Origin of the sequence: Rhodococcus sp. 4CII (assembly GCF_014256275.1) — a bacterium.
GTDB classification, from domain to species: Bacteria; Actinomycetota; Actinomycetes; order Mycobacteriales; family Mycobacteriaceae; genus Rhodococcus_F; species Rhodococcus_F wratislaviensis_A.
In genome coordinates this window covers 111,810-161,748 of sequence record NZ_JACCFE010000001.1, presented here as the reverse complement: position 1 = coordinate 161,748, position 49,939 = coordinate 111,810, and the positions used below count along the sequence as shown (strand labels likewise).

Annotated in this window: 50 protein-coding genes and 1 pseudogene (1 of these 51 running past the window's edge); 31 read left to right on the top strand and 20 right to left on the bottom strand. The window is 68.5% G+C overall.

What is annotated here, in order from left to right:
• Nucleotides 1-250: 250 nt before the first annotated feature.
• Nucleotides 251-616 (bottom strand): type II toxin-antitoxin system HicB family antitoxin, encoded by a 366-nt coding sequence (locus H0B43_RS00865; RefSeq protein ID WP_012687272.1) that lies wholly within the window; start codon nucleotides 614-616, stop codon nucleotides 251-253.
• A gap of 672 nt (nucleotides 617-1,288) precedes the next feature.
• On the opposite strand from H0B43_RS00865, the gene H0B43_RS00855 reads away from it, so the two are divergent.
• From H0B43_RS00855 to H0B43_RS42425, 3 genes are all read left to right on the top strand, one after another.
• Entirely contained in the window at nucleotides 1,289-1,915 is a 627-nt protein-coding gene (locus tag H0B43_RS00855; protein WP_012687273.1) for a nucleotidyltransferase domain-containing protein, read from the top strand.
• Nucleotides 1,915-2,322, top strand: a complete 408-nt coding sequence (locus H0B43_RS00850) for a hypothetical protein (RefSeq protein ID WP_012687274.1) — start codon at nucleotides 1,915-1,917, stop codon at nucleotides 2,320-2,322. Before H0B43_RS00855 ends, H0B43_RS00850 begins: the two co-directional genes overlap by 1 nt.
• Nucleotides 2,323-2,735: 413 nt before the next feature.
• Nucleotides 2,736-2,861 carry a hypothetical protein gene (locus tag H0B43_RS42425; RefSeq protein ID WP_269454427.1) on the top strand — a complete coding sequence of 42 codons (126 nt, stop codon included), beginning with the start codon at nucleotides 2,736-2,738 and terminating at the stop codon, nucleotides 2,859-2,861.
• Between the two features lie 1,060 nt (nucleotides 2,862-3,921).
• Here H0B43_RS42425 and H0B43_RS00845 read toward each other — a convergent pair.
• Entirely contained in the window at nucleotides 3,922-5,190 is a 1,269-nt protein-coding gene (locus H0B43_RS00845; protein WP_012687275.1) for an MFS transporter, read from the bottom strand.
• 4 nt (nucleotides 5,191-5,194) lie between these two features.
• Nucleotides 5,195-6,553 carry an FAD-dependent oxidoreductase gene (locus H0B43_RS00840; protein ID WP_185730740.1) on the bottom strand — a complete coding sequence of 453 codons (1,359 nt, stop codon included), beginning with the start codon at nucleotides 6,551-6,553 and terminating at the stop codon, nucleotides 5,195-5,197.
• Between the two features lie 102 nt (nucleotides 6,554-6,655).
• Here H0B43_RS00840 and H0B43_RS00835 point away from each other — a divergent pair, with 102 nt between their 5' ends.
• The 4 genes and pseudogenes from H0B43_RS00835 (at nucleotide 6,656) to H0B43_RS00820 (ending at nucleotide 10,420) form a co-directional block, all read left to right on the top strand.
• A complete protein-coding gene (locus H0B43_RS00835; RefSeq protein ID WP_185730739.1) occupies nucleotides 6,656-7,525 on the top strand; it encodes a metalloregulator ArsR/SmtB family transcription factor in 870 nt (289 codons plus the stop codon).
• A gap of 70 nt (nucleotides 7,526-7,595) precedes the next feature.
• Nucleotides 7,596-8,369 (top strand): heavy metal-responsive transcriptional regulator, encoded by a 774-nt coding sequence (locus tag H0B43_RS00830; RefSeq protein ID WP_185730738.1) that lies wholly within the window; start codon nucleotides 7,596-7,598, stop codon nucleotides 8,367-8,369.
• 449 nt (nucleotides 8,370-8,818) lie between these two features.
• Entirely contained in the window at nucleotides 8,819-9,784 is a 966-nt protein-coding gene (locus H0B43_RS00825) for a bile acid:sodium symporter (protein ID WP_185730761.1), read from the top strand.
• 106 nt (nucleotides 9,785-9,890) lie between these two features.
• A pseudogene (locus tag H0B43_RS00820) lies at nucleotides 9,891-10,420 on the top strand (DinB family protein).
• A 13-nt stretch (nucleotides 10,421-10,433) separates the two neighbouring features.
• On the opposite strand, the gene H0B43_RS00815 reads toward H0B43_RS00820, so the two are convergent.
• Together H0B43_RS00815 and H0B43_RS00810 are read right to left on the bottom strand one after the other, a co-directional pair.
• Nucleotides 10,434-11,438, bottom strand: coding sequence for an alkylmercury lyase family protein (locus tag H0B43_RS00815; RefSeq protein WP_185730736.1), 1,005 nt, complete (start codon nucleotides 11,436-11,438; stop codon nucleotides 10,434-10,436).
• The gene (locus H0B43_RS00810; RefSeq protein ID WP_185730735.1) at nucleotides 11,435-11,839 is read right to left on the bottom strand and encodes a MerR family transcriptional regulator; all 405 of its coding nucleotides are present in this window, start codon (nucleotides 11,837-11,839) and stop codon (nucleotides 11,435-11,437) included. The genes H0B43_RS00815 and H0B43_RS00810 overlap by 4 nt, the downstream gene beginning before the upstream one ends.
• A gap of 126 nt (nucleotides 11,840-11,965) precedes the next feature.
• Between H0B43_RS00810 and H0B43_RS00805 the strand changes: the two genes are divergently transcribed.
• The 7 genes from H0B43_RS00805 (at nucleotide 11,966) to arsA (ending at nucleotide 17,288) form a co-directional block, all read left to right on the top strand.
• Nucleotides 11,966-12,361, top strand: a complete 396-nt coding sequence (locus tag H0B43_RS00805) for a helix-turn-helix transcriptional regulator (RefSeq protein WP_185730734.1) — start codon at nucleotides 11,966-11,968, stop codon at nucleotides 12,359-12,361.
• Nucleotides 12,358-13,473, top strand: a complete 1,116-nt coding sequence (arsB, locus tag H0B43_RS00800; protein WP_185730733.1) for an ACR3 family arsenite efflux transporter — start codon at nucleotides 12,358-12,360, stop codon at nucleotides 13,471-13,473. Before H0B43_RS00805 ends, arsB begins: the two co-directional genes overlap by 4 nt.
• On the top strand, nucleotides 13,473-14,156 hold the full coding sequence (locus H0B43_RS00795; RefSeq protein WP_185730732.1) for a three-helix bundle dimerization domain-containing protein: 684 nt from the start codon (nucleotides 13,473-13,475) through the stop codon (nucleotides 14,154-14,156). Before arsB ends, H0B43_RS00795 begins: the two co-directional genes overlap by 1 nt.
• A gap of 62 nt (nucleotides 14,157-14,218) precedes the next feature.
• Nucleotides 14,219-14,629: an arsenate reductase ArsC gene (locus tag H0B43_RS00790; protein WP_185730731.1), complete on the top strand. Its 411-nt coding sequence runs from the start codon at nucleotides 14,219-14,221 to the stop codon at nucleotides 14,627-14,629.
• 14 nt (nucleotides 14,630-14,643) lie between these two features.
• Nucleotides 14,644-15,066, top strand: a complete 423-nt coding sequence (locus H0B43_RS00785; RefSeq protein WP_185730730.1) for a low molecular weight phosphatase family protein — start codon at nucleotides 14,644-14,646, stop codon at nucleotides 15,064-15,066.
• 20 nt (nucleotides 15,067-15,086) lie between these two features.
• On the top strand, nucleotides 15,087-15,506 hold the full coding sequence (gene arsD / locus H0B43_RS00780; protein WP_185730729.1) for an arsenite efflux transporter metallochaperone ArsD: 420 nt from the start codon (nucleotides 15,087-15,089) through the stop codon (nucleotides 15,504-15,506).
• A gap of 15 nt (nucleotides 15,507-15,521) precedes the next feature.
• A complete protein-coding gene (arsA, locus tag H0B43_RS00775; RefSeq protein WP_185730728.1) occupies nucleotides 15,522-17,288 on the top strand; it encodes an arsenical pump-driving ATPase in 1,767 nt (588 codons plus the stop codon).
• An 87-nt stretch (nucleotides 17,289-17,375) separates the two neighbouring features.
• On the opposite strand, the gene H0B43_RS00770 is transcribed toward arsA, so the two are convergent.
• Nucleotides 17,376-17,864 (bottom strand): ArsI/CadI family heavy metal resistance metalloenzyme, encoded by a 489-nt coding sequence (locus tag H0B43_RS00770; protein ID WP_185730727.1) that lies wholly within the window; start codon nucleotides 17,862-17,864, stop codon nucleotides 17,376-17,378.
• A 95-nt stretch (nucleotides 17,865-17,959) separates the two neighbouring features.
• Here H0B43_RS00770 and H0B43_RS00765 point away from each other — a divergent pair, with 95 nt between their 5' ends.
• The 7 genes from H0B43_RS00765 to H0B43_RS00735 all read left to right on the top strand — a co-directional run bounded on the left by H0B43_RS00765 (nucleotide 17,960) and on the right by H0B43_RS00735 (nucleotide 26,710).
• The gene (locus tag H0B43_RS00765) at nucleotides 17,960-18,319 is read left to right on the top strand and encodes an Rv2640c family ArsR-like transcriptional regulator (RefSeq protein ID WP_169693614.1); all 360 of its coding nucleotides are present in this window, start codon (nucleotides 17,960-17,962) and stop codon (nucleotides 18,317-18,319) included.
• A 244-nt stretch (nucleotides 18,320-18,563) separates the two neighbouring features.
• Nucleotides 18,564-19,331 carry a hypothetical protein gene (locus H0B43_RS00760; RefSeq protein WP_312034178.1) on the top strand — a complete coding sequence of 256 codons (768 nt, stop codon included), beginning with the start codon at nucleotides 18,564-18,566 and terminating at the stop codon, nucleotides 19,329-19,331.
• A gap of 27 nt (nucleotides 19,332-19,358) precedes the next feature.
• A complete protein-coding gene (locus H0B43_RS00755; RefSeq protein WP_312034177.1) occupies nucleotides 19,359-21,980 on the top strand; it encodes an AMP-binding protein in 2,622 nt (873 codons plus the stop codon).
• A gap of 140 nt (nucleotides 21,981-22,120) precedes the next feature.
• Nucleotides 22,121-23,161 carry an iron ABC transporter substrate-binding protein gene (locus tag H0B43_RS00750; RefSeq protein WP_185730726.1) on the top strand — a complete coding sequence of 347 codons (1,041 nt, stop codon included), beginning with the start codon at nucleotides 22,121-22,123 and terminating at the stop codon, nucleotides 23,159-23,161.
• A gap of 71 nt (nucleotides 23,162-23,232) precedes the next feature.
• Nucleotides 23,233-24,744, top strand: a complete 1,512-nt coding sequence (locus H0B43_RS00745; protein WP_185730760.1) for an iron ABC transporter permease — start codon at nucleotides 23,233-23,235, stop codon at nucleotides 24,742-24,744.
• Nucleotides 24,741-25,781, top strand: a complete 1,041-nt coding sequence (locus H0B43_RS00740) for an ABC transporter ATP-binding protein (protein WP_185730725.1) — start codon at nucleotides 24,741-24,743, stop codon at nucleotides 25,779-25,781. Before H0B43_RS00745 ends, H0B43_RS00740 begins: the two co-directional genes overlap by 4 nt.
• A 335-nt stretch (nucleotides 25,782-26,116) precedes the next feature.
• Nucleotides 26,117-26,710: a M56 family metallopeptidase gene (locus tag H0B43_RS00735; protein WP_185730724.1), complete on the top strand. Its 594-nt coding sequence runs from the start codon at nucleotides 26,117-26,119 to the stop codon at nucleotides 26,708-26,710.
• Nucleotides 26,711-26,716: 6 nt separating this feature from the next.
• Here the strand turns inward: H0B43_RS00735 and H0B43_RS00730 are convergent, their stop codons facing one another.
• The 7 genes from H0B43_RS00730 to H0B43_RS00700 are packed head-to-tail and all read right to left on the bottom strand — an operon-like array spanning nucleotide 26,717 to nucleotide 32,263.
• A complete protein-coding gene (locus tag H0B43_RS00730) occupies nucleotides 26,717-27,631 on the bottom strand; it encodes a sterol desaturase family protein (protein WP_185730723.1) in 915 nt (304 codons plus the stop codon).
• A 48-nt stretch (nucleotides 27,632-27,679) separates the two neighbouring features.
• The gene (locus tag H0B43_RS00725) at nucleotides 27,680-28,426 is read right to left on the bottom strand and encodes an AraC family transcriptional regulator (protein WP_312034174.1); all 747 of its coding nucleotides are present in this window, start codon (nucleotides 28,424-28,426) and stop codon (nucleotides 27,680-27,682) included.
• Nucleotides 28,423-29,025 (bottom strand): cadmium resistance transporter, encoded by a 603-nt coding sequence (locus H0B43_RS00720; RefSeq protein ID WP_185730722.1) that lies wholly within the window; start codon nucleotides 29,023-29,025, stop codon nucleotides 28,423-28,425. The genes H0B43_RS00725 and H0B43_RS00720 overlap by 4 nt, the downstream gene beginning before the upstream one ends.
• Nucleotides 29,026-29,068: 43 nt before the next feature.
• Entirely contained in the window at nucleotides 29,069-29,416 is a 348-nt protein-coding gene (locus tag H0B43_RS00715; protein WP_185730721.1) for a DUF3703 domain-containing protein, read from the bottom strand.
• The gene (locus H0B43_RS00710) at nucleotides 29,413-29,934 is read right to left on the bottom strand and encodes a signal peptidase II (RefSeq protein WP_185730720.1); all 522 of its coding nucleotides are present in this window, start codon (nucleotides 29,932-29,934) and stop codon (nucleotides 29,413-29,415) included. The genes H0B43_RS00715 and H0B43_RS00710 overlap by 4 nt, the downstream gene beginning before the upstream one ends.
• Nucleotides 29,931-31,886 (bottom strand): cation-translocating P-type ATPase, encoded by a 1,956-nt coding sequence (locus H0B43_RS00705; RefSeq protein ID WP_185730719.1) that lies wholly within the window; start codon nucleotides 31,884-31,886, stop codon nucleotides 29,931-29,933. The genes H0B43_RS00710 and H0B43_RS00705 overlap by 4 nt, the downstream gene beginning before the upstream one ends.
• Nucleotides 31,883-32,263: a helix-turn-helix transcriptional regulator gene (locus tag H0B43_RS00700; protein WP_185730718.1), complete on the bottom strand. Its 381-nt coding sequence runs from the start codon at nucleotides 32,261-32,263 to the stop codon at nucleotides 31,883-31,885. The genes H0B43_RS00705 and H0B43_RS00700 overlap by 4 nt, the downstream gene beginning before the upstream one ends.
• A gap of 86 nt (nucleotides 32,264-32,349) precedes the next feature.
• On the opposite strand from H0B43_RS00700, the gene H0B43_RS00695 reads away from it, so the two are divergent.
• Entirely contained in the window at nucleotides 32,350-33,753 is a 1,404-nt protein-coding gene (locus tag H0B43_RS00695; protein WP_185730717.1) for an MFS transporter, read from the top strand.
• A 221-nt stretch (nucleotides 33,754-33,974) separates the two neighbouring features.
• Nucleotides 33,975-36,077, top strand: a complete 2,103-nt coding sequence (locus H0B43_RS00690; protein ID WP_213014993.1) for an N-acetylmuramoyl-L-alanine amidase — start codon at nucleotides 33,975-33,977, stop codon at nucleotides 36,075-36,077.
• Between the two features lie 89 nt (nucleotides 36,078-36,166).
• Here H0B43_RS00690 and H0B43_RS00685 read toward each other — a convergent pair whose 3' ends face one another.
• From H0B43_RS00685 to H0B43_RS00675, 3 genes are all read right to left on the bottom strand, one after another.
• Nucleotides 36,167-36,436, bottom strand: coding sequence for a metal-sensitive transcriptional regulator (locus H0B43_RS00685; protein WP_185730715.1), 270 nt, complete (start codon nucleotides 36,434-36,436; stop codon nucleotides 36,167-36,169).
• A gap of 98 nt (nucleotides 36,437-36,534) precedes the next feature.
• Nucleotides 36,535-37,311 carry a sulfite exporter TauE/SafE family protein gene (locus tag H0B43_RS00680; RefSeq protein ID WP_185730714.1) on the bottom strand — a complete coding sequence of 259 codons (777 nt, stop codon included), beginning with the start codon at nucleotides 37,309-37,311 and terminating at the stop codon, nucleotides 36,535-36,537.
• Nucleotides 37,312-37,711: 400 nt separating this feature from the next.
• Entirely contained in the window at nucleotides 37,712-39,091 is a 1,380-nt protein-coding gene (locus tag H0B43_RS00675; protein WP_185730713.1) for an MBL fold metallo-hydrolase, read from the bottom strand.
• A 151-nt stretch (nucleotides 39,092-39,242) separates the two neighbouring features.
• Between H0B43_RS00675 and H0B43_RS00670 the strand changes: the two genes are divergently transcribed.
• Nucleotides 39,243-39,770 carry a DinB family protein gene (locus H0B43_RS00670; RefSeq protein WP_185730712.1) on the top strand — a complete coding sequence of 176 codons (528 nt, stop codon included), beginning with the start codon at nucleotides 39,243-39,245 and terminating at the stop codon, nucleotides 39,768-39,770.
• Between the two features lie 11 nt (nucleotides 39,771-39,781).
• On the opposite strand, the gene merB is transcribed toward H0B43_RS00670, so the two are convergent.
• Nucleotides 39,782-40,090: an organomercurial lyase gene (gene merB, locus H0B43_RS41170; RefSeq protein WP_252190862.1), complete on the bottom strand. Its 309-nt coding sequence runs from the start codon at nucleotides 40,088-40,090 to the stop codon at nucleotides 39,782-39,784.
• Nucleotides 40,091-40,356: 266 nt separating this feature from the next.
• Here merB and H0B43_RS00660 point away from each other — a divergent pair, with 266 nt between their 5' ends.
• The 4 genes from H0B43_RS00660 to H0B43_RS00645 all read left to right on the top strand — a co-directional run bounded on the left by H0B43_RS00660 (nucleotide 40,357) and on the right by H0B43_RS00645 (nucleotide 43,515).
• A complete protein-coding gene (locus H0B43_RS00660) occupies nucleotides 40,357-40,632 on the top strand; it encodes a hypothetical protein (RefSeq protein WP_185730711.1) in 276 nt (91 codons plus the stop codon).
• Nucleotides 40,633-40,692: 60 nt separating this feature from the next.
• Nucleotides 40,693-41,010: a ribbon-helix-helix domain-containing protein gene (locus tag H0B43_RS00655; protein WP_185730710.1), complete on the top strand. Its 318-nt coding sequence runs from the start codon at nucleotides 40,693-40,695 to the stop codon at nucleotides 41,008-41,010.
• Between the two features lie 145 nt (nucleotides 41,011-41,155).
• A complete protein-coding gene (locus H0B43_RS00650) occupies nucleotides 41,156-42,634 on the top strand; it encodes a hypothetical protein (protein WP_185730709.1) in 1,479 nt (492 codons plus the stop codon).
• 92 nt (nucleotides 42,635-42,726) lie between these two features.
• Entirely contained in the window at nucleotides 42,727-43,515 is a 789-nt protein-coding gene (locus H0B43_RS00645; RefSeq protein ID WP_185730708.1) for an alpha/beta fold hydrolase, read from the top strand.
• A 157-nt stretch (nucleotides 43,516-43,672) separates the two neighbouring features.
• Here H0B43_RS00645 and H0B43_RS00640 read toward each other — a convergent pair whose 3' ends face one another.
• Entirely contained in the window at nucleotides 43,673-45,250 is a 1,578-nt protein-coding gene (locus H0B43_RS00640; protein ID WP_185730707.1) for an alkaline phosphatase, read from the bottom strand.
• A gap of 64 nt (nucleotides 45,251-45,314) precedes the next feature.
• Between H0B43_RS00640 and H0B43_RS00635 the strand changes: the two genes are divergently transcribed.
• Entirely contained in the window at nucleotides 45,315-45,779 is a 465-nt protein-coding gene (locus tag H0B43_RS00635) for a hypothetical protein (RefSeq protein WP_185730706.1), read from the top strand.
• 119 nt (nucleotides 45,780-45,898) lie between these two features.
• Here the strand turns inward: H0B43_RS00635 and H0B43_RS00630 are convergent, their stop codons facing one another.
• Nucleotides 45,899-46,570 carry a M23 family metallopeptidase gene (locus H0B43_RS00630; RefSeq protein ID WP_185730705.1) on the bottom strand — a complete coding sequence of 224 codons (672 nt, stop codon included), beginning with the start codon at nucleotides 46,568-46,570 and terminating at the stop codon, nucleotides 45,899-45,901.
• Between the two features lie 579 nt (nucleotides 46,571-47,149).
• Nucleotides 47,150-48,577, bottom strand: coding sequence for an MFS transporter (locus H0B43_RS00625; RefSeq protein ID WP_185730704.1), 1,428 nt, complete (start codon nucleotides 48,575-48,577; stop codon nucleotides 47,150-47,152).
• Nucleotides 48,578-49,064: 487 nt separating this feature from the next.
• On the opposite strand from H0B43_RS00625, the gene H0B43_RS00620 reads away from it, so the two are divergent.
• Together H0B43_RS00620 and H0B43_RS00615 are read left to right on the top strand one after the other, a co-directional pair.
• Nucleotides 49,065-49,271: a heavy-metal-associated domain-containing protein gene (locus tag H0B43_RS00620; protein WP_133987567.1), complete on the top strand. Its 207-nt coding sequence runs from the start codon at nucleotides 49,065-49,067 to the stop codon at nucleotides 49,269-49,271.
• Nucleotides 49,272-49,307: 36 nt separating this feature from the next.
• Nucleotides 49,308-49,939, top strand: the 5' portion of a protein-coding gene (locus tag H0B43_RS00615; RefSeq protein WP_185730703.1) for a hypothetical protein. The gene runs 316 nt beyond the window's last position; 632 of the gene's 948 nt are visible here — the first part of the coding sequence; it begins with the start codon at nucleotides 49,308-49,310; its stop codon lies off the right edge, out of view.

The window sequence follows — 49,939 nt, the reverse complement described above, 5'->3', positions numbered from 1 at the left end:
AACCTCCGGTCCACGACCGCATCACCGACGCCCTCGAACAACCCGAATAGCAGGTTGACGCAGAAGATCGACATGGTCGACCCACGTCACGGCCGTCGAGAAATGAGTGCACATGCGCTACGAATTCCGCGTCGCCGACCTCTGTCGGACACACTCGCCGAAGCTTTCCCCGAACTACACCGCGCCGCCCTGCCCGACCAGACCCTGTTCTACGGCAACCACGTCCACTTCGGCATACCCTCCGGCACCCTCACCCCGCCTTCGTTTCGGCTCCCGTGCGGCCGCCGACGGGAGCGGAGAGTTTCTGGTTGACCAGCAGATTCAGCGAGACACCCTGCTCCTCGGCCTCGACCGCCAGCGTGCGGTGCACCCGCGGAGAGGTCCGCACGGTAAAGATGCCGCTGTAGGAGCGGTCAGCGATCGGCACGGGCGGCTGCTCGCCGGTACTCGCCATGTCCTCGAGGACGTCGCGGACGACGGCGACGATGCCGTCGAGGGCCTCATTCTGGGTTTCCGCGAGCCAGGACAGCGAGGGGAATTCGGCGACGATGCCGACGAACTCGCTGTCCGGTTCCGACCAGGTCACCCGATAGGTGTAATGCGATCCGTCAGCCATTGTCTGCCTCCTTCACGACCTTGTCGTAAGCGGCGAGGACCTGGTCGACCTGGTAAGGCTTGGCCTTGCCACCTTTGCTCTTCTGAATGTTCACCCGGGGGTCCCCGGGTCACGGCGTCTTGAACACCGCATGCGAAATGCCGTTCTGACGTGGATCCCCGAAGACGTCGCAGCAGAAGTTGAACAGCTCGGTGTAGGTCACGCTCTGCGGACTGGCGCGCATCCTCGCGAGGAATTTCGTCTACTTCGACACGCCGGCATGGTATCACCAGCGATACCACTCGGGAGTGGGCAGCACGAGGCCGCCTCGCGCGCGTGATCCGCCCGATCGCCGAGGTGCGCGGCAACGGTCCCAGGAATAGCTGACCTGAACACGACCGGATCGAAACGGGGACCGCGCGACTAGTCAGGCAGACATGAACCAAATACTTTGTAAACCAATCGTGTTGATCGAGGAGCTTGTCAGTTTCGAGAGTCGGCTGCACTGGAGTCAGTACTCGGCTGCACGGTGGGCGGTGTGGTGAGAAATCGGCACGCCCCCGAGGTTCGCCCGCCGTCCGACGAGCGCATGCGCGAAGGTCGCTTTCTGCAACCACGAGATCCTATCCCGTACTATAGTACGGGTAGACGTACAATAGTGCGTGAGCCTTGAGGCCTTGAGGGAACGGAATTATGGATCTGATTCGGCCGCTGCAGACAGTGACGCCCACGCTTGACGGTGATGTGCTCTCTGCGCTGGCGGCCGCATCTGAGGCGACATTCACGACGGGCCAGTTGCACCGGGTGCTGCACCACCATTCGGAGGAGGGGATACGGAAGGTGTTGCAACGCTTGAGCAAGCAGGGCACGGTGCTGTCTTCGAGGGTGGGAAACGCGTTCGTGTACCAGCTCAATCGTGAGCACCTGGCCTTCCCTCATGTCGTGGGTCTTGCCGACTTGTCTGGCGAGTTCCTGCGCAGGTTGGAGGCGCGGTTGGCCGGCTGGGAGATTCCCCCGGTGTATGCCGCTGTGTTCGGTTCGGCTGCGCGCGGAACGATGACGATCGACAGTGACATCGACATCTTCCTGGTCCGGCCGGACGACGTCGCAGAAGAGGAGTGGGATGAACAGGTGGCGGAGCTGATGGCCGAAGTGACCAGATGGACCGGCAACGATGCGCGGGATCTGCAGTTCGCGCAGAGCGAGATCGCCGGCCGCGGCACGGACGAGCCGGTCCTGCGGGATGTGGTGAAGGAGGGGCTGACGGTGGCCGGTTCACGGGCCGGTTTCACCCGGTTGCTGCGTCGGGGTAATCGGTAATGGGGCGGACGCGGCCGTGTGACCAGGCGGTCCGCCGAGGCCGGCTGAAAAAAGCCGAACAGTTCTTTCACCTGGCCGAGATCGGTCGCGACTTCGCCGACGAGCCGGACGGTGTCGACGATGCGGTCGTGACCTTGTGGGTGCACGCGGGCATCGCAGCCTCGGATGTCATCTGTTGCGCGCGACTGGGTAAGCATGCGCAGGGCGAGGACCACAAGGATGCCGTCACGGTGCTCGGGTCCGTCGACCCGACCACGGCGAAACACCTCAGCGTGCTGCTCGGCCTCAAGACGCGGTCCGGTTACACCGATATGCCGACGAGCCGCACCGAATCGAAGCGCGCCGAACGTGCCGCCGAAGCTCTGATAGAGGCTGCCCGTCGCGCGCACGCTCAGGCCGGAACGTAAGACTCGAAACTGGCGTCATCGGAGTCAAATCAGATCGAGCGAATAGAGCCTCGATCGATCAGTGACCTGAAGCGACGCACCCCGTAAATTCGGGCTGGAGCGGACACTCTGGGCGGGTCCGGGTCCGGGTCCGGCGTGACGTTTCCAGTCGCCGCCACATCGTGGGCGGACTGGTAGACAGACCAGGGGCGGTGGAACGCTCGGATCAGGAGGCCTCGATGCCGCGTCCGTCATCATGGGTGAGTACGACGGCGTCCGCCCTCGGTGGGGTGGCTGTGACCGATCCCGACCATGTTCACGTGGTGGTTACCCTGATCGTCACCGCAGGCGTCTACCGTGAGAGACGCCCTTCATCCGGTATCGCCGCCGATCCGGGCCCCTCCCCTCGCCGAGCCCCTGCCCGTGGAGCAGCCATGGAAATACTAGCCATCATCGTCGCCCTGACCACCGCCATCCTCATCATCCCCGGCGCCTATCTTCTGCTGTGCGCTGTGATACTCGTCGAACAACGTCAACTCGAAGCCGACCACGACCAGTAATGGCCACAGCCGTCTCGACTGCTGGTTCACCAAGGTCGCCATCAAACTCGAAACTCACTGGGGTAGAGGGAGTTTAGATAACTAGTTGACGTAATATTGGTTTTCGGCGCATGGCGGAGGTGGTCACTTTTGCTGCGATCGCGCAGCTGCGAGCACAGAACGCCCCACTGCCGAAGCGAGGAGCGTTCGTTGTGGGTGGGTGGGCGCGCAAGGCTGGAAACCGCTGGATAGGGCTGCCGACAGGGGTGCTTACGCCCCGGAGACCTCCTACACGAACCACTTCCCTCAGCTACTGCCTCGGGCACCCAATTCTGTCGCCGGTGATTGCGTCGACGCAACACCGAAGCAGGTGACCTGCACGGCGGCGGAGCTACGCGGAGGTTCCCCAGACATACGTCGGGCGGCGCCCTTGATGAAGGGGCGCCGCCCGCGAGCACGAACATCTGGTTACCAAGCTGCATGGTTGCGCGGGGTCAAATGTGGCCTCGGCGTCAGAGAACCCCCTCGTCCTGACGCAGGCCCACCGCGCTGAGCCCAGTTAGTGGGCCGTGCTTTTTGCGTCGGTGCCTACAACTCGTGCTGGGTGCCACGACCGAGAGGTGGAATCTTCTCTTCCGGTTCGACCTTGGTCTGCCGTGGATCCGTACCTCAGGTCTACCCCGCATATCCCATTAAGGCAATGGACGTGCATCCGAGCGCCCCGGGCGGGTCGCCGACCTGACCAGTTGGGTGCGACAGACCTCACCCCCGAGGCGTACAAAGGAAAGACACCGATGAGGCACTGCACGGTGGCAACAGAGTCCCCCACCCGCGCGAAATACGTGACTGGTGGAGCGATCTCCTCTCGTCCTACACACCGAGAGGACATCGCATGAGCGTTCTGTGGGTGCCGCGGGCACGATCGGATGCATACTGGGAGAAGTAAATCTGCGAGGAAACACACGCCGGCGAGAATGCCGAAGCGAGTGAATCCACAGCGGCTGCGAAACGCCCGAACCTGGTTGACCACAGCCGTGGGCTCCGCAACGTCGCCGACCCACCTGCGGATCACGGCGAGTAGTCAAGTCACCTCGGGCAGTTCGCGTGCCGGGTTGAGGACCCTTCTGCCCCTGCCCCTTTCGCCCACGCGGGGGATGCTCGCGGTTGCCACCATGGCGGCGAGCACGGCTGCGCCGGCGAGGATCAGGTACGCGTGGGCGTAGCTGCCCGTCCACGCTGACAACGCGGTCCCGGCCCACGGGGCGAGGGCCATGACGATGACGACCGGCGCGGACATCAGCCCGTTGAGGCGCCCGTAATGGGTGGCACCCCACCTGTCGGTGATCGCGGTGGCCTGGATCAGGGTGAAGATCCCGCGGACCAGCCCGGCGCCGATGGCGACCGCGATCAGCGCGACCATCGTGGACACGATCCCGAGCAGCGCGGTGGTGACCGCGGTCGCGGCGAGGATCATCACGATCCGGGTGCGGGCGGTGGTGCGCGCCGCGAGCGGCAGGTAGCCGATGCGGCCGAGGACCTGCCCGGCCCCACCCAACCCCAACGTCAGGGCCGCGAGGGACGGGGAGAAGCCCTGCTCGATCAGCAGCGGCACCAGGTTGAACACCCCGGCGAACGCGGCGAACGCCCCCAAACTCAGTGCGATCACGAGGGCGAGGAACGCCCATGAGCGGGAGGCATCGCGGTGATCGACCGGATGCGTCCCGGTCGGGACGAGTGGGTGCGGCCACCGCCCCCGCAAACCCAGCAGGTGCCCGGGCACGGTGACCACCGCCAAGATGGCGGCGAGCGCGAGATACGTGGCCCGCCAGTCGTACAGGTCCACCAACGCCGCGGTCAGCGGGGCGAACACGGTGCTGGCCAAACCCGCGGCCAGAGTGAGGATCATCAGCGCCTTCACGTAGCCGTCGCCGTACCAGCGGGTCAGCGCTGCGAACGCCGGCGGATACAGCACCGCGCCCATCGCGATCCCGGCGGCGATCCAGCCGGCGTAGAAGATCGGCAGGTTCGGGGCGGCCGCCACGACCAGCAGCGACGGGACGGCGAGGACGGATCCGGCGGTCATCACCGCCCGCGGCCCGATCCGGTCGATGATCCGCCCCACCGGGATCCCGGTCAGGGCGGCGGCAAGCTGGGACAGGGAGAACGCCGCCACGATCACCGGCAGCGACCACCCGGTGTCCGCCGAAATGGACACCGACAGCACCGGAAACGCGTAGTACAGGATGCCCCAGCTGGTGATCTCGGTCAGGCACAGCACCGTCAGGACCCGCCGCAGACCACCCCGATCGAGCGTCGGAGTGGTCTGCGGCAGGGCACTGGTGTCGGCCACCGATTTATCCGCCCGCGCGGGTAGTGGTGAGGCTGATCAGTGCCAGGTCCGGAGCGGGGCAGCACCCAGCGGGGGCATCCACGGCGTCGGCGGGGGTGTCGGGATCGTCGAACACCCCCGCCCCGCCACACACCCCGGTCTCGGGCAACGTGAGCTCGACCCGGGCGGCCGCGTCATGGTCCCCGTCGAGGGTGGCGGCGATGGAGCGGACCTGCTCGTAGCCGGTCATCGCCAGGAACGTCGGGGCGCGGCCGTAGCTCTTCATCCCGGCCAGGAACACATTCGGCTCCGGATGCGAGAGTTCGGCGACGCCGTGTGGGTAGACGGTGCCGCAGGAGTGCACGTTCGGGTCGATCAACGGCGCCAACTGGGTCGGGGCCTGCAGCACCGGGTCGAGGCCGAGGCGGATCTCCGACAACCAGGACAGATCGGGCCGGAACCCGGTGAGCACCACCACCCGATCGACGTCGTCGATGCGGGCACCGGTGTCGGAGACCAACACCACCCGGTCATCGTCGTCGGCGGGTTCGATGGTGGCGGTGCGGAATCCGGGAACCACCGTCAGCAGTCCGGCGTCCACGGCCGCCTTGGCGCGCAGGCCGAGGGCGCCGCGGGCGGGCAGCTGGTCGTCGTCGCCGCCGCCGAAGGTGGAGCCGACGTCGCCGCGGCGCAGCACCCAGCTGATCCGGGTGCCCGGCGCCTGCTTCTCCAAGTCGGCCAAAGCGACGATCGCGGTCATCGCCGAGTGCCCGCTGCCGGCGATCACGATGTGCTTGCCCGCATACCGGTCCCGCACCTTCGGGTCGGCGAGGTTCGGGACCCGGTACTCGATGACCCCGACGGCGTCGCGCTCACCGAGCGCGGGCAGGCCCTCCCCGCCGAGGGGGTTGGGGGTGGTCCAGGTGCCGGAGGCGTCGATGACCGCGCGGGCGGTGATGCGGCCCTCGGTGCCGTCCGATCGGCGCAGGTGCACCGACAGCGGTTCGGTGTCGCGGCCGGCGTCGACAACCCGGTCGCGGCCGCGGCGGGCCACGCCGACCACCTCGGTGTTCAGCTGCACGATGTCGTCGCCGAGCGCGTTCGCCAAGGGGACCAGGTAGTCGCGGGTCCAGTCCTGGCCGGTCGGGTACGCCTCGTCGTCCGGGGCGGCCCAGTCGATGGCATCGAGGAGGCGGCGGGCGGCGGGGTCGATCAGTTCACCCCAGCGGGAAAACAGCCGCACGTGATTCCACTCCGCGATCGCCGCACCGGCGCTCTCCCCGCGTTCGAAGACCAGCGGCGTCAGGCCGCGCTCACGCAGCTGCGCCGCGGCGGCCAGGCCGACCGGTCCGGCCCCTACGACGACTACGGGCAAGGTGTTCATCTCGAAAATCCTTCCATCGACGTTCATCGATCCTCTAAGTTCGGAGAGTATCGACATCTGTCGATGAATGCAACCATCGACGGATATCGATATAGTGAACCCATGACTTCCCTGGACATGCCGGCCGTCCGCACCCCCGGCGCCGAGCAGGCGGATGCGTTGGCGCCGGACGACGCGGCCACCTACGCCGGGTGGTTCGCCTGCCTCGCCGACCCGACCCGAGTGCGACTGCTGCATCAGGTCGCCAGCCATCCCGCGGGCATCACCGTCGGTGAGTTGGCCGAGGCGCTGGGGATCGGGCAGCCCACCGTCTCGCACCACGTCCGCAAGCTCGCCGACGTCGGCTTCGTCACCGTCCACAAGGACCGCACCAGCACCGTCGTCAGAGTGAACCCGTCCTGCTGCACCGGCCTCCCGCACGCCGCCGATGCGGTGATGGGGGTGCTGACCCCGCGCCCGTGCTGCCCGGACGACCTCCCCGACGACGTGACCGTCCGCCCGATGCGCGAGCAGGACTGGGAGACGGTGCGCCGGATCTACGGCGAGGGGATCGCCACCCGCACCGCCACCTTCACCACCGAAGTCCCCACCCGGGAAACCCTGGACGCGCAGTGGCTGCCCGGCCATCGGTGGGTCGCCGAGATCGACGACGTCGTGGTCGGCTGGGCGGCGCTGTCTCCGACCTCCGGGAGGGACTGCTACCAGGGAGTGGCCGAGAACTCCGTCTACGTCGCCGACGGGATGCGCGGGCGCGGCGTCGGCAAGGCCCTGCTGCGCACCCAGGTCATCGCCGCCGACGAGGCCGGTATCTGGACGCTGCAGACCTCGATCTTCCCGGAGAACCGGGCCAGCATCGCCCTGCACCACTCGGCGGGATTCCGCACCATCGGGGTGCGCGAGCGCATCGCCCAACTCGACGGAATCTGGCGCGACACCGTCTTCCTCGAACGCCGCAGCGCCCTGACAGTCTGATAGCGCCTCGCGGTCTCACGCATCTTTCGACTTGACCTTCGAGTCGAGGCGAAGGTTTACCGTCGGTGGCATGGGCACGTACAGGATTTCCCAGCTCGCGGAGCTCGCCGCGGTGCCGGCCACGACCCTGCGGTTCTACGAGACCGCGGGCCTGTTGCCCGCGGCGCGGACCGCGTCGGGATACCGGGTCTACGACGACGACGCGGTGGACCGGTTGGCGTTCATCTCCTCGGCCAAACACCTCGGGCTGCCGCTCGAGGAAATCCGGGAGCTGCTCGAGGTGTGGGAACAGGGGGTCTGCGCGCACGTGCGGCAGCGGATGCTGCCGATGATCACCGACCGGATCACCGAGGCGGACCGCCGGATCGCCGAGCTCTCCGCGTTCTCGGCGCACCTGACCCGGGTCCGCACCGACCTGTCACAGCCGCCGCCGGCGGGGGCTTGCGGACCCGACTGCGGCTGCCTTTCCACCGCCCCGGCGGCACCGGTCACGGTCGCCTTCACCCGGACCCGACCCGACCCGACCCCGACGATCGCCGGCAGACCGGAGGTACCGGTGGCCTGCACCCTGGGCGGTGACGAGCAGGGCGAACGGATCCAGCAGTGGCGGCAGGTGCTGGACTCGGCGACGGGCCGTGAGGACATCGACGGCGGGCTCCGGCTGCGGTTCCCGGCCGACCCGGACCTGGTCGCCGACGTGGCGCGCCTCGCCGCGGCCGAGCAGGGCTGCTGCGCGTTCTTCGACTTCACGATGCAGCTGACCCCCGGCGCGCTCGTGTTGAGTGTGCGCGCCCCAGAGGCGGCCGCGCCGCTGGTGACCGAGCTGTTCGGAGTGAGAGCATGACGGCGACCGGCCGACCCGGCGCCGCGCGGTGGAAGGCAGCCGGGCTGGGTGTCGCCGCGGTCGGGGCATGCGCGGTGTGCTGCGCGGGGCCGATCCTCTCGGTCCTGGGCGGACTGACCGCGGCATTCGCGGTTGGCGCGGTGTGGGTGCCCGCGCTGGCCGTGGTGGCGCTCGTCGCCGCAGTCGCACTGGGCTGGACGCTCCGTCATCGCCGCTCCGCACCCGCGTCCTGCCCCCCCCCCCCCCCCGCGCCGGCCGCGCCGGCTGCGGATCTGCCGATACCCACAATTTCCGGCGCCCGGGAGGAGCGGACCGCGCCCGAGCCACGATGACCGGTCGCCGATCCGGGTGGGCGACAATGACGGCGCCCGGGAAGCGAGCGCGGGTGCGGAAAACGAACCGATGAGGGAGACGAGGCAGTGACGCAGCCGCAGGGTGTGGTCGCACGAATGGAACATCACCAGGTGGCGATCTACCTCGCGGCGATGGTCGCCGGCGCCGGGATCGGCTGGGCCGCACCGGCAGCGGGCCCCGGTCTCGAGCACGCGATCAACCCGGTCCTCGGCGCGCTGCTGTTCGTGACGTTCCTGCAGGTGCCGGCCGCCGAGCTGCTGCGGTCCCTGCGTGACGGCCGGTTCCTGTCGGCCACGATGGTCGTGAATTTCGTGGTGGTTCCGCTCGTCGTCGCTGCGATGTTCACCTTCCTGCCCGCCGATCAGGCCGTGCGGGTCGGTGTGCTGCTGGTGTTGCTGTGCCCGTGTGTGGACTACGTGATCGTCTTCTCCGGGCTGGCCGGTGGCAGTAGCCGCCGCCTGCTCGCCGCGACCCCGCTGCTGCTGCTCACCCAGATGCTGCTGCTCCCGGTATTTCTCGTGCTGTTCCTGGGTTCGGACCTGTCCGACATCGTCGAGGTCGGCCCGTTCGTCACCGCGTTCATCGTCTTGATCGTCATCCCCCTCGCACTGGCGTGGACCACCCAGTTCTGGGCGGCGCGAGCGGAATCCGGGCGGACGACATCGGCGGCGGCGACCTCGCTGATGGTGCCGCTGATGGCGGCCACCCTGCTGGTGGTGGTCGCCTCCCAGGTGCCCAAGCTCGAGGGCCGGGTCGCCGATGTGGCCGCGGTGGTGCCCTTCTACGTGGTGTTCCTGGTGGTGATGGCGTTCGCGGGACTGCTGGTCGCCCGGCTGTTTCGGCTGGACCCGCCGTCCGGGCGGGCGGTGGTGTTCAGCGGAGCCACCCGCAACTCCCTGGTCGTGCTGCCCCTCGCGCTGGCCCTGCCCGACCAGCTGGCGGTCGCCGCGGTCGTCGTGGTCACCCAGACCCTCGTCGAGGTGGTCGGCATGGTCGTCTACGTCCGCCTGGTGCCGCGCCTGCTGCCCGCGGCCACGGATACCTCTCCGGCACCGGCCTGAGCCGGACCTACCCCGCACCTGCACTTCCTCCGGCGCTGGCTCGGCGCCCACCCACGGGCGGACAATGAGCCTCGAAGGTGGGCCGCGGCGGCGTCGGAGGTTTGTTATGCCGGAGGAGCAACCGGTGGACCGGGCCGAGATCGCGGCCGACCTCGACCGTGCCCGGCGGACACTGCACGAGCTCCTCGATCACGCCACGGCGGCCGATTTCGAGCGCCGCTCGAACGGCACCCGCTGGACCAACGAACAGTTGCTGTTCCACATGGTGTTCGGCTACATGGTGGTGCGCCGGCTGCTGGTGCTGGTCCGGGTGTTCTCCCGGTTGCCCGACCCGATCGGCCGCGGATTCGCCCGCGCCCTGGACGCGACCACACCGGTGTTCCACGAGATCAACTACCTCGGCTCGTGCATGGCGGCGACCGTATTCGACCGCCGCCGGATGGCCCGCACTGCGACCGTGTCATCGCCAAGCTGCAACGCTCCCTGTCCCGCGAAACGGATACGAACCTGCGGCGCAGCATGGACTTCCCGGTGCGCTGGGATCCGTTCTTCGACGAGACCATGACCCTCGAACAGGTGTACCGATACCCGGGCAAGCACTTCGACTTCCACCGCCACCAGCTCACGCTCGACTGAGCGCGCCCCGGCATCAGGTGGTGAGCGCACCGCCGAAGATCGTCGCCCCGAGTCGGGTGGAGTCGGCGAGGTCGACGACGATGCCGCCGACCTGCGGATGCTCGTGGGCCCACGACTGGGCGGTGGCGCGGGCGGTGAAGAAGTTCAGGGAGGTGCAGCACGTGTCCGCGGAGGGGCCATGCCCGGCCTCGGCGCCGACGAACACCACCACCGTGGCCGGGTTCGCCACGGCACTCTCACCCCGCACGGTCACGGTGATGGGCTCACCGGTGACCGGGTCGGCGGACTCGATCACCACCTCGGTGCCGAGCATCGCGGACATCCCCAGCGCATCCACAGCGCACATCGCGTACACATCCGCCCCGCCCCCGATGCGGACCCGGTGCGGGGTCGGTGAGGGGGAGAACGGATAGGCCGAGGCGATCCGCCCGACCGGATCGAGCCGGATCACGTCCGCAGTGTGCAACCGGTCCAGAACCAGCCGACCTGGCTCACCGAATTCGGCTGCCACCGAGTCCAGTTCAGCTTCCTCGGGCGGCACTCCGCGGTCGGCGAACGCCCTCAGAATCGCGTGATGGACCGTCCGCTCGGCCGGAGTCTGCGGCCGCGCCGCACCGCGCCATCCACCCAACCCGACCAGCGGCGATTCCGCCGCAATACCCACCGAGCAGCAGTCGCCCCCGTCATCGGCGGGCTCGGCCGCCGTGTCGGCCGCGGCCGTGTGCAGCGCCTGTCGCAACGCTGCCACCGACGGGGCGCCCCCGACCCCGCCACCCTCGGAGGGATAGAGCCGGCAGGACACACTCGGCACCAGCCCGGGTGTGGCGAACGGGTCCGCGCCGTCGACGAGCAGGGTGGGTGAGCCGGTCATGCCGGCGTCGGCGGCGGCCGCCGGGTCGTCGATCACCCGATGCGAGATTCTTACCTCGGACTGCTGATCTGCCAGAACATTCTCGAGCCGTTGTTCGAGCAACGCCACGTTGGGGCAACCTGGAACCTGCAGGATTTCCAGCCTCATCGGTCATCTCCTTCGGTGTGCAGGGCGTGCAAGAGGGGGCAGCACCGGTCGATGCGTGGCCGCTCGCACGTGGCGACGAGATCGGTGAGGGACCGCTGCATGCGTTGCAGGTCTGCGATCTTCTCGGCCAGCTGAGCCAGCTTGGCCTCGGCGAGTTCCCGCGCCGTGTCGCAGTCCTCCGGTCCGCCCTCGGCCAGATGCAACAGGTCCTCGATCTCGTCGAGGCTGAACCCGTGCCCCTGAGCCCGTTTGACGAATCGGACCACCGCCACGGCGTCGGCCGGATATGCCCGATACCCGGCCGGCGACCGCGGCGGCGGCGCCAACAGGCCGCGGCGCTCGTAGTACCGCAGCGTCTGCACATTCACCCCGGTGACAGAGGCGACCTCACTGCTACGCATGCCGCCATCCTCAACCCCGTACCCAACTATCGAGTCAAGTCCGCACACGTCTGACGTCGGCCTCGCCCGGGGGCGTTCACCGGATGTTCGTTTGCCTCCTGATTCGACCTCTGTCAATATCGACGTATGTCGAAACAAGAGGTGTCGGAGAGCGGTGCCTGCTGCTCACCCCTGGCACGCGAACCCCTGACCGAGGACTGGGCCGGAGATCTGGCCCGGATGTTCAAGGCCCTCGGTGACCCGGTCCGCCTGCGCCTGCTGTCGCTGATTGCCTCCCACGCCGGCGGCGAGGCCTGCGTGTGCGACATCTCCGCCACGATCGACCTGTCCCAGCCGACGATCTCGCATCACCTGAAGGTGCTGCGTCAGGCCGGGCTGCTGGACTGCGAGCGCCGCGGCACCTGGGTCTACTACTGGGTGATCCCTTCCGCGCTGCAGCAACTGTCCGCCGTCCTCCTCGTCGAGGGCCCCCCGCCGCTGACCGCGGGCGCGGCCTGCGTGGAGACGGAGGTGCCGGCATGAGCGGGCCAACCACGACCGAACACCCGGCCGTCGTCGGGAAGCTTTCCACCCTGGACCGGTTCCTGCCGGTGTGGATCGGCGTCGCCATGGTCGCCGGGCTGCTCCTCGGCCGGATGGTTCCCGGGCTCGGAGACGCCCTGAGCGCCGTCGAGATCGACGGCATCTCGTTGCCGATCGCCCTCGGCCTGCTGATCATGATGTACCCGGTGCTCGCCAAGGTCCGCTACGACCGACTCGACACCGTCACCGGCGACCGCAGACTGCTCATCGGATCGTTGGTACTGAACTGGGTGCTCGGTCCGGCGCTGATGTTCGCCCTCGCCTGGTTGCTCCTGCCGGATCTGCCGGAGTACCGCACCGGTCTGATCATCGTCGGCCTGGCCCGCTGCATCGCGATGGTGATCATCTGGAACGACCTCGCGTGCGGTGACCGGGAGGCCGCCGCCGTGCTGGTCGCGATCAACTCGGTGTTCCAGGTGATCATGTTCGCCGTGCTCGGCTGGTTCTACCTGTCCGTGCTACCCGGCTGGCTCGGCCTCGAGCAGACCACCATCGACACCTCTCCGTGGCAGATCGCGAAGGCGGTGCTCATCTTCCTGGGTATCCCGTTGGTTGCCGGCTACCTCACCCGCCGGTTCGGCGAAAAGGCCAAGGGCCGCACCTGGTACGAGTCGACGTTCCTTCCCCGGATCGGGCCCTGGGCGCTGTACGGGTTGCTGTTCACGATCGTGATCCTCTTCGCGCTGCAGGGCGACCGGATCACGTCCCAGCCGTGGGACGTCGTCCGGATCGCGGTCCCGCTGCTGGCGTACTTCGCGATCATGTGGGGCGGCGGCTACGCGCTCGGCGCCGTCATGGGCCTGGGCTACGAGCGCACCACCACCCTGGCGTTCACCGCCGCGGGCAACAACTTCGAACTCGCCATCGCCGTCGCGATCGCCACCTACGGCGCCACCTCCGGGCAGGCCCTGGCCGGTGTCGTCGGCCCGCTGATCGAGGTCCCCGTCCTCGTCGGACTCGTCTACGTCTCCCTGGCGCTGCGTAAACGGTTCTCGCATTCCGCTGGTTTCACCGACACCCCCGCATCTGCATCTGTGACGAAGGAGTCCTGATGTCCGAGAACCCGCTCGATGAGGAACTGCGCTCCCAGGTCCATCGGGCGCAGCCGGAACTGTTGATGCCGCAGGCGGTCCTGTCACGCAACGCCGAGGATCTGGCCGCCAAATACACCGGGGTGTTCTCCCCGCAGACGGTGGAGCGGTACGTCTTCGAGTCCTACACCGCGCTGCGCCGCACCGCGAAGGTGCACACCCACCTGACCACCTTGGCGGCCCGGTTCGCCGCCGACCGGCTCACCGCCCTGGCCCAATCCCGCGGTGCGGCACCGAAGGATGTGCCCGAGGTGCTGTTCGTCTGCGTCCACAACGCCGGCCGCTCCCAGATGGCCGCCGCCCTGCTCGATCACCACGCGCAGGGGCGGGTGCACGTCCGCTCCGCCGGCTCCGCCCCGATCCACGCCATCAACCCCACCGTGACCCTGGCGATGACCGAACTCGGCCTGGACCTGGGCGCCGAGTACCCCAAGCCGCTGACTGACGACGTCGTCGCCGCCGCGGACGTGGTGGTGTCGATGGGCTGCGGCGACGCCTGCGCGATCTACCCCGGCAAGCGGTACCTGGACTGGGCCCTCGACGACCCCGAAGGTCAACCGATCGAGGCGGTGCGGGTGATCCGCGACGACCTCGACGCCCGGGTGCGGCAGCTGCTGGCCGAGCTCACCACCGTCCCCGCCTGAACCCGCATCCCCACCCATCAGCTTTCCGACCTCACCATATTTTCGTGAAAGGACCTGCGCTTATGTCCACGACCCCGAGCGTGCTGTTCGTCTGCGTCCACAACGCCGGCCGCTCCCAGATGGCCGCCGGATTCCTCACCCACCTCGCCGGTGACCGGGTCGAGGTCCGCTCCGCCGGATCCGCCCCGGCCGATCAGGTGAACCCGGCCGCCGTCGAGGCGATGGCCGAGATCGGCATCGACATCAGCGCCGAGTCCCCGAAGATTCTCACCGTCGACGCGGTGCAGGCCTCCGACGTGGTCATCACCATGGGCTGCGGTGACACCTGCCCGGTCTTCCCCGGCACCAGCTACCGGGATTGGGTCCTCGAGGATCCGGCCGGTCAGGGCGTCGACGCGGTCCGCCCGATCCGCGACGAGATCAAGGCCAAGGTGCAAACGCTGATCGCCGAACTCGTCCCCGCCACCGCCTGAACCGGGTGACCACCATGAGTAAGCCCTCCGTGTTGTTCGTGTGCGTGAAGAACGGCGGCAAGTCCCAAATGGCCGCCGGACTGATGCGCAAAGCAGCCGGCAACGACGTCGACGTGTACTCCGCCGGCACCAAACCGGGCACCGCGGTCAACGCCCTGTCGGCGGAGTCGCTGCTCGAGGTCGGGGTCGACATCACCGGGGAAACCCCGACACTGATCGACCCGCAGCTGGTCCGCGACGTCGATCTGGTGGTCACCCTCGGCCGCGAGGCGCACGTCGACCCGGTGGAGGGCACCCGGTTCGAGAACTGGGACACCGTCGAGCCGTCCGAGCGCGGCATCGACGGGATCGAGCGGATGCGGCTGGTCCGTGACGACATCGCCGCCCGCGTCGACCAGCTCGCCACCCAACTCCGCAGCACCACCCACCAGTCCTGAGATCGGCCGAGGAGAACACCATGAGCACCATCGAAATTTTCGAACCCGCCCTGTGCTGCAACACCGGCGTCTGCGGCGACGACGTCGACCAGGCGTTGGTCACCTTCTCCGCCGACATGGACTGGGTCCGCTCCCAGGGCGGGAACATCGCTCGATTCAACCTGGCCAGCGAACCGCTCGCGTTCGCGCAGCGCGAACCCGTCACGGCGTTCCTGCAGGTCTCCGGCTCCGAAGGGCTGCCGCTGGTGTTGGTGGATGGGGTGACCGCGCAGACCGGCCGCTACCCCGACCGCGCCCAGCTCGCCAAGTGGGCCGGACTGAACGCCGAGGCCCCGGCCACGGCTCCGGCCGGGATCCAGATGCTCGGGCTGACCGAAGCCACCGACGCCGGATCCTGCTGCGCCACAGACGACAACAACAACAGCACCAGTTGCTGCTGAAAGGCTTTGCCCGCTATGAAGTTTCTTCACACCCCGCCCCGCTTCCTGTTCTTCACCGGTAAGGGCGGGGTCGGGAAGACCTCCATCGCCTGCGCCGCAGCCATCTCCCTGGCGCGGGCGGGTAAGCGGGTGCTGCTGGTGAGCACCGACCCCGCCTCGAACGTCGGGCAGGTCTTCGGGCTGACCATCGGCAACACCATCACCGACGTTCGCACCGTGCCCGGGCTGTCGGCGCTCGAGATCGATCCCGAGCAGGCCGCCGACGCCTACCGCGAACGCATCATCGGACCCGTCCGCGGGCTGTTACCGGAGAAGGAACTGGCCTCGATCACAGAGCAACTCTCCGGGTCGTGCACCACCGAGATCGCCTCGTTCAACGAGTTCACCGCCCTGCTCACCGACCACGACACCGTCGCCGACTTCGATCACGTGCTCTTCGACACCGCACCCACCGGGCACACCATCCGGCTGCTGCAACTGCCCGGGTCGTGGACCGACTTCCTCAACGAAGGGAAGGGCGACGCCTCCTGCCTGGGCCCGATGTCCGGGCTGGAGAAACAACGCAGCATCTACGCCGACGCGGTCGCCGCCCTCGCCGATCCGCGGCGCACCCGCCTGGTGCTGGTCGCTCGGGCGCAGCGGTCCCCGCTCACCGAGATCGCCCGCACCCACACCGAACTCGCCGACATCGGCCTCACCCACCAGCACGTCGTGATCAACGGTGTCCTGCCCACCCCCACCGGCGGGGACGAACTGGCCTCCGCCATTCACCAGCGGGAGCAGGCCGCGCTCGCCGCCCTGCCCGCCGACCTGGCCGGTCTGCCGCTCGATCAGGTCGAGCTCAAGGCCACCAACATGGTCGGCATCAGCGCACTCGAGGCCCTGTTCACCACGAACCCCGACACCCCGCAGGCCATCGCAGCAGAAGCAACGCCGTTACCCGATGCGCCGCTGTCCGCCCTGGTCGACGAACTCGCCGAAGCCGGACACGGGCTGATCATGTGCATGGGCAAGGGCGGGGTCGGCAAGACCACCCTCGCCGCCGCGATCGCCGTCGCCCTCGCGAAGCGCGGGCACCAGGTGCATCTGACCACCACCGACCCGGCTGCGCATCTGACCGACACCCTCGACGGAAACCTCGAGGGTCTGACCGTGTCGCGGATCGACCCGGCCGAGGCCACCGCCGCGTACCGGCAGCGGGTGCTGGCCACCAAGGGCGCCGCCCTCGACGAGCAGGGCCTCGCCACCCTCGCCGAGGACCTGGCCTCCCCGTGCACCGAAGAGGTCGCCGTCTTCCAGGCGTTCTCCCGGATCATCCACGAATCGCGGCGCCGGTTCGTTGTCGTCGACACCGCCCCCACCGGCCACACCCTGCTCCTACTCGACGCCACCGGGTCGTACCACCGGGAGATCACCCGACAGATGGGCGACAGCACGAATTTCACCACCCCGCTGATGCGGTTGCAGAACCCGAACGAGACGAAGGTGCTGCTGGTCACCCTCGCCGAAACCACCCCCCGCCTCGAAGCCGAAGGACTACAGGCCGACCTGCAGCGCGCCGGCATTGCGCCGTGGGCGTGGGTGGTCAACAACTCCCTCGCCGCCGCGGCACCGACGTCGCCGTTGCTGCGGCAGCGGGCCGCGACCGAACTGGAGGAGATCGGCGCCGTCACCGCCGCACACCCCCGGTTCGCGGTGGTGCCGAAACTCGCCACCGACCCGGTCGGAGTCGATGCACTCACGGCGATGGTCGGGGCGGCGCAGACGGCGCCGGTGAACTGAGCAGCGGCGGCCGCTCACCGAAGGCCTGGGCACCGCGGGCTGATCCTGCTGATCCTCGTCCTCGCCCGCACCGGCCGGGCGGTGCTGTCAGCAGCAGCGGGTCGTGGCGGCGGGCTGGTGCTCGTCGCCTTGCGCGGCGGGAGAGCCGCTCTCGCAGGAGCATCCGCCCTCGGGTTCGGCAGCGAGCAGCTCGGGGCTGGTACCGAACGTGTCGGAATCGGCGAGCACGGTGTAGACCTCCCACTGCTCACCGGCCGGGCCGGTGACCCAGACCTTGTCCTGGGTGGCGAAGCAACACGTGGTGCCGATCTGCTCCTCGGTGAACAGGCCCTCCCCGGCGAGCCGGGCGATCTCCTCGTGCACGATCGCGCTGGACTCCACCTCGACGCCGAGGTGATTGATGCTGCCGCCCTTGCCGGGGTTCTCGATCAGCACCAGTTTCAGTGGCGGCTCGGCGATCGCGAAGTTCGCGTAGCCGGGCTCGCGTTTGGCCGGGTCCGCGCCGAACAGCTTCGAGTAGAACGTGACCGCGGCGCCGAGATCATCGACGTTGAGGGCCAACTGGATACGGGACATGACGCCACCTCCGCCAGTGCGACATATATCGAATAACTACTAACCCCAGCCTCCCACCTTTTTGACTTAAGTCAAGATAGTGGGGAGAATGGGGTATGCCTAAGACCCTGCCCCTGGTCGATATGTCCGCCCCGGTGTGCTGCCCGCCGGTGGCAGCGGGCCCGGTGGACGACGCGGCGGCACTGGAGGTGGCGCTGCGGCTGAAGGCGATCGCCGACCCGGCCCGGGTCAAGCTGATGTCGCTGCTGCTCACCGCAGAATCGGGGGCCCAGACCACCGGCGACCTCGCGGCCACCATCGCCCTGTCCGAGTCGACCGTCAGCCACCACCTCGGTCAGCTCCGCACCGCAGGGTTGATCGAATCCGAGCGCCGCGGGATGAACGTTTATCACCGCGCCCGCCGGGACGCGTTGGCGGCGCTGTGTTTCGTGCTCGACCCGAACTGCTGCTCGTAGAAAACCCGATCACCCGGACGATCGGCCGAATCTACCGCCGACGCAGGCTCCGGCGGGCGAATCGACCGGGCCCGACCAGGCCCGACCAGGCGAGGCTCGTCATCAATTGCTGACCTTCTGGTTCAGCGCGTCGATCCAAGCTCGACACGCCGCGCCGGTTTGACCTGCCGTTTTCCGGAAAAGCGGGGAGGGTTCACAGAACGAGGAGGACAGGGATCTAGAGCGGATTCGGACCGGGTGGACGGTGGACCGTCCGTTGCGGCGGCGTCACTGGTCGGTTGTCGACGCGGTGGCGGGAGTGGTTCGCCGGGTCAATGGCGACGGCCGGTTCTTCGCGGCCACCCTGGTGGTCAACTTCCTGCTCGTCCCCGTGGTGGTCGCCGCGATGTTCACCTTCCTGCCCGCCGATCAGGCCGTCCGGATCGGTGTGCTGCTGGTGTTGCTGTGCCCGAGTGTGGACTACGTGATCGTCTTCTCCGGGCTGGCCGGCGGCGGCAGCCGCCGACTGCTCGCCGCGACCCCACTGCTGCTCCTGATCGCCCAGATGCTGCTGCTCCCGGGCTTTCTCGTGCTGTTCCTGGGTACGGACCTGTCCGACATCGTCGAGGTCGGTCCGTACGTCACCGCGTTCGTGGTGCTGATCGCCATTCCCCTCGGCCTGGCCTGGGTGACGCAGTTCTGGGTGGCGCGGGCGGCGTCGGGGCGAAGGACCTCGGACGCGGCCACGTCGCTGATGGTGCCGTTGATGGCGGTCACGCTGGCGGTTGTGGTTGCCTCCCAGGCGCCCAAGCTCGAGGGACAGGTCGCGGGCGTGGCCGCGGTGGTGCCCTTCTACGCGGCGTTCCTCGTTGTGATGTCGTTCGCGGGACTGTTGGTCGCCCGCGCGTTCCGCCTTCCGGGCGAGCGGTGGTGTTCACCGGCGCCACACGTAACTCCCTGGTCGTGTTGCCCCTCGCGCTGGCCCTGCCTGATCACCTGGCGGTCATGGCGTGGCCACCACCCGGCGTGTTAGGTACGGCATGCCTTATAGACTCGGTCGGTGTCCAGCTCGTCCGTCCATGTAGAGCGCCCCGGTGTGCGCTTCGCGCGTGAGCTGGGACGATTCGGTGACGCCCCGGCACTGATCACACCGGGCGAGACGGTCACCTACCGTGACCTGGCCGAACGCGTCGAGCGAGTGGCCTCACGGCTCGGCGGGACCCGACGTCTCGTGTTGGTCGCCGGCGCCAACGAGATCGATCTGATCATCACCTATCTCTCGGCCCTGTTCGCCGGGCATCCGGTGTTGCTGGCACCGGGCGACAATCCCGACAGTCTCGAGGCCCTGATCGCCGCGTACCGACCCGACGTCGTGGTGCGCAGCGCCGACGGGCGCACGGTTGTAGAGAAGCAGCGGGAGGGCTCCGCGCACCTGCTGCATCCCGACCTCGCGCTGCTGCTGAGCACCTCCGGGTCAACCGGATCACCGAAACTCGTCCGCCTCTCGCACCGCAACGTGCAGGCCAATGCCGAGTCGATCGCGGAATACCTCGACATCCAGGGCACCGACCGTGCGGTGACGACGCTGCCGATGCACTACTGCTACGGGTTATCGGTCATCCACAGCCACCTGCTGCGCGGCGCCGCCCTGGTCCTCACGACTCGCTCGGTCACCGACCCCGGGTTCTGGGACCTTCTCCGGGAGCACCGCGGCACCAGCTTCGCGGGTGTGCCCTACACCTTCGATCTCCTCGACCGGATCGGGTTCGACGAACTGGATCTGCCCGACCTGCGGTACATCACGCAGGCCGGCGGGCGGCTCGCACCGGACCGGGTGCGGGCCTTTGCGGATCTGGGTCGACGGCGGGGCTGGGAGTTGTTCGTCATGTACGGGCAGACGGAGGCGACGGCCCGGATGGCGTACCTGCCACCGGAACTCGCCGCCACCGACCCGCAGTCGATCGGCCGGCCGGTTCCCGGCGGATCCTTCCGGCTCGAACCGGTCGCCGACGCCCCGGACGGCGCCGGTGAGCTGATCTACGCGGGGCCGAACGTGATGCTCGGCTACGCCCACACCCCCGAGGACCTGCGCCTCGGTGACACCCTGGGCGGCGAACTGCGGACCGGTGACCTCGCCCGGCAGACGGGTGACGGGTTGTACGAGGTGGTCGGTCGCCGCAGCCGATTCGCCAAGGTCTTCGGACTGCGGATCGACCTGCAGCACGTCGAGTCGGCCCTCGCGCAGCACGGGCTGACGGCCTGCTGCGCGGGCGGCACGGACGAACTGATCGTGGCCGTCCAGAACTGCGGCGATGTGGACACGGTCCGGCGCGCGACCGCCCGGGCCTCGGGTCTTCCCGTCGCAGCCATCCGGGTGTTCCCCGTCGACGAGCTTCCGCGAACCTCCACCGGCAAACCCGACCTCCGCGCCGTCGCCGAGCTGGCACACGCGTCCGAACGACCGCCGGCGATGCAATCGACCACAGACCCCGACACCGACGCCGTAAGGGCGTTGTTTGCCGACATCCTCCGCTGCACGCACGTCACCGACGACAGCACGTTCGTGAGCCTGGGCGGCGATTCCCTGTCCTACGTGCGGATGTCCCTGCGACTCGAGCAGATGCTCGGCCACCTCCCCGAGAACTGGCACACCACCCCGGTCGGGGACTTCGCAGCGGCTCCGCGGCCGCGATACCTGTGGCGGAGGGTGGAAACCAACGTCCTGCTCCGCGCGGTGGCGATCGTGCTGATCGCGGGCTCGCACATTCACCTGTTCACGCTGCTCGGCGGAGCGCACGTGCTCCTCGGGATCGCGGGCTACAACTTCGCGCGCTTCCACCTCGGCACGGCCGAGCGGACCGACCGTGTCCGCCACACACTCGGGAGCGTCGCCCGGATCGCCGTGCCCAGCATGGTGTGGATCGGGTCCGCAATCGCCCTCACCGGGGACTACCGGATCACCAGTGCGTTCCTGCTCAACGGAATCTTCGGTCCGGACGGGTGGTCCGCCGAGTGGCGATACTGGTTCGTCGAGGCGATTGTGTACATCGTGCTCGTCGCCGCCGCGGTGCTCTACATACCGCTCGTCGACCGCATCGAGCGCAGGCACCCGTTCTGGTTCGCGATGGGGTTCGTGACCCTCGGCATGCTCACCCGGTACGGACTTATCGACGTCGACGACAGCCGCAATCGCATCCTGAGCGCGCCGGTGGTCTTCTGGTTGTTCGCCCTCGGCTGGGCCGCCGCCAAGTCGACGACCATCTGGCAGCGGCTGTGCGTCACCGCGGTGACCGTGGCCACGGTTCCCGGATTCTTCTTCGGCGAGACTCGGCGGGAAATCATCGTCGTCGGTGGGCTCTGCCTTCTGGTGTGGCTCCGGTCCGTCCCGTGCCCCACGATGCTGAGCCGAGTGGCAGGGGTACTGGCGAGTGCGTCGCTCTACATCTACCTGACGCACTTCCAGGTGTATCTGCCGCTGCGCGACGACCATCCCTGGTTGGCGCTGGCGCTGTCGATTCTGGTCGGCATTCTCTATTGGCAGGCGGTGACCTTCGTACTCGCCCTTCACCCGCTCAGCACCTGGCGATCGGAATCGCACGGGATGCCGATGGCATCAGTGCTCGGTGTGCACCAGGCCGTGACCAGAACATGGCAGAGGGCCGCCGACCGTTCCGCACACTGAACACGGCAATCGGGCGCGGTGGTCCCGGGCGATCCTCCACTCGATGTGCCCCGCACGGCAATTTAGGTTTGCCAATCCTGTGAGTAGCATCATTTTTTGGAGACGGTCGGGAAGGTCCCTGCTGCGGAAGAGGACGGACGATGAGGATGCGGATCGGACTGATGTCGGGGGTGGCACTGGCCACCGCCGCGGTGCTGACGGTGGCGGGGTGCTCGGATTCCGGTTCGGACAACGGGACCGATTCCGGCGGAGCCAACCAGATCACCGTGTACAACGCGCAGCACGAATCGTTGACCCAGGAATGGGCCGACGCCTTCACCGCGGAGACCGGCATCGAGGTGGAACTGCGCAACGGCAGTGACACCGAGCTCGGCAACCAGCTCGTGGCCGAGGGTGACCAGTCGCCGGCTGATGTGTTCCTCACGGAGAATTCCCCGGCCATGACGCTGGTGGAGAACGCCGGGCTCTTCGCCGACGTGAACCAGGACGTCCTCGACCAGGTCCCGGGTCAGTACCGGCCGTCGAGCGGTAAGTGGACCGGCATCGCGGCGCGTTCCACCGTCTTTGCGTACAACAAGGACACGCTGCCCCAGGACCAGCTGCCGAAGTCGCTGCTCGACCTGCAGGATCCCGCCTGGAAGGACCGCTGGGCGGCGTCCCCGTCGGGCGCCGATTTCCAGGCCATCGTCAGTGCACTGCTCGAGCTGAAGGGTGAGGACGCCACCCGGGCGTGGCTGGCCGGGATGAAGGAGAACGTCCGCACCTACAAGGGCAACGGCGCGGTGATGAAGGCCGTCAACGCGGGTGAGATCCCGGGCGGGGTGATCTATCACTACTACTGGTTCGGTGATCAGGCCAAGACCGGTGAGAACAGCAACAACGTCGCCCTGCACTACTTCAAGAACGAGGATCCGGGGGCGTTCGTCAGCGTCTCCGGTGGTGGTGTCCTGAAGTCCAGCACGAAGCAGGATGCGGCGCAGCAGTTCCTGAAGTTCGTCACCGGCCAGAAGGGTCAGGACGTTCTGCAGACGGGGACGTCGTTCGAGTACACGGTGGGCAGTGGCGTGCCGGCGAATCCGAAGCTGGTTCCCCTCGCTGAACTGCAGGCCCCGCAGGTCGACCCCGCGAAGCTCAACAGCCCGCAGGTCACCGAGCTCATGACGGAAGCCGGTTTGCTCTGAATCTCGCACTGATCGGCCGAGCACGGTCGTCAGACGCGGCCACGGCGCGTCCCCCGACCGCCGGGCCGGGTCTGCCCCTGCCGCTGGCGGTCGCCGCGGTGATCGTGGTGGCCGCGTCGTTCATTCCGCTCGGCTACGTGGTGGCGGCGAGCATCGCCACGGGCAACACCGCGTCGGCGTTGCTGTTCCGACCCCGGGTACGCGAATTGCTGTCGAACACGGTGCTGTTGGTCGTGGTCACGGTGCCGATCTGCGTCGTCGTCGGCGTCCTCGCCGCCTGGTTCGTCGAGCGCACCCGGGTACCGGGGGCGAAGGTGTGGGCGGTGCTTCTCGCGGCGCCGCTGGCCGTTCCGGCGTTCGTCAATAGTTATTCCTGGGTGACGGCGATTCCCTCCCTCGGCGGGCTGGCGGGCGGTGTCCTCATCGCGACCCTCTCGTATTTCCCGCTCGTCTACATTCCGGCGGCCGCGACACTGCGCCGACTGGACCCGGCCGTCGAGGAATCGGCGCGAGCACTCGGACTCGGGCCCTGGGCGGTGTTCTTCCGCGTCGTGGTGCCGCAGCTGCGCCTCGCCATCGCCGGCGGGGCGCTGCTGGTCTCGCTGCACCTTCTCGCCGAATACGGCGCCTTCGTCTTCATCAGGTTCGACACGTTCACGACGGCGATCTTCGAGCAGTACCAGTCGACGTTCAACGGAACCGCGGCGACCATGCTCGCCGGTGTCCTGGTGCTGCTGTGCCTGACCCTGCTGGTGATCGAATCGGTCGTCCGCGGCAGCGCCCGGTACGCCCGGATCGGGTCGGGTGCGGCCCGCCGGGCCGTGCCCGCCGAACTCGGCTGGCGGTACTCGCCGATCGTGCTTGCGTTCCTCGGGGTGCTGATCGCGGCGTCCGTCGGTGTCCCGGTCGTCAGCGTCCTGCGGTGGCTCGTCATCGGCGGGAGCGCGGTCTGGGAATGGGACGCCGTCGCGTCCGCGCTGGTACAGACTCTCGGGTTCGGCATCGCCGGCGCCGTCGTGACGTGTGTACTCGCCTTCCCGATCGCCTGGATCTCGATCCGCCGCCGCGGACGGTTCAGCCGCTTCCTCGAGGGCGGCACCTACATCTCGAGTTCGCTGCCCGGCATCGTGGTGGCACTGGCATTGGTCACCGTCTCCATCCGCTACCTCCACCCGCTCTATCAGAGCGTGGCCGTGGTGATCGCGGGCTACGCGCTGCTGTTCCTGCCGCGTGCCCTGGTGAACCTCCGGGCCGGACTCGCGCAGGCGCCTGTCGGGCTCGAGGAGGCGGCGCAGTCGCTGGGTGTCTCACCGCCCTCGGCCTTCTTCCGGGTCACGCTGCGGCTGGCTGCCCCGGCCACGGCGGCGGGCGGGGCGCTGGTGTTCCTGGGGATCGTCAACGAGCTGACCGCCACCCTGTTGCTGGCGCCCACCGGTACCCGCACCCTGTCCATGCGGTTCTGGTCACTGAGCAGCGAGATCGACTACGCCGGCGCCGCACCGTACGCACTGATCATGATCGTGCTGTCGCTGCCCATGACCTACGTGCTCTTCTCCCAGTCGAAAAAGGTAGCGGGACTATGACCTACGCACTCGAAGTGGAAGGACTCGACAAGTCGTTCGGCGCCGCGGCGATCCTCCGGCACGTCTCGTTCGCCGTCGACGCCGGATCCACCACGGCGATCGTCGGACCGTCCGGTTGTGGCAAGACCACCCTGCTCCGCCTGATCGCGGGCTTCGAGAAGCCGGACGCCGGCACCATCGCATTGGCCGGCCGGGTCGTCGCGGGCGGCGGCTGGACGCCTGCACACCGGCGGTCGGTGGGGTACGTCGCCCAGGACGGTGCGCTGTTCCCGCACGCCACGGTCGGCGCGAACGTCGGGTTCGGTCTGCCCCGCCGGGCCCGCACCGCGCCGAGGATCGCCGGGCTCCTCGACATGGTGTCTCTGGACCCGTCGTACGCGGCCCGCCGACCCGACCAGCTGTCGGGCGGGCAGCAGCAGCGGGTGGCACTCGCGCGGGCACTGGCCCGGGAACCCGAACTCATGCTGCTCGACGAGCCGTTCTCCGCACTGGACGCCGGGCTGCGGGCGAACACCCGTAGGATCGTCGCCGACGTCCTCGCGAAGGCGGGGATCACCACCATCCTCGTCACCCACGACCAGCCCGAGGCGCTGTCGTTCGCCGACCGGGTCGCGGTGATGAGTGCGGGTCGGCTCGCCCAGATCGGTACCCCACGCGAAATCTATTCCACCCCTGTCGACGTCCCCACCGCGGAGTTCATCGGCGACGCCGTCGTGTTGCCGGCGCACGTCGACGGCGGCCGGGCCCGCTGCGCCCTCGGCGACGTGGCCGTGGCCTCGAACGGTGTCCGCGGGAGCGCCCGAGTGATGTTGCGGCCGGAGCAGATCGAGGTGACCGCGGACGGCGCAGGCGTATCCGGGACGGTCGTCGACGTCGAGTACCTCGGGTCGGAGATGCTGCTCGGCATCCGCCTCGACAACGCGGACGGCGTCGTCTCCGAACGGGTCACCGTCCGCCGCTTCGGTGCCACCGCCCTCACCCCGGGCGATCGCGTCGGCATCCGCGTCCTCGGCAAGGCCGTGGCGTACGAACTATGAGAGGTCGCGCCGCGCGGGGTGGTGGGATCCGCGTGTCACGACGCTGCATGGGCGCAAGGGTGAGGCCCGGATGCGGACTTGGGTTTAGCCGCCCGCCTCGTAGGTCCGCGAGCGCGTGCTTGTTGACACTGCGCCACGCTGCCGAGCCGACGGGGAGCGCGTGGTTGCGGGCGAGTGCGCGGCTGCACCGGTGTTCCTGAACGTAGAAGCCAACTGAAGCGGCGCCGAGGGCGGTGGACACATCACCCCGACCCCGGGGTGGATCACACGGAACAGCCGCGAATCGATCGCATGGAAATTGCCGCCGACCTCGGACCGGACTGGGGTTGCTGCGGATGCGGGCGCGCACGCACCGGCACGCCCGGATGGCGCGGGTGATCGGCCGGCGCCTGACCGGTTCCGATGCGGTGGTGGTCGAGACCGCGGACCGGCTCGCCTACTGCGTCGCCGGACGCCCGCACACCATCGTGGTCACCACCGGAGCCCTGACCGCGCTCGACCCGGATCAGCTCGAGGCCGTTCTCGCGCACGAGCGCGCGCACCTGACCGGCCGCCATCACCTGCTGCTCGCCGCCGCCCGGGGCCTGGCCGCGGCGCTACCCCGGATGCGGCTGTTCCGCGACGGGGCGGTCGAGATCGCCCGACTGCTCGAGATGTGCGCCGACGACATCGCCGCCCGCGACCATGGCCGGCGGACGCTGCTCGGTGGTCTGCTCGCCCTGACCGGGGCACCCGCCGGCGCGCTCGGCGCGGGCGGGGAAGACGTGCTCGCCCGCGCCGACCGGCTCACCACCGCTGTCTCCACCCCCGCGCAGATGCGGGCCCGTACGCTGCTGTCGATGACCACCCTCTCGATCGCCGCGAGCCCACTCGCGTTCGGGGTGCTGTCCGCCGCCGGTGTGATCATGTGCGGCCCGACCGCCCCCTGAGCCAGCTCAGGGGGCGGTCGCTCGGGTCGGTGAGTCAGGGGTGTGGTGGCAGCCGCCGGTGGCGGTGAAGGGGTAGGTCAACTGCCGGAGGTAGCCGGTCGGGTAGTCGGGTTCGGCGGCCATCCCGAGGTGGTCGCTGGTGAAGCGGCGGGCGGGGTCGTAGGAGTAGGTGCGCAGCAGGTGATCCCAGAGCAGGGTGAACAGGCCGAAGTTGACGTCGCCGATGCCGGCCCATTTGAGGTGGTGGAAGCGGTGCCCCTCGTTGAGGGCGAGGACGTACCTCAGCGGGCCGACGCGGTAGTCGGCGTTCGAGTGCTGCAACAGCAATTGAATCGCGACCGCGAGGGCGAGGACGGAAGCAACCTCCACGGGGAGGCCGAGCAGGATCAGCGGGGCGACCCCGGCGGCCATTTCGACGGCTTGGTGCAGGGGGTGTTTCATCAGCCCGTTGAGGCCGTAGAAGCGGGTGACACTGTGGTGGACGGCGTGGAACCGCCACAGCACCCCGATCTTGTGGCTGGCCAGGTGCACCAGGGTGATCCCGAGGTCGGCGATCAGTATCGCGGCGAGCACCTGGAGCAGCAACGGCCACTTGGTCGGCCAGATCCCGGAACCGGGCACGATCGCCGCCAGCACCGGGATGGCGGCGACGCTGGCCAGGATCAGGGTCTCGTTCACGACGACGTGGATGCGGTCCCGGGTGGTGTCCTGGTAGTCGGTATTCCATTCCGGGGCGTAGGGGATGACCCGTTCGACGAGGAACGACGCGCCGATCGCGGTGGCCAGCACCAGCAGCAGCAGGATTTTCTGGGCACCGGCGGCGGTGAGGGCGATCCCGATGCCGTTGAGTCCGATCAGCAGGAACGGTGCGTACCCGTAGCGGGCCAGCTGATGCACCGGAGTGTGGGTGAGAGTGGGCATGTGCTCGATCGTGGCCGCCGAGTAGGGGTGCGGGCTTGAACGATTCGGCTATCGGCGCGGGGTGGTGTCCCAGGTGACGGTGCGGCTCAGCGCGGACGGGGGCAGCCCGAAGGTGTCCCGGCAGGTCCGGGTCAGGTGGGCGCTGTCGGCGAACCCGGCGGCGTGGGCGGCGGTGGTGAGATCGCGTCCCGCCCCGACCTCGGTGACGGCGATCATCAGGCGGGTCCAGAGCACGTAGCGGCGCAGCGGGAGTCCGACCTGCTCACTGAAAAGATGGCTGAGCCTGCTGGTGGACAGACCCACCCGGTCGGCGAGGTCACTGGTGGTGACCGGTCCGTCGGCGACGAGCGTGGGCAGCAGCTCCAATGCCGCGGTCACCGACCGGTGCCGGTCCGGTGGGCGGGGTGCGGAATCCGGGACCAGCGCGCCGACCACGTCGGCGACCAGGGCACCGAGACCGCCGTCGACGGCGGGTGCGGGCAGGGGTGGTCCGCCGGCCCAGCCGAATCGGTGGGCTCGGTGGCCGGCGGCGCGGCCGGCCGCGGTGTCCGGGTCGAGGAACACCACCGCACCGGTCGGCGCTCCGGTCGCGATGCGATGCGCGGTGTCGGGTGGCACGACGATCGCGGTGCCGCAGTGCCGGGCCCCGGCCTCGTCGGCGACGGTGAGCGATGTGTCTGCGGTCATGACCTGGGCGGCGTGGTGCGCGTGGGTGTCGGTGGCCCCGATCGACCCGGCGAACGCGAGGATCCCGGGCCGGATCAGGGCGCCGCCGCACCAGCGCGTGTCGGTCACGTCAGGGCGGCGGACAGGCGGCCGAGGACACCGGATTCGAGCAGGATGATCACACCCAGGCCGATGAACACCGCGGGCACGAGCCAGTGCTCGACCCGCTCGAGGGTGGCGATGACCTTCTTGTGGGTACCGAGCAGTCTGCCGGCGGCGCACCAGAGTCCGACGCAGACCAGGAACACGGCGATGGTGACCGCTGTCTGCGGCGCACCGAGGGTGCGGAAGACCGGGGTGTAGACGGCGATGTTGTCGGCGCCGTTGGCGATGGTGATGGCGGCGACACTGGCCAGCCCGGTCGCCACCACCGCGGATTCACCGTCGCCGTCGTCGCGCAGGCCCCGGATCAGTCCCCAGATCCCCAGCGACAGGGGCAGCAACCCGAGCAACCCCACCCAGTCCTCGGGCACGATCACCAACCCCAGGGCGGCGACCACACTGATCGCGACGAGGGTGATCAGGCCGAGGTACTGGCCGGCGGCGATCTGCCACGGCCGCGGGCGGCCCCCGCTGGCGGAGGCGACGAACAGCACGGTCAGCACGACGATGTCGTCGATGTTGGTGCCGGCGAACATCGCCACCGCCGCGGCGATGGTGCCGATCATCGGCTCCACCGAGCGACACCGGTCCGCCCGATGCTCTTGCCGGTCACGGGGTTCCGGTGATGGTGCTAGCCAGGTCCGCGGGCATCGACATCGGGGTCGTCAGTCCGGCGCGGGTGCGGCCGGTGTTGCCCTCCGGGTAGCGGCCGGCCAGCGAACCGGGCGCGGCGACGATGATCCGCACGATCTGCCCGAGGGCCTCGCGGCGATCGTGTTGCCGCAGCGCCAGGTTGAGCATGGCGAGGTGGTTGCGGGTGTGCGGCCACGGGTAGGGCTGGGACAGGATGTGCGCCCGTTCGAGATGCGCCCACCGCGTGTTGCCGGCTGCCGTGTCGCGGGCGGCGGTCATCTCCGCGGTGTAAGCGGATTGGATGCGGTCGGGCATGACGGTCATGTCGAACTCTCCTTCGCGGGCGTGGGATCAGCGGGGGCGTGGGTGGACTCCCAGAGCAGTGATGCGATGACCAGCACGACACCGCAGGTGAGGTAGGTGTCGGCGAGGTTGAAGGTGGGCCACCAGCCGGTGTGGAAGTAGTCGGTGACCTTCCCGTCGACGGCGCGGTCGATCACGTTGGCGGCCGCGCCGGCGACGATCGCCGACAAACCCACCACCGCCACCAGCGAACTGGTGGGGGCGGTCCGCCACGCGTAGATACCGACACCGAGGGTGATGGTGGCGGTGACCGCGAGGACGATCCCGGCCGGCAGCTGGTCGCCGACGCTGAACGCGACACCGCTGTTGTACGCCAACTTCAGTTGCAGCAATCCCAGGTCGACGGTGCGACCATCGGAAAGTTCGCGGCGCGCAACGGGTTCGACCAGCAGTGCGACGGCGGCGAGCGCGACACCGACGACCGCAAGAACCCGCCGCGACCAACCCGTGGTGGCCGATCGAGCCGCTGTCTCGCTCACGTGCGGGCCTCGACCTTCCCCGCCGCCGGGGCGGGTACCGACCCGGCGGTCAGGGCCTGGGCGCGGCCGGCCCGGACACCGTTGGCGATGACCACGATCTCGGCGAGCTCGTGCACCAGCACCACGGCGGCCAGGCCGAGGACCCCGAACAGTGCCAGCGGCATCAGGACCGTGATGATCGCCAACGACAACCCGACGTTCTGCAGCATGATGCGGCGCGAGCGGCGGGCGTGGGCCAGGGCCTGCGGCAGGTGCCGCAGGTCCTCACCCATCAGGGCGACGTCGGCGGTTTCGATGGCCACATCGGTGCCCATCGCGCCCATCGCGATACCGAGATCCGCGGTCGCCAGGGCCGGGGCGTCGTTGACACCGTCGCCGACCATCGCCGTCGACCGCCGGCCTTGCAGGTCGCCGATGATGCGGGCCTTGTCCTCCGGGCGCAGGTCCGCGTGCACCTCGTCGATCCCGACATCGGCGGCCAGGGCGCGGGCGGTGCGCTCGTTGTCGCCGGTCAGCATCGCCACGTGGTAGCCGTCGCGGTGTAGCCCGGCGACGACCTCGACGGCCTCGGGTCGCAGCTCGTCGCGGACCGCGATGGCACCGAGCACCAGGCCGTCGCGTTCGATGAGCACGGCGGTGGCTCCGGCGTGCTGCATCCGCTCCACCTCCTCGGCCAGTGGGCCGGGCTCGATCCAGCCTGGTCGGCCGAGCCGGACGCCGGCGCCGTGCAGGCGCCCGGTCAGGCCGGCGCTGGTGACGGACTCCACGTCCTCGGCCGGGGCGTAGTCGTCGACGGCGGCGAGGATCGCGGCGGCGAGGGGGTGTTCGCTGCGCGCCTCGAGCGCCGCGGCCACCGCGAGCACCTGATCGCGGGTGGCACCGTTCGTGGTGGCGACGTCGATGACGACCGGCTTGTTGCGGGTGAGGGTGCCGGTCTTGTCCAGCGCGATCCCGCGGATACCGCCGAGGGCCTCGAGCGCGGCGCCGCCCTTGACCAGGACACCGAGTTTGCTGGCGGCGCCGATCGCGGCGACGACGGTGACCGGGACGGCAATGGCCAGCGCGCACGGGGAGGCGGCCACCAGGACGACGAGAGCGCGTTCGATCCACACCCGCGGCTCGCCGAGCAGGCTGCCCACGGCGGCGATGATCGTGGCGGCGACCATGATCGTCGGGACCAGGGGTTTGGCGATCTTGTCGGCGAGGCGCTGGGCCTCGCCCTTGCGGGACTGTTCGGCCTCGACGATCTTCACGATCTTGGCCAGCGAGTTGTCCTCGGCGCCCGCGGTCACCTCGACCTCGAGGATGCCCGTGCCGTTGATGGAGCCGGCGAACACCTCGTCGCCGGGGCCGGCCTCGACGGGCACGGATTCGCCGGTGATCGCCGAGGTGTCGAGGGCGGTGCGGCCGGCGCGGATGGTGCCGTCGGTGGCGATTCGTTCACCGGGTTTGACAATCATGAGCTCCCCGAGCGCCAACTCGGCCGGTGGCACCGTCTGCTCATGTCCGTCGCGGATCACGGTGGCGGTATCGGGGACCAGGGACAGCAGCGCGCGCAGGCCGCGGCGGGTGCGGGTGACCGCGTACTCCTCGAGGCCCTCACTGATCGCGAAGAGGAACGCGAGCATCGCGGCCTCGCCGACCTCGCCGAGGATCACGGCGCCGACCGCGGCGATCGTCATCAGGGTGCCGACGCCGATCTTGCCCTTGGCCAGCCGCGTGAGCGTGGAGGGGACGAAGGTGTAGCCGGCGACGGCCAACGCGAGAGCTTCGAGCGCCAACTTCACCGGATCGGGGCCACCGACCCAGCCGATGACCAGTCCGGCCGCCAGCAGCACCCCGGCGGCGGCCGCGGCCCGGATCTCGGTGATCTGCCACAACTTTTCCGGTTCGTGCTCCTCCTCGCCCTCGGGGCGGGGTTCGTCGTGGCCGCAGCCGCAGGCGTCGCTCATGCGGTCACCCCCGGGCCGGCGGCGTCGGTGCCGTAGTTCGGGCACAGCGCCACCGCGTTCCCGGTGGCGGCGAGGAGGGTTTCCGCCGACGCCAGCAGGTCCAGCAGCTCCGGGCGGGTCAGCGAGTAGAACACCTGCCGGCCTTGCGGGCGGCCCTGCACCAGACCGCAGTCCCGCAGGCACGCCATGTGCGCCGACACCGTCGACTGCGCCATACCGAGTTCGCCGACCAGGTCCGCCACCCGCACCTCTCCGTCGGCGAGGCGGCGCACGATCGCCAGCCGGGTGCCGTCGGAGAGGCTGTGGAACAACGCCACCGCCGCATCCAATTTCGAGCCGGTGCCGGAGACCAGGCACCCATCACTATCAATCGCCATATGGCGATGATAGCCTATTTAATAGTTACATCGTTGGGTGGCGATGATATCGCCGCTATCCGGTTCGGCGGTGGAGGAGCATGCTCATGAACGCACCCGGAGGTCGTCGGTGGTGGGCGTTGCTGCCGCTGACGCTGGCGGTCCTGACCCTCGGCTTCGACATCACCATCCTCAACGTGGCACTGCCCACCATCGCCGCGGATCTCGGTGCCGGCACCGCGGATCTGCAGTGGATGGTCAACGCCTACGTGCTGGTGTTCGCCGGCCTGATGCTGCCGTGCGGGGCGCTCGGCGACCGCTACGGGCACCGGCGGTCGATGCTGGTGGGCCTGACCCTGTTCGCCGCCGGCTCGCTGGTGGCGGCGGCGGCGAACACCGCGGGACCGGTGATCGCTGCCCGCGCGGTGATGGGGCTGGGGGCCGCGGTGCTCACCCCGATCGCCCTCGCCACGCTGCCGGTGCTGTTCACCGAGCCCCGCGAGCGGGCGAAGGCGCTGTCGGTGGTGATTGCCGCGATGGGTGCCGGTATCCCGCTCGGACCGCTGATCGGCGGCTGGCTGCTCGACCACTACTGGTGGGGGTCGATCTTCCTGATCAACGTCCCGGTCGCGGCGGCCGCGATGGTGGCCACCGCACTGCTGATCCCCGAGTTCCGCGACCCGGCCCCGCGCCCGGTCGACGTCCTCGGCGCCGCACTGGCCACCACCGGGCTGGTGGCCGTCGTGTACGGGGTGATCGAGGCACCCACCCGGGGCTGGACCGATCCGGTCACCGTCGTCGCCCTGGCCGGGGGCCTGGCGCTGGTGGCGGTGTTCGCCTGGTGGCAACGACACACCCGGCACCCGCTCATCGACCTGCCCCTGTTCGGTGAGCCACTGTTCGTCTGGGGCAGCGTCGCCGCGGCGCTGGCCAGCTTCGCGCTGCTCGGGCTGCTGTTCGTGGTGCCCCAGTACCTGCACCTGGTCGGCGGCTACGACGCCTTCGGCACCGGGCTGCGGTTGCTGCCGGTCATCGGCGGCATCGTGGTGGGCGCACCGGTCGGCGAGCGCTTCGCGGCGCTGTGCGGTGTCCGCGTCCCGGTCGCCGGCGGGCTGCTCCTGGCCACCGCGGGCCTGACCCTCGGCGCCACCACCGGCGCGGCCACCGGCTACGCCTTGACCGCCACCTGGCTCGCTGTCACCGGGGTGGGCGTCGGAGCGGCGCTGGCCCCGGCGGTCGACGCCGTCCTCGGCGTCTTGTCCCCCGAACGGTCCGGCTCCGGCATCGCGATCACCATGACCTTCCGCTACGTCGGCGGCGCCTTCGGGGTCGCCGTGCTCGGCAGTCTGCTCGCCGGGCAGCACGCCGCCACCCCGGTCGCCGCGTTCATGGACGGCATGACCACGGTGCTGCTGGTGAGCGCGGCCGTCACCGCCGTCGGTGCGGCCCTGACCGCGGCCGCCATGCCCCGCCGCGGCGCGCCGACGGCGATCGGTCCCACCCGCACCTGAAGGGCCACGTCACCACCGGCGCGCAACCCCCAAAGTCTCAACCTCAGATTGAATGTTGCGCCTGCTGTGACTAGTGTGACCAGAGTGATCAAGACCGGCGGCGTGCCGGTCACAGGGCCGCATCTGCAGCGGATGTTGTTCGGAGAACAAGACATTCGTCCAGTTCCACGCACGAACCTCGCACGGTCCGACGTCCGGGAAACTGCAACCGAGGAGTGCCCTTGTACCGCCGCCGGAGTCCGTCGCTCGTTGTCGCGGCGATCGCGGCTGTGGCTGTCGCCAGCCCCGTCGCGGTCTACGGCCTCGCCAGCGCACCGGCCGGAGTGCGCTCCACGAACGAGTCCCAGGCCGTCACGGTGTCCACACAGATCGCCCAGGTCGCCCTGTCCCAGATACCGGACATCGTGATCCCCCTGAAGGAACTGACGGGCCTGAACCTGCCCGACGTCAACATCGGCGATCTCCGGAACATCCCGCTTCCCGACACGATTCAGATCCCGAGCAACCTGCAGCTGCCCGGCGGCCTCCAGCTGCCGAACCTGCAGATCCCGCTGAAGGTGCCCGCGCCGGGCGACGTGTCCGATCCGACGCTCGCGCCGCCCGCCGATCAGCAGCCCGGCGCGGTCGTGAAGGAACTGACCCGCGACGTCCCGTTCAGCATGGTGGCGCTCACCTCGCAGACGGCGGCCTCCGCCGAGTCGAAGGTGCGCGCGTTGCAGGCGGACGGCACCTGGGGACAGTGGGTGTCCCCGGACATGATCGACACCCGGCGCACCGACCAGGCCACCGCCGGCGACAAGGTCGCCACCGAGCCCGTGTACGTCGGTGTCACCAAGGCGATCCAGATCCTCACCCCGATCGCGAATCAGGCGGCCGCGGCCGTTCCGGGACTTCCCGCCGTCCCGGCGACACCCGGGGAAGCGCTGGTCCCCGCACCCGCACACGCCCCGGCACCGGGGCCCCCGCCTGCGGGCGCGGCGCCGCTCGGGTACACGCCGGCGTCCGTCAACACGCCGCTGCGCCAGCAGCCCGCGCAGACCGGTCACGGCGACGTCACCGCCGTGCTGATCGAACCCGGCAGCGGCCCCGGCGATGCGACCCTCGGTGACGTCGCCGCCCCGTTGGACGGGACCGGCCCGAAGGTCATCTCCCGGGCGCAGTGGGGGGCCGACGAGTCGATCCGCTGCCAGGACCCCGACTACGACGACTTCATCGGCGGCGCAGCCGTCCACCACACCGACGGCAGCAACGACTACACGAAGGCCGAGTCGGCCGAGATCGTCCGCGGAATCTACGCCTACCACGCCCAGACGCTCGGCTGGTGCGACGTCGGCTACAACGTCCTCGTCGACAAGTACGGCCAGATCTTCGAGGGCCGCGCCGGCGGTCTCGACCGTCCCGTCCAGGGCGCCCACTCAGGCGGGTTCAATGAGAACACCACCGGTATCGCGATGATGGGCGACTTCTCCACGGAGGATCCGCCGCAGGTCACCCTCGACTCGGTCGGCAAGTTCCTCGGCTGGAAGCTGGGCAAGGCGGGACTCGACCCGCTCGGCCACACCACCATGTACTCCGAGGGCACCGAGTTCACCCCCTACGCCGAGGGGGAAGCGGTCGACCTGCCGATCATCTTCGCGCACCGCGATGTCGGCAACACCAGCTGCAACGGCGACGCCGGGTACCGGCACATGGACGAGATCCGTCAGATCGCCGCGGCCAACCTGGGCGGTGGCAGCGCGTCCCTCGCGTCGGGTGCATCGGCGAGCGGCACCCCGGCGCCGGCCGGCGACACCCCGGCACCGTCCGGTGGGACCGGCACCGACGCCAGCTCGAGCCTCGGTGCGGGCGTCCCGGCCCTCGTCACCGAACTGCTCCGGCTCACCGACCCGTCCCCGGTCGCACAGAAGTGGGTCGCGGAGGGCGGCGACACCGGCAGACTCGGCCCGGCGATCACCGGACTGCTGCAGGCCAAGGCAGGCAACAGCGCCGCGAAGTTCACCAACGGCGCCGTCTATACCTCCGCTACCGGCGTGTGGTCGGTGCTCGGCGAGATCTTCAAGACCTGGCAGAACCTTGGCGCCGACACCGGCGAGATCGGCCTGCCGACTTCGGACGAGTACCCGATCCCGGGTGGCCGGCGCGCCGACTTCGAGAACGGCTCGCTGATCTTCAACGAGCTCACCGGCATCGTCACCACGGTTCTCAAGACCTACAACGACGCCGACGCACCGGTGTACCCGATGCTTTCGGTCGCTGATCCTGCGCAACTTCCGCCTGTCCCGGCTCCGGTCGAACCTGCCCCGGCTCCCGCACCCGCGGGCTGACGCGCCGTTTTTCGCGCCCCGAACGCCGAGGGATCGCAGTGCCGGGCGCTGTCCCGATCGTCATCGGTCCCGCCGTGCGCGGCGCCCGGTCAGGCCAACGCCAGAAACAGCTTCTCGAGTTCGGCTTCGGTCATCGGTTCGGTGTTCTCGGCGGTGTTGCCGGTTAGGCACTCCCGCAGACCGGAGGCGACGATCTTGAATCCGGCCCGGTCCAGGGCCCGCGAGACCGCGGCCAGCTGGGTGACGACGTCCTTGCAGTCACGGCCCTGCTCGATCATCGAGATCACCCCGGCGAGCTGTCCGTGCGCCCGCCGAAGCCTGTTGAGCACCAATGCAACGCTGTCGTCGTCACCGACCATGACGAATCCTTCCGTGAAAGAAATAACCTTCCACAGGTTACCCCCTGGGGTATGTGAGTGTGGAGTGGGTGGCCGCGCCGGCCGCTCGCGAGTGCGGGTCATCGCAGCGTGAGCACCTCAATCAGGACGAATCCCGCCACCGCGAGGATCAGGACGGCGAACCACCGTTGTAACCGGGCCTTGTCGACGTGCCCGCCGTACCGGCCCGCGAGAAGCGATCCACCGACGGCGGTCACGGTGAACACCGCAACCAGCGCCCAGTCCAGGCGCAGATGACCGAGGTAGGCGATAAGCCCGGACCCCGAGTTCACGGCGACGATCAGCAGTGACGTGCCCACGGCGACAGCCATTTCCACCCCGAGCAGCAGGACGAGGGCGGGGATGATGAGGAAACCGCCGCCCACCCCGAAGAGCCCGGTCAGAAAGCCGACACCGAGGCCCGCCGGGATGGAACGGGACGTGCAGCGGCGCCAGTCGATGGCCGAGGCGCCGTCCGCGCGGCAGGCGGTCCCGACGCTCTCGGTGCTCGACAGCATCCGGATCGCGGAGGCGATCATCACCACCGCGAACCCGCCGAGGGTGACCGCTGGCGGCAGCAGCCGGTTCACCGCGCTGCCGGCGAACGCGGCCACGACACCGGTGCCGGCGAAGACCGCCATGACCCGCCACTGGATCTGCCCCGCCCGGATCTTCGGCACGGCCCCGAACAGCGAGGCGGCGCCGATCACGAGCAGCGACATCGGCACCGCCTGCTCGAGCGGAATCCCGATCCCGTACACCAGGCCCGGAACGGCGAGGATCGATCCACCGCCGCCGAGGAGGCCGAGCAGGACGCCGATGACGGCCCCGAGCGTGAGGGCCAGCAGAATCGTCACCGGGTCTTCCTCGGGAGTCGGAGCGTCATCTCGTGCCCGGTGGTGCACGCCGACCGCCGGTCGCGGGGCGGGTTCGCGGGGGTCAGCGGCGGAAGAGGGAGCCGAAGAACCCGGCCCGCGGCGCGGGCTCGGACACCGCCGCACACGAGCACGACTCGGATGCCGGCACCGACTTCATGACGTCGTCGACGTGCCGGCCGCAGCCTCCCCAGGTCGTTTTTCCGCACCGGCGGCACGCGACGGGATAACACATGATCAGTCCTCCTGGTAAACAAAGGTGTTGGTGCAACCCCGGCGGTGGCCGGGGGAAATTCGGTGCGGCGCAGCCGCTTCCGACACTGCGACAGCCGCCGCCGGGTTCGGGCGCTGACACATCGGGTGTGCGGGAGAGCGGAGAAGGTCAGGCCGGCATCGACTGTTCGGCCCAGGCGTTGTAGCCGCCGACGAGGTCGCGGACCTGCTCGAGCCCGTGGGCGCGGAGCAGTGACGCGGCGACGCTCGACCGCCAGCCGCCGGCGCAGTGCACCACGATCGGCTTGTCATCTGGCAGGTCGCCGACGCGGGCGCGTAGCTGCGGCAACGGGATCGATACCGATCCCGGAATCACACCGAAGTCGCGTTCGCCGGGATTGCGGATGTCGATCAACATGATCGCGCCGTCGGCGAGCAAGCCGTCAAGCTCGCTGACGGTGGTCCGCGCCGCCGTCCGGACGAGATCTGCCAGCCCACCGGGAAACGTCCCGTCGGCGGCGGTGTTGAAGTAGCCGATCACGGCGTCGGAGCCGATGCGGGCCAGCCGCATGGCCGCGTCCTGCTCCTGCCCGGGGTAGGTGATCAGCACGATGTCCTCACCGATGTCGGCGACCATCCCACCGGTTTCGGCGAACCGGCCGTCGAAACCGACGTTCACCGATCCGCGCAGGTGCCCGGCGGTGAAATCGGCGACGCTGCGGGCATCGAGCACCCGGACCCCGGCCGTGAGCGCGGCACGCAGCTTGGCCGCGGTCACCGCGGGGACCCGGCGCCGCTGATCGAGGACCGGGCGAGCGGCCTTGTTCAGGGCGGCATCGACGGCGAAGTACGCCGGCGCCGCCGGTTGGCCGTCGGTGATCACGGCGACGAAGTCCGATTCGCTCATCGGCTGCACCGACGGATTGGTGCGGCGTTGTTCCCCGATGGTCGAGGTCAGCTCCGCCGACAGATTCTTCCCGCAGGAAGACCCGGCGCCGTGCGCGGGCAGCACCGCCACCGAATCCGGCAGCGGCAACAGCACCTGATGGACGGTGCGATACATCGCCCGGGCCAGTTCCGTGTTGCTGCCGCCCCCGAGGTTGGCCAGGTCCGGGCGGCCGACATCGCCGATGAACAGCGAATCTCCGGTCAGCACCGCCGCGGGGACCGCGCCGGGGGTCTCGCGCACGAGCAGGCTGATCGACTCCCAGGTGTGCCCCGGGGTGGCCAGGACCTCCAGGTCGACCTCCCCCAGCGACAGATGCTCGCCGTGCGCCAACCGGCGAATCGGATACTCGGTCTGCGCCGCCTCCCCGAACCCGATCCAGCCACCGGTCGCCTCCACCAACTCCAGGTGCCCGGAGACGAAGTCCGCGTGGAAGTGGGTGTTGATCACCCCCTCGATCCGCAGCCCATATCGACGCGCGTCGGCGAGGTACTCGGTGACGTCACGGCGTGGATCGACCACGATCGCCCGCCCCGTCGCTTCGTCGCCGATCAGGTACGACGCGTGCGACAGGCACTCGATGTAGTACTGCTCGAGAATCATCCGGTCTCCTCCTGACAGGGATCGTCACCTGCAATACGACCAGGATGTCTGATACCCCCACGGGTATGCAAGTACCCCGTGGGGTATCTAACAACCGTGGCGACTTCCGCAGCAGACTTGGGGGGGCAACCGGCATGTAGGGGTGGTCGCCATGGCCGATCAGGAGGTCGATCGTGCAGAGATCGCCGCCGACCTCGAACGCGCCCGGCGGTCGCTGCACGAACTCCTCGACAGCGCCTCACCGCAGGATTTCGACCGCCGCTCGAACGGCACCCGCTGGACCAACGAACAGCTGCTGTTCCACATGGTGTTCGGCTACATGGTGGTCCGCCGGCTGTTGGTACTGGTTCGGATCCTCTCTCGGTTGCCCGACCGGATCGGCCGCCGATTCGCGCAAGCCCTCGACGCGGCCACCCCGGTATTCCACGAGATCAACTACCTCGGCTCCTGCGCGGCAGCGACCGTGTTCAACCGCCACCGGATGGGCCGACAGTGCGACCGCGTCATCGCCAGGCTGCAACGCTCCCTGGCGAGGGAATCAGAGACCGACCTGCAGCGCAGCATGGACTTTCCGGTCCGCTGGGACCCGTTCTTCACCGAGTCCATGACCCTCGAACAGGTCTACCGGTACCCGGGCAAGCACTTCGACTTCCACCGCGCCCAGCTCACCCTCGGCTGAGCGCCCCGGCATCAAGAGGTGAGCGCGCCGCCGAAGATCGTCGCCCCGAGCCGGGTGGCGTCGGCCAGGTCGGCGACGATGCCGCCGACCCGCGGATGCTCCCCGGCCCACGACCGGGCGGTGGCGCGGTCGGTGAAGAAATTCAAGCTGGTGCAGCAGGTCTCCGCGGAGGGGCCGCGCCCGGCATCGGCGCCGACGAACACCACCACGGTGGCCGGGGTCGCCACGGCGCTCTCGCCCTGCACGGTCACGGTGATGCGCTCACCGGTCACCGGATCGGCGGGCTCGATCACCACCTCGGTGCCGAGGATCGCAGACATCCCCAGCGCGTCGACCGCGCACATCGCCTACATGCCCGCCCCGCCCCCGATGCGGACCCGGTGCTGGGTCGGCGGGGAGAACGGATAGGCCGAGGCGATCCGCCCGGCCGGAACGAGCCGGATCACGTCCGCAGCGTGAACCGGTCCAGGACCCCCGACCCGGCTCACCGAATTCGGCTTTCCAACAGGCGGTTTCTCACTCGATCCAAGGGCCGAACTTGTAATTTCGTAGTACAGAATACCTATTTCTGTAGTACATTATTGGTGTGGCGATCGAATGGGCGACCAGCGCAGACAAACACGGTATCGACCGCGACGACGCGTTGCATGCGATCGAGAACGCCGTGTACGTCGAGCAAGAGTTCGACGAACCACGCGTTCCCGGGCACTCAAAGCCTTGGCTGTTCATCGGTCCTCCGCGCACACTTGGGGGTCCGTTGCTCGAAGTCATGGTGGAGATCGTTCCGCCGCGGGGCATGGTGGTTTTCCATGTGATGCAGGCGCGGCAGAAGCATCTCGACCGCATGAAGGACCAGCTGTGACCGCCGATCCCCGGTTGCGCAGGCATCCGGTCCAACCACACTCGAAGGGGTGACATACAGATGAACAGCAACGATAAGAACTCCGATTACGACGAGCTCGCCGACTGGGCCGAGCACGAGATGACGCTGCCGAAGAACTCGGCCACCGCCAAGCGGGGCGCCGAGGCCGCCGCAGCGGGGCGCGAACTGCTCGAAAGGGTGGGCGCCGGCCGGCCGTCCTTGGCCGGCGACGCTAGCGGCGAATCACCCAAACGGCAGGTCCGACTGCCGGCGCCGCTGAGCAACAAGCTCGACGAACTCGCTGAACGCCAGCACCGTAAGCCCAGCGAACTCATGCGTGAGGCCGTCGAGGAGTACATCCAGAGGCACTCCGCCTAACCACAACCAGGCGCGACCGACCCGTTTCTGCGGCGGCGGTCAGGGTGCAGCCGAACGGGTCACATTGGGCACAGAACGCTCGTGACGAGCAACGCGCCCAGTGGAGAGGTTGCTGCGCCCAGTCACAGATTGGACATTGAGAACAATGGCGGTAGTTCACGAAGATCGGCCCGAATATCCAGACCCCGAGGGGGACTTCGATCGTGAACTGGATGAGAGGCAGAACGAGTCAACGCGCTTGCCTTCCGGGGAAGATGTCCAGCGCCGTGTGCTGCAGGTTTCCGAGTGCTATGTCGGTGGCGATCTAGATCGACTGGTCGAGGGATGCAAGGCACTCGACATCGAACCTGACAATCCGTTTGGCGGACCCGACATTTACGAATGGGCCGATTCGGTCAGGCGCACCAGCAGCACAGGCGGTTGGGTAGTTGCCGCATCACTTTACCGGCGGGGAACTGAACGAAAGTGGATGGCTGACATCGCTGCCGACCTGCCAGAGGATTTTGATCGGGTTCGGCTCAAAGCGGTGTCGCCGATCCCGAGCGTGGTAGTCCTCCTAGCTACGTTTACCCTCTCCGACGTATCGGCCAATGCCCTGAACGATGAGCTGAACTCGAACAGATATTTGCGCATCGACACCGTCGGGAGAGGTTTTCGTCGCCACACTGCGTTTCATCGCAAGCAAGCAGCGATTGCGCACGAACGCACGCGTGTTCGCGAAGCGGCAAGCCAGTGGGTTGCCCGCGTCTTCCCTGGCACGATGATCGCCGACTTCAAAAAGGCATCGTTGCCTGCGATTGAAGTCATCACGACAAAGCTTGCGGCGCCTTTCACCCGACCTCAGTTGCCGGATGTACCGGTTGAGGAGATCAGCAGTCGTCTCGAGGACTACCGATACTTGCTCTCCATTGATGTTGAGGGAGACGCCTATACCGGCTCTTCTACGCCCGACTGGAAGATTGCTACTTCCTTCAGACCTGATGACGATCCGTGGACGATAGTGTGCGGCCACAAGCTCACCGTCGATGAATCCCCACGGGACGGCGTAACTTTTGGCGGGCCCTACACCGACGACCACTTCATCGAGAACCGCTTCGGCGGACTCATGGTGCGATGGGCGATCAAGTGCCTCATCGAATGCCACGAAGGAACGATAGCGCAGCTTCGCGATGACTTGGCGCGCAATCCAACAAGAGAGAAAAGCAGGTGGACCTTCATCAAACAGGTCGGCCAGAACGCCTTGCGCACAGAGACCATCGACTCGTTGGAGCGCGCGAGCAAACTTTTGAGCAACACGATCTTTGATGCCACGATTGTCTCGAATGAGGTTGGCAAGTGGGTCTCCAACGATCGCCGCTGGACCTATGAGCTCGATGAATACAAACAGATTCACGACTGGGGTGACGGTCAGGTTGACGAGTTCTTCTTCGACAAGATGCTGAGGACCTCGCTCGAAGACCGCGCTGAATGGTTTGGCGAGACCATTCCGCTGCTCAGGTCAGAGCTGGAACTGCGAGCATCAATCGAGTCGACGGCTGCCAATTTCCGGTTGCAACAGATCGCAATGGTCTTGGCGATCCTTGCAATCTTCATCTCGGTAGTCGCCATCGCTATGCCGAGTTAGTTACCACACGACGGGCGCGGCACTTTCTCGTCGAGCGGCACCCAGAGGCCCAGTTTCGTATCCTCCTGCGACCAGATGAGAAACGGACGGCGATGCGTGAATTCGACTACCGCGGTGACGACGGAAACCGCTTGTTCGCCGCCGCATGCGGGACGGGTCCGGTCGTCGTCCTGCTGCACGGCGGGGGGCCGGATCATCACAGCTTGCTGCCGATGGCAACGCGTCTCGAAGACCGGTTCACCGTTGTCGTTCCGGATGTGCGGGGATACGGCCGCTCGGTGTGCAGGGATCCGGCGCTGCACACGTGGAGCCGCTACGCCGCCGATGTGATCGCCCTACTGGACCACCTCGGCGCGCCGGAGGCGGTGGTCGGTGGGACCGGGCTGGGCGGCACCATCGCCTTACGCACCGGCCTGGCCTTTCCCTCACGAGTGCGGGCGGTGGTGGTGATCAGCGCCGAGGATATCGAGGACGACGAGGCGAAATTGGCCGAAACCGCGTTGATGGACCGCTTCGCCGAGCGGGTGCGAGCAGACGGTATCGAAGCGGCGTGGGAGTTGTTCCTTCCCCACCTGCAACCACTGATCGGGAACCTGGTGCGCGATGCGATACCGCGCGCCGACCCGGGGAGCGTCGCCGCAGCGGCCGCCATTGGGCGTGACCGCTCATTCCGCACGCTCGACGAACTCGGCGCGATCGACGTTCCGGTTCTCATCGTCCCCGGCGCCGACGAGCGCCATCCGGCCGCGCTCGCCGAACGCATGAGCTCGACGATTCCGCATGCGACACTCGCGCGGAACGTGTCGTTCGACGCGCTCGAGTCGGCGGACGATCTCGCCGACGCCGTCGTCCCGCAGATCCGCCGATTCCTCGGCAACTGAGGCCATTACCCGTCCCCGTGCGTGCCCGAGCCACGTTCGTCCGACAGGCGCACCCTGGGGCGTCGTGGCTCGGCACGGCACCGCTGCTCAGCGGTGCCCGGTTCGCGGGCCCGGGGTGGATCGGGCTTGCCGTGTCGTGGGTGGCAGTATCCGGCCGTCACGCCTCGATGACATCGGGTATCTGATCTTGGACCACGAAGCTGGCGCGGGTGTGGATGGGCGCGCCCGGGCGCCGGATATAGGGCATGACGCGGAAGTCGTTGCGCCACAATTGATGGTCCAGGTCCACCCGCACGTATCCTCGCTGCGCGTTGAAGAACTTCATGTCGGGATTGGCGGCCAGCAGGCGGCGGCCGGTGTCGTTCATGTCGGCGCCGTCGCCGGCGGAGGTGATCGAGGTTCCCGAGAATTCCGATGCGACGACCGGTGACCCAGGGTCGGCGTAGTCCCGGCGCAGGTCGGCGACGATGTTCTGGTGACGGTCGCCGGTGATCACCACCAGATTGCGGACGCCGCGATCGGCTGCGCCGCCGAGGACGGTGTTGCGATCGGCGACGTATCCGTCCCACGAGTCGGAGGACACGACGGTGTCCGGGCCGGGGTCGTTGTCGGTCTGGCCCATCGCCACCTGATTGCCGATGATCTGCCATCGGGCGGGCGAGCCGGTGAAGCCGTCGAGCAGCCAGTTGCGTTGCTGTGCACCCAGTATCGTGCGGTCGGGGTCGAGCCGGTCGGCGCAGTCCGCGGTGACATCTCCCCCGCAGGCCTGCCGGTCCCGGTATTGCCGGGTATCGAGCATGGTGATCTCCGCGAGATCACCGAACCGGTAGCGGCGGTGCAGGCGCATCCCCGGCCCGGCGGGCCGCTGCGCGATCCGCAGCGGCTGATGCTCGTAGAGCGCCTGGAAGGCGGCAGCGCGGCGCCGGCGGAACAGGGCGGAGATTCGGTAGATATCGAGGCCCAGTCCCGACGAGTCGGCCGCCCAGTTGTTGTCGACCTCGTGATCGTCCATGGTCACGATCCAGGGAAACGCTGCATGGGCGTCGCGCAGCGGCTGCTCGGCTTTGTACTGTGCGTAGTGCAGCCGGTAACTGGGCAGATCGACGGCTTCGTCGAGGTCGACTCCCATCGACATTCCCTCGCGGCCGCGCCTCCACCCGCGTTCGTAGATGTAGTCGCCCAGATGGACGACCAGATCGAGGTCTTCGGCGCTCATGTGCTCGTATGCGGTGTAGAAACCGGAACTCCACGATTGACAAGAGGCGAACGCGAAGCGCATCCGCGCTGTGGGCTGCCCTGGAGCCGGGGCCGTGCGGGTCCGGCCCACCGGGGAGATCGCCGTCCCGGCCCGGAATCGGTAGAAGTACCAGCGAGAGGACTCCAAACCGTGGATCTCCGGGTGCACGCTGTGCGCGAGTTCGCGGGTCGCGACAGCCGTACCGCACGTCACCACCTGCCGGAAGCTCTCGTCATGCGCGACTTCGTATTCGACGGTCACCGGATCCCACCCCATGCCGCCGCGCCCGCCGGGGGCAAGCGGATCTGGTGCCAGACGTGTCCACAGAACGACACCATCCGGTGTCGGATCTCCCGATGCCACACCGAGCCCGAACGGATCATCTCCTCGCCACCGCGGCGCTGGCAACCGGGCGCTGCTCACCGCCGACGTACCCACCAGCACCGCAGCCGATCCGGCCACACCTACTCGCAACAACTGCCGACGGGAGAGGGGCATACACCACGGTATATCCAGGCTGCGATCGGCGAGTCGGGCCCGGCCGAGGGACGACCCGGACGGGGTGTTGCGCACCCTCTACACCGGCGCCAGCCGGCTGGCGTGTTTCCTCGAGGTGCTCGCTTTCGCCCGGCGGAACCCGCAGATGCTCGCCGAGCTCGACGACATCGTCGCCGACGACGAGGACGACGCGCAGTTCCCGACCCTTGCGCTGGGGCGGGTGCCGCGGTCCTGGTGCACACCCAGGCTGACCATCCGCGGGGCGGTGACGGGATGGTTCGCCATGCCCGGGCGCCCGGAGACCCTCGCAACCCTGCGGCGCGGGTTCCGGGCCGCCGCGATCGGGCACGGTCTCGGCGACCTGGACGCCACGGCGATCCGCGACGGTTCGCACCGCCCGCTCACGCAGGCGATCTCGCTTCCCTTCTCGCCACATGCGACGAGAAGGGAAGCGCTCCAGTGTGTTCTGAAGGCGCTGTGCTCGCCGGCTACGGAAGGGACTGCCCCGGATCTGGTTGACCTGACCTGAGGGATCCGCCCTCACGGTGGAAGGATGCTCGACCTGCCGGAACCGCGTGCGGAGCGGGGCCTGCCGTCCCGGCCTGGCGCGCCCCGCATCGTTTGGAGCTGGCTCCGCCGGGGTGAGTTCTAGTCTGCTCCCCAGGTCACCGAGACGCCGCGGTCGCGCAGCCACTGGCTCGGGTTGAGCCGGTTACCGCCTGCGTCCGACACCTCGAAGTGCAGGTGCGGACCGGTCGACTGACCACGATTGCCGACGGTCGCGATCTGCTGACCCGCCGCCACCCGCTGGCCGACGTTGACGATGAACTCGTTGATGTGGCCGTAAACGCTGACGGCGCCGTCGTCGTGGCGCACCCGCACCCACAACCCGAACCCGGAGGCCGGACCCGCTGAGATGACCTCACCGTCGGCCGCGGACTGGATCGGGGTGCCGATCGGGGCCGCGATGTCGAGGCCGCCGTGCTGCGCACCCCAGCGGGGGCCGTAGCCGGAGGACAGCGTGCCAGACACCGGCTGCACCGTGCGGGCCTTGAGCGGAGCGGGGGTGCCCGGGTTGACCTGCCCGAGCACGCCGGGCGCGGGCGGCGCGGCCGGGATGTCGGGCAGCTCGATCGCCGGCAGCTGAACACCGGCGGGCAGTAGTCCCGGCGGGATCTCGAGCGGGCGAGCGGTCGCGGACCCGGCACCGAACTGCGCGCCGCCGATAAGGATGGCACCGGTCGCCGCGGCAACGGTCGCGATCTTCAGGCGGCCAGGGATGGAATGAGAACGATTTACCGTCCTGCGGTGTTTCGCCACAGTGTCTTACCTCGTCTGTGTTGGCTAGCCCGCGCTCGTGAGATTCGCGGCCTCGGACCCCCGTCGAGAAGGAAAGTAACAAAACGGTATCGACCGTGCCATCGTGACCCAATCGATATCTAAATATGATCTTGATCGAATACGCCCACGTCAGGGACCTAGACCCCAGTCTGCGGGCAGATAGAGACACCGGGATCACCGCCCCGGACGCCCCGTCGATCGACACCGCGCAAGGCCGAGGAAACCGGCGGTGACCTCGACATTTACTGGGTCGGTGAGTATGTGCAGGGGTCGGCGCGACGACATCCCACGGCACGGCGCCGACTGCCTCGCGGCCCGCCGCAATCGGACACGCCGCCGACTCGGAGAATGTGACGGACCCCACAAAACTCTGTCTCGTCCAGCGGGACCTTCGGACGGGCGAGGGCCCGGCGCGGCGATCCGGTCACCACGACACCGGCGCACATCGCCGCGTCACATCGCAGACACTTCTCGCTCCGGCGACGAGTGCACGAGGACTGGAACCGGCGTGTGGTGGGAGCCGGGCCTGCCGACTCCCACCCACGGTGTTGTGCTGTGTCAGTGCTGCTCGAGGACTGGTTCCACCGCCGCGTCCGGCTGGGCCGTGCGCATCGACACGGCGGTGACCCCAGCACCGGCCAGGGCGATGACGGCGGCGCCGAGGAAGGCGGCGGAGAATCCGTTCGTCAGCTCGGGGAGGTCGCCGATCTGGTTTGCCCCGAACGACGCGGCGACTGCGGTCATGGCTGCCAGACCGAGGGCGGAGCCGACCTGGTAGCTGACGTTGACGATGCCCGACGCCAATCCGCCCTCTTCGGGTCGGGCGGCGGAGATCGCCGTGCCCAAGGAGGGAATGAAGGCGAGCGACATACCTGCTGCGGCGACCAGGGAAGCCGGCAGCACGTCGACCCAGAAATTGCCGGTGGGCCGGACCAAGGCCATCCATCCGAGCCCTGCCGCGAGCACGATCAGACCGGTCACGATCATCGGTTTCGCGCCGAACCTCTGCATCGCCCGCGGCGCGATGACGATCATGCCGAGCATGATCAGTGTGGTCATCGGCAGTAGTGCTGCGCCGGCGGGGAATGCGCTGTACCCCAGGACCTGCTGCAGGTACAGGTTCAGGAAGAACCACATCGGGATCCACGCCGCCCCGAGCAGCAACTGGGCGACGTTCGCTGCGGCGAGGTTGGGGGCGGTGAAGATCCCGGGCCGCATCAGGGGTTCGCGGCGCCGGGACTGGATCAGCACGAATGCGCCCAGCAGCACCGCGGAAACGGCGAGGTATCCCCAGGTTTGACCGGAATCCCAGCCGACCTCGGGGGCGCGGACGATGGAGTAGACGGCAAGCGCCAGGCCGGCGGTGACGGTCAGTGCGCCGAGGATGTCGATCGAACCGGATCGGGCGGGGGCGTTGGGCATCAGCAGCGGTGTCGCGGCGAGGGCGATGATCGCGATGGGGATGTTGATGTAGAACACCCACGGCCAGCTGAGGTATTCGGTGATCACCCCGCCGAGGAACACACCGGCGGTGCCGCCCGCGGGCGCGGCGGCGCCGTAGACGGCGAGGGCTTTGGTCAATTCCTGCTGGGTGGAACCGAACAGCATCATCAGCAGAGTCAGCGCGGAGGGTGCGATCAGTGCGGCGCCGGCGCCTTGAACGGCGCGTCCGGCCAGCTCGGTGCCGACGTTGCCGGCGGCGCCGGCGGTGATCGATCCGACGAGCAGAACCAACCAGCCGGTGGCGAAGATGCGTCGGGCGCCCCACAGGTCGGACAGGCGACCGCCGAGCAGGAGTAGTCCACCGAAGGCGATGACGTAGGCGTTGAACACCCAGGTCAGGTTCTCCTGGGAGAAGCCGAGGTCGGTCTGCATTTTCGGTAGCGCAATGCCGATGATGGAGGTGTCCATGATGACCATGAACTGGGCGGCGGCGATCAGCGCCAGCGCCCACCACTTGCGTGTGGATGATGCCTGAGTGGACATGACGATCCGTCCTTACGGGTATGGGGTATCTATCGGGATGTGGGCCAAACGGAGTGCAGTGGCGCGCCTACCCACAACATCGAGGCCTCATCCCTTGGATCACTGCAGGCATCACAGCGCCGCTGGATCTTTCGGGTTGATACCCGCCCTCTGTGCGCATCGTTACCCTCCTGGAGACTGCTCGAACTCTCTGCGGATAATTCGATACCATAGGGGGGTATAGTAGAGGACGCAAGAGGCAGCCCCGGTGACGCCGAAACTGTTTCGGCCGCAAGCCCGGCCGCGCCACGGCAAGACGCCTGGCGGATGGCCGTTCGGGCCCCTTCTGATTTTCATCAGGGGTCCAAGGCACACCATCGGGGGGTATGCAGCAAAGGGAGCGGGTACGGCAACCCCTGGCATTGCATACGGTAGGGGGGTATGGTAAATCTGTAGATAGGTCGCGACGAGCGCGATCGAATCCCAAGCCGACGAAAGAAGGACACCGATGAGCACCACCACCGTCACCGTCACCGGAATGACCTGCGGCCACTGCGTCTCCTCGGTCCGCGAAGAGATCGGCAGCATCCCCGGTGTCACCGCCGTGGACGTCGATCTCGCGAGCGGGCGGGTCGACATCGACTCCGCCGCCCCGATCGAGCAGTCCGCGATCGCCCAGGCCGTCGACGAGGCCGGATACCAGCTCGCCGGCTGACCGGCCTACACAAGACCCGGACAGGAGATTCCCCCGATGAACGCATCATCGAAGTTCGCCGGATTCACCGTCGGCCTGGCCGCGGTCTTCGCCCTCGCCCTCGGGGCCGGGGCCGCCCTCGGCCCCGAGGACGCCGCACCAGCCGACACCCACGACACCTCGACTCACGACGCCGGACCCGATTCCACCGCGGGCGCACCGGTCGCCGATCAGACACCTGGAGGACTGATGGTCACCGACAGCGGATACACCCTGGCACTGGACACAGCGCAGGTTGCGGCCGGCGCCGACGTGCCGCTGCGGTTCCGCATCCTGGGTGCCGACGGCGTGCCCGTCACCCGGTACGTCGACAGTCACGAGAAGCAACTGCACCTGATCGCGGTGCGGCGCGACATGGCCGGATTCCAGCACGTACACCCCACACTCGACGCCGCCGGAACCTGGAGCGTGCCACTCGATCTGACCCGCGCCGGGGCGTACCGAGTGTTCGCCGACTTCACCCCCGACGGTGGTGACGGCCTGACCCTGGGTGCCGATCTGCAGGTCGCCGGATCCTACGATCCGCTGCCCCTGCCTCCGGTGGCCGCCACGGCCGTGGTCGACGGGTATACCGTCACCCTCGACGGCGCCCTCACCCCCGGTCAGGCGTCGAAGGTCACCCTGGCGGT

What these genes read in the sequence shown, in the direction of transcription:
- H0B43_RS00750 (WP_185730726.1), top strand. Translation starts at nt 22,121, where the DNA reads ATGAGGATGCGGATCGGACTGATGTCGGGGGTGGCACTGGCCACCGCC.
- H0B43_RS00670 (WP_185730712.1), top strand. Translation starts at nt 39,243, where the DNA reads ATGGCCGATCAGGAGGTCGATCGTGCAGAGATCGCCGCCGACCTCGAA.
- H0B43_RS00685 (WP_185730715.1), bottom strand. Translation starts at nt 36,436, where the DNA reads ATGGTCGGTGACGACGACAGCGTTGCATTGGTGCTCAACAGGCTTCGG.
- H0B43_RS00835 (WP_185730739.1), top strand. Translation starts at nt 6,656, where the DNA reads ATGACTTCCCTGGACATGCCGGCCGTCCGCACCCCCGGCGCCGAGCAG.
- H0B43_RS42425 (WP_269454427.1), top strand. Translation starts at nt 2,736, where the DNA reads ATGGAAATACTAGCCATCATCGTCGCCCTGACCACCGCCATCCTCATC.
- merB (WP_252190862.1), bottom strand. Translation starts at nt 40,090, where the DNA reads ATGTCTGCGATCCTCGGCACCGAGGTGGTGATCGAGCCCGCCGATCCG.
- H0B43_RS00735 (WP_185730724.1), top strand. Translation starts at nt 26,117, where the DNA reads ATGCGGGCGCGCACGCACCGGCACGCCCGGATGGCGCGGGTGATCGGC.
- H0B43_RS00815 (WP_185730736.1), bottom strand. Translation starts at nt 11,438, where the DNA reads ATGAGGCTGGAAATCCTGCAGGTTCCAGGTTGCCCCAACGTGGCGTTG.
- H0B43_RS00720 (WP_185730722.1), bottom strand. Translation starts at nt 29,025, where the DNA reads ATGATCGGCACCATCGCCGCGGCGGTGGCGATGTTCGCCGGCACCAAC.
- arsB (WP_185730733.1), top strand. Translation starts at nt 12,358, where the DNA reads ATGAGCGGGCCAACCACGACCGAACACCCGGCCGTCGTCGGGAAGCTT.
- H0B43_RS00650 (WP_185730709.1), top strand. Translation starts at nt 41,156, where the DNA reads ATGGCGGTAGTTCACGAAGATCGGCCCGAATATCCAGACCCCGAGGGG.
- H0B43_RS00730 (WP_185730723.1), bottom strand. Translation starts at nt 27,631, where the DNA reads ATGCCCACTCTCACCCACACTCCGGTGCATCAGCTGGCCCGCTACGGG.
- H0B43_RS00765 (WP_169693614.1), top strand. Translation starts at nt 17,960, where the DNA reads ATGCCTAAGACCCTGCCCCTGGTCGATATGTCCGCCCCGGTGTGCTGC.
- H0B43_RS00640 (WP_185730707.1), bottom strand. Translation starts at nt 45,250, where the DNA reads ATGCCCCTCTCCCGTCGGCAGTTGTTGCGAGTAGGTGTGGCCGGATCG.
- H0B43_RS00625 (WP_185730704.1), bottom strand. Translation starts at nt 48,577, where the DNA reads ATGTCCACTCAGGCATCATCCACACGCAAGTGGTGGGCGCTGGCGCTG.
- H0B43_RS00715 (WP_185730721.1), bottom strand. Translation starts at nt 29,416, where the DNA reads ATGACCGTCATGCCCGACCGCATCCAATCCGCTTACACCGCGGAGATG.
- H0B43_RS00790 (WP_185730731.1), top strand. Translation starts at nt 14,219, where the DNA reads ATGTCCACGACCCCGAGCGTGCTGTTCGTCTGCGTCCACAACGCCGGC.
- H0B43_RS00795 (WP_185730732.1), top strand. Translation starts at nt 13,473, where the DNA reads ATGTCCGAGAACCCGCTCGATGAGGAACTGCGCTCCCAGGTCCATCGG.
- H0B43_RS00675 (WP_185730713.1), bottom strand. Translation starts at nt 39,091, where the DNA reads ATGATTCTCGAGCAGTACTACATCGAGTGCCTGTCGCACGCGTCGTAC.
- H0B43_RS00705 (WP_185730719.1), bottom strand. Translation starts at nt 31,886, where the DNA reads ATGAGCGACGCCTGCGGCTGCGGCCACGACGAACCCCGCCCCGAGGGC.
- H0B43_RS00770 (WP_185730727.1), bottom strand. Translation starts at nt 17,864, where the DNA reads ATGTCCCGTATCCAGTTGGCCCTCAACGTCGATGATCTCGGCGCCGCG.
- H0B43_RS00655 (WP_185730710.1), top strand. Translation starts at nt 40,693, where the DNA reads ATGAACAGCAACGATAAGAACTCCGATTACGACGAGCTCGCCGACTGG.
- arsA (WP_185730728.1), top strand. Translation starts at nt 15,522, where the DNA reads ATGAAGTTTCTTCACACCCCGCCCCGCTTCCTGTTCTTCACCGGTAAG.
- H0B43_RS00620 (WP_133987567.1), top strand. Translation starts at nt 49,065, where the DNA reads ATGAGCACCACCACCGTCACCGTCACCGGAATGACCTGCGGCCACTGC.
- H0B43_RS00805 (WP_185730734.1), top strand. Translation starts at nt 11,966, where the DNA reads ATGTCGAAACAAGAGGTGTCGGAGAGCGGTGCCTGCTGCTCACCCCTG.
- H0B43_RS00850 (WP_012687274.1), top strand. Translation starts at nt 1,915, where the DNA reads ATGGGGCGGACGCGGCCGTGTGACCAGGCGGTCCGCCGAGGCCGGCTG.
- H0B43_RS00695 (WP_185730717.1), top strand. Translation starts at nt 32,350, where the DNA reads ATGAACGCACCCGGAGGTCGTCGGTGGTGGGCGTTGCTGCCGCTGACG.
- H0B43_RS00740 (WP_185730725.1), top strand. Translation starts at nt 24,741, where the DNA reads ATGACCTACGCACTCGAAGTGGAAGGACTCGACAAGTCGTTCGGCGCC.
- H0B43_RS00830 (WP_185730738.1), top strand. Translation starts at nt 7,596, where the DNA reads ATGGGCACGTACAGGATTTCCCAGCTCGCGGAGCTCGCCGCGGTGCCG.
- arsD (WP_185730729.1), top strand. Translation starts at nt 15,087, where the DNA reads ATGAGCACCATCGAAATTTTCGAACCCGCCCTGTGCTGCAACACCGGC.
- H0B43_RS00645 (WP_185730708.1), top strand. Translation starts at nt 42,727, where the DNA reads ATGCGTGAATTCGACTACCGCGGTGACGACGGAAACCGCTTGTTCGCC.
- H0B43_RS00855 (WP_012687273.1), top strand. Translation starts at nt 1,289, where the DNA reads ATGGATCTGATTCGGCCGCTGCAGACAGTGACGCCCACGCTTGACGGT.
- H0B43_RS00810 (WP_185730735.1), bottom strand. Translation starts at nt 11,839, where the DNA reads ATGCGTAGCAGTGAGGTCGCCTCTGTCACCGGGGTGAATGTGCAGACG.
- H0B43_RS00700 (WP_185730718.1), bottom strand. Translation starts at nt 32,263, where the DNA reads ATGGCGATTGATAGTGATGGGTGCCTGGTCTCCGGCACCGGCTCGAAA.
- H0B43_RS00865 (WP_012687272.1), bottom strand. Translation starts at nt 616, where the DNA reads ATGGCTGACGGATCGCATTACACCTATCGGGTGACCTGGTCGGAACCG.
- H0B43_RS00825 (WP_185730761.1), top strand. Translation starts at nt 8,819, where the DNA reads ATGGAACATCACCAGGTGGCGATCTACCTCGCGGCGATGGTCGCCGGC.
- H0B43_RS00785 (WP_185730730.1), top strand. Translation starts at nt 14,644, where the DNA reads ATGAGTAAGCCCTCCGTGTTGTTCGTGTGCGTGAAGAACGGCGGCAAG.
- H0B43_RS00840 (WP_185730740.1), bottom strand. Translation starts at nt 6,553, where the DNA reads ATGAACACCTTGCCCGTAGTCGTCGTAGGGGCCGGACCGGTCGGCCTG.